This window comes from Ligilactobacillus sp. Marseille-Q7487 (assembly GCF_949152225.1).
Lineage (GTDB): Bacteria > Bacillota > Bacilli > Lactobacillales > Lactobacillaceae > Ligilactobacillus.
Map to the genome: position 1 here is coordinate 1,009,215 of NZ_CASCJC010000001.1, position 57,671 is coordinate 1,066,885.

Annotated in this window: 52 protein-coding genes and 1 tRNA gene (2 of these 53 cut by a window edge); 2 read left to right on the forward strand and 51 right to left on the reverse strand. The window is 35.5% G+C overall.

Annotated elements, in window-relative coordinates:
* The 28 genes from lepA to QM017_RS05150 form a co-directional block, all read right to left on the reverse strand.
* Positions 1–1,757: the 5' portion of a translation elongation factor 4 gene (gene lepA / locus QM017_RS05015; RefSeq protein WP_178196607.1), read on the reverse strand. It extends 76 nt beyond the left edge of the window; only the first 1,757 of its 1,833 coding nucleotides appear in the window; its start codon is at positions 1,755–1,757; its stop codon lies beyond the left edge, outside the window.
* Positions 1,758–2,019: 262 nt separating this feature from the next.
* Complete coding sequence (gene dnaJ / locus QM017_RS05020; protein WP_282709047.1) at positions 2,020–3,153, reverse strand: molecular chaperone DnaJ; 1,134 nt, start codon at positions 3,151–3,153, stop codon at positions 2,020–2,022.
* A gap of 112 nt (positions 3,154–3,265) precedes the next feature.
* Positions 3,266–5,107 (reverse strand): molecular chaperone DnaK, encoded by a 1,842-nt coding sequence (gene dnaK / locus QM017_RS05025; protein ID WP_178196603.1) that lies wholly within the window; start codon positions 5,105–5,107, stop codon positions 3,266–3,268.
* Positions 5,108–5,136: 29 nt separating this feature from the next.
* A complete protein-coding gene (grpE, locus tag QM017_RS05030) occupies positions 5,137–5,700 on the reverse strand; it encodes a nucleotide exchange factor GrpE (RefSeq protein WP_282709048.1) in 564 nt (187 codons plus the stop codon).
* On the reverse strand, positions 5,700–6,728 hold the full coding sequence (gene hrcA / locus QM017_RS05035) for a heat-inducible transcriptional repressor HrcA (RefSeq protein WP_282709049.1): 1,029 nt from the start codon (positions 6,726–6,728) through the stop codon (positions 5,700–5,702). The genes grpE and hrcA overlap by 1 nt, the downstream gene beginning before the upstream one ends.
* A 171-nt stretch (positions 6,729–6,899) precedes the next feature.
* The gene (locus QM017_RS05040; RefSeq protein ID WP_282709050.1) at positions 6,900–8,855 is read right to left on the reverse strand and encodes an FtsX-like permease family protein; all 1,956 of its coding nucleotides are present in this window, start codon (positions 8,853–8,855) and stop codon (positions 6,900–6,902) included.
* A 13-nt stretch (positions 8,856–8,868) separates the two neighbouring features.
* Positions 8,869–9,615, reverse strand: coding sequence for an ABC transporter ATP-binding protein (locus QM017_RS05045; protein WP_282709051.1), 747 nt, complete (start codon positions 9,613–9,615; stop codon positions 8,869–8,871).
* 88 nt (positions 9,616–9,703) lie between these two features.
* Positions 9,704–10,702, reverse strand: a complete 999-nt coding sequence (locus QM017_RS05050; RefSeq protein ID WP_282709052.1) for a sensor histidine kinase — start codon at positions 10,700–10,702, stop codon at positions 9,704–9,706.
* Positions 10,683–11,366 (reverse strand): response regulator transcription factor, encoded by a 684-nt coding sequence (locus QM017_RS05055; RefSeq protein ID WP_282709053.1) that lies wholly within the window; start codon positions 11,364–11,366, stop codon positions 10,683–10,685. Before QM017_RS05055 ends, QM017_RS05050 begins: the two co-directional genes overlap by 20 nt.
* A gap of 12 nt (positions 11,367–11,378) precedes the next feature.
* Positions 11,379–12,320, reverse strand: a complete 942-nt coding sequence (gene ribF, locus QM017_RS05060; protein WP_282709054.1) for a riboflavin biosynthesis protein RibF — start codon at positions 12,318–12,320, stop codon at positions 11,379–11,381.
* A 12-nt stretch (positions 12,321–12,332) separates the two neighbouring features.
* Complete coding sequence (gene truB / locus QM017_RS05065) at positions 12,333–13,244, reverse strand: tRNA pseudouridine(55) synthase TruB (protein ID WP_282709055.1); 912 nt, start codon at positions 13,242–13,244, stop codon at positions 12,333–12,335.
* 94 nt (positions 13,245–13,338) lie between these two features.
* Entirely contained in the window at positions 13,339–13,698 is a 360-nt protein-coding gene (gene rbfA, locus QM017_RS05070) for a 30S ribosome-binding factor RbfA (RefSeq protein ID WP_178196585.1), read from the reverse strand.
* A gap of 36 nt (positions 13,699–13,734) precedes the next feature.
* On the reverse strand, positions 13,735–15,984 hold the full coding sequence (infB, locus tag QM017_RS05075; protein ID WP_282709056.1) for a translation initiation factor IF-2: 2,250 nt from the start codon (positions 15,982–15,984) through the stop codon (positions 13,735–13,737).
* Positions 15,985–16,041: 57 nt separating this feature from the next.
* Positions 16,042–16,347 (reverse strand): YlxQ-related RNA-binding protein, encoded by a 306-nt coding sequence (locus QM017_RS05080; RefSeq protein ID WP_282709057.1) that lies wholly within the window; start codon positions 16,345–16,347, stop codon positions 16,042–16,044.
* Positions 16,337–16,636 carry a YlxR family protein gene (locus QM017_RS05085; RefSeq protein ID WP_178196579.1) on the reverse strand — a complete coding sequence of 100 codons (300 nt, stop codon included), beginning with the start codon at positions 16,634–16,636 and terminating at the stop codon, positions 16,337–16,339. The genes QM017_RS05080 and QM017_RS05085 overlap by 11 nt, the downstream gene beginning before the upstream one ends.
* An 11-nt stretch (positions 16,637–16,647) precedes the next feature.
* The gene (gene nusA, locus QM017_RS05090; protein ID WP_282709058.1) at positions 16,648–17,748 is read right to left on the reverse strand and encodes a transcription termination factor NusA; all 1,101 of its coding nucleotides are present in this window, start codon (positions 17,746–17,748) and stop codon (positions 16,648–16,650) included.
* A 28-nt stretch (positions 17,749–17,776) separates the two neighbouring features.
* Positions 17,777–18,250, reverse strand: a complete 474-nt coding sequence (rimP, locus tag QM017_RS05095) for a ribosome maturation factor RimP (protein ID WP_178196574.1) — start codon at positions 18,248–18,250, stop codon at positions 17,777–17,779.
* A 139-nt stretch (positions 18,251–18,389) separates the two neighbouring features.
* The gene (locus tag QM017_RS05100) at positions 18,390–22,730 is read right to left on the reverse strand and encodes a PolC-type DNA polymerase III (protein ID WP_282709059.1); all 4,341 of its coding nucleotides are present in this window, start codon (positions 22,728–22,730) and stop codon (positions 18,390–18,392) included.
* Between the two features lie 60 nt (positions 22,731–22,790).
* Positions 22,791–24,494, reverse strand: a complete 1,704-nt coding sequence (locus tag QM017_RS05105) for a proline--tRNA ligase (protein ID WP_282709060.1) — start codon at positions 24,492–24,494, stop codon at positions 22,791–22,793.
* Between the two features lie 56 nt (positions 24,495–24,550).
* Positions 24,551–25,831 (reverse strand): RIP metalloprotease RseP, encoded by a 1,281-nt coding sequence (gene rseP, locus QM017_RS05110; protein ID WP_178196569.1) that lies wholly within the window; start codon positions 25,829–25,831, stop codon positions 24,551–24,553.
* 21 nt (positions 25,832–25,852) lie between these two features.
* Entirely contained in the window at positions 25,853–26,647 is a 795-nt protein-coding gene (locus QM017_RS05115) for a phosphatidate cytidylyltransferase (protein ID WP_178196567.1), read from the reverse strand.
* Complete coding sequence (locus tag QM017_RS05120; protein WP_282709564.1) at positions 26,644–27,435, reverse strand: isoprenyl transferase; 792 nt, start codon at positions 27,433–27,435, stop codon at positions 26,644–26,646. Before QM017_RS05120 ends, QM017_RS05115 begins: the two co-directional genes overlap by 4 nt.
* A 167-nt stretch (positions 27,436–27,602) precedes the next feature.
* On the reverse strand, positions 27,603–28,166 hold the full coding sequence (frr, locus tag QM017_RS05125; RefSeq protein ID WP_178196563.1) for a ribosome recycling factor: 564 nt from the start codon (positions 28,164–28,166) through the stop codon (positions 27,603–27,605).
* Positions 28,167–28,170: 4 nt separating this feature from the next.
* Positions 28,171–28,890 carry a UMP kinase gene (gene pyrH / locus QM017_RS05130; RefSeq protein WP_178196561.1) on the reverse strand — a complete coding sequence of 240 codons (720 nt, stop codon included), beginning with the start codon at positions 28,888–28,890 and terminating at the stop codon, positions 28,171–28,173.
* Between the two features lie 159 nt (positions 28,891–29,049).
* Entirely contained in the window at positions 29,050–29,691 is a 642-nt protein-coding gene (locus QM017_RS05135; protein WP_282709061.1) for an MBL fold metallo-hydrolase, read from the reverse strand.
* A gap of 277 nt (positions 29,692–29,968) precedes the next feature.
* Positions 29,969–30,949 (reverse strand): aldo/keto reductase, encoded by a 981-nt coding sequence (locus QM017_RS05140; protein WP_178196557.1) that lies wholly within the window; start codon positions 30,947–30,949, stop codon positions 29,969–29,971.
* Positions 30,950–31,057: 108 nt separating this feature from the next.
* On the reverse strand, positions 31,058–31,618 hold the full coding sequence (locus tag QM017_RS05145) for a TetR family transcriptional regulator (RefSeq protein ID WP_178196555.1): 561 nt from the start codon (positions 31,616–31,618) through the stop codon (positions 31,058–31,060).
* A 58-nt stretch (positions 31,619–31,676) separates the two neighbouring features.
* Positions 31,677–32,036 carry a hypothetical protein gene (locus QM017_RS05150; protein ID WP_178196553.1) on the reverse strand — a complete coding sequence of 120 codons (360 nt, stop codon included), beginning with the start codon at positions 32,034–32,036 and terminating at the stop codon, positions 31,677–31,679.
* 198 nt (positions 32,037–32,234) lie between these two features.
* On the opposite strand from QM017_RS05150, the gene QM017_RS05155 reads away from it, so the two are divergent.
* A tRNA-Ser gene (locus QM017_RS05155) sits at positions 32,235–32,320 on the forward strand.
* Positions 32,321–32,389: 69 nt separating this feature from the next.
* On the opposite strand, the gene QM017_RS05160 is transcribed toward QM017_RS05155, so the two are convergent.
* The 17 genes from QM017_RS05160 to QM017_RS05240 all read right to left on the reverse strand — a co-directional run bounded on the left by QM017_RS05160 (position 32,390) and on the right by QM017_RS05240 (position 51,352).
* Positions 32,390–34,915 (reverse strand): ABC transporter permease, encoded by a 2,526-nt coding sequence (locus QM017_RS05160; protein WP_282709062.1) that lies wholly within the window; start codon positions 34,913–34,915, stop codon positions 32,390–32,392.
* 9 nt (positions 34,916–34,924) lie between these two features.
* Entirely contained in the window at positions 34,925–35,626 is a 702-nt protein-coding gene (locus QM017_RS05165; protein WP_282709063.1) for an ABC transporter ATP-binding protein, read from the reverse strand.
* A 130-nt stretch (positions 35,627–35,756) separates the two neighbouring features.
* Positions 35,757–36,110 (reverse strand): 50S ribosomal protein L19, encoded by a 354-nt coding sequence (gene rplS, locus QM017_RS05170; protein ID WP_178196547.1) that lies wholly within the window; start codon positions 36,108–36,110, stop codon positions 35,757–35,759.
* A gap of 178 nt (positions 36,111–36,288) precedes the next feature.
* Positions 36,289–37,026 carry a tRNA (guanosine(37)-N1)-methyltransferase TrmD gene (gene trmD / locus QM017_RS05175; RefSeq protein ID WP_178196545.1) on the reverse strand — a complete coding sequence of 246 codons (738 nt, stop codon included), beginning with the start codon at positions 37,024–37,026 and terminating at the stop codon, positions 36,289–36,291.
* Positions 37,026–37,541: a ribosome maturation factor RimM gene (rimM, locus tag QM017_RS05180; protein ID WP_282709064.1), complete on the reverse strand. Its 516-nt coding sequence runs from the start codon at positions 37,539–37,541 to the stop codon at positions 37,026–37,028. The genes trmD and rimM overlap by 1 nt, the downstream gene beginning before the upstream one ends.
* Before the next feature lie 68 nt (positions 37,542–37,609).
* On the reverse strand, positions 37,610–37,858 hold the full coding sequence (locus tag QM017_RS05185) for a KH domain-containing protein (protein WP_178196540.1): 249 nt from the start codon (positions 37,856–37,858) through the stop codon (positions 37,610–37,612).
* A 10-nt stretch (positions 37,859–37,868) separates the two neighbouring features.
* Entirely contained in the window at positions 37,869–38,144 is a 276-nt protein-coding gene (gene rpsP, locus QM017_RS05190) for a 30S ribosomal protein S16 (protein WP_178196538.1), read from the reverse strand.
* 242 nt (positions 38,145–38,386) lie between these two features.
* Positions 38,387–39,820 carry a signal recognition particle protein gene (gene ffh / locus QM017_RS05195; protein ID WP_178196536.1) on the reverse strand — a complete coding sequence of 478 codons (1,434 nt, stop codon included), beginning with the start codon at positions 39,818–39,820 and terminating at the stop codon, positions 38,387–38,389.
* Positions 39,821–39,831: 11 nt separating this feature from the next.
* Positions 39,832–40,176 (reverse strand): putative DNA-binding protein, encoded by a 345-nt coding sequence (locus QM017_RS05200; protein WP_282709065.1) that lies wholly within the window; start codon positions 40,174–40,176, stop codon positions 39,832–39,834.
* Positions 40,177–40,187: 11 nt separating this feature from the next.
* Complete coding sequence (ftsY, locus tag QM017_RS05205; RefSeq protein ID WP_282709066.1) at positions 40,188–41,438, reverse strand: signal recognition particle-docking protein FtsY; 1,251 nt, start codon at positions 41,436–41,438, stop codon at positions 40,188–40,190.
* Between the two features lie 54 nt (positions 41,439–41,492).
* A complete protein-coding gene (gene smc / locus QM017_RS05210; RefSeq protein WP_282709067.1) occupies positions 41,493–45,038 on the reverse strand; it encodes a chromosome segregation protein SMC in 3,546 nt (1,181 codons plus the stop codon).
* A 38-nt stretch (positions 45,039–45,076) separates the two neighbouring features.
* Positions 45,077–45,769 carry a ribonuclease III gene (gene rnc, locus QM017_RS05215; protein ID WP_282709068.1) on the reverse strand — a complete coding sequence of 231 codons (693 nt, stop codon included), beginning with the start codon at positions 45,767–45,769 and terminating at the stop codon, positions 45,077–45,079.
* 78 nt (positions 45,770–45,847) lie between these two features.
* Positions 45,848–46,087 (reverse strand): acyl carrier protein, encoded by a 240-nt coding sequence (acpP, locus tag QM017_RS05220; RefSeq protein ID WP_178196525.1) that lies wholly within the window; start codon positions 46,085–46,087, stop codon positions 45,848–45,850.
* Between the two features lie 65 nt (positions 46,088–46,152).
* Positions 46,153–47,166, reverse strand: a complete 1,014-nt coding sequence (plsX, locus tag QM017_RS05225) for a phosphate acyltransferase PlsX (RefSeq protein WP_282709565.1) — start codon at positions 47,164–47,166, stop codon at positions 46,153–46,155.
* A 14-nt stretch (positions 47,167–47,180) separates the two neighbouring features.
* Positions 47,181–49,220 carry an ATP-dependent DNA helicase RecG gene (gene recG, locus QM017_RS05230; RefSeq protein ID WP_282709069.1) on the reverse strand — a complete coding sequence of 680 codons (2,040 nt, stop codon included), beginning with the start codon at positions 49,218–49,220 and terminating at the stop codon, positions 47,181–47,183.
* Positions 49,221–49,279: 59 nt separating this feature from the next.
* Complete coding sequence (locus tag QM017_RS05235; protein ID WP_178196521.1) at positions 49,280–50,962, reverse strand: DAK2 domain-containing protein; 1,683 nt, start codon at positions 50,960–50,962, stop codon at positions 49,280–49,282.
* A gap of 27 nt (positions 50,963–50,989) precedes the next feature.
* Positions 50,990–51,352 (reverse strand): Asp23/Gls24 family envelope stress response protein, encoded by a 363-nt coding sequence (locus QM017_RS05240; protein ID WP_178196519.1) that lies wholly within the window; start codon positions 51,350–51,352, stop codon positions 50,990–50,992.
* A 341-nt stretch (positions 51,353–51,693) separates the two neighbouring features.
* Between QM017_RS05240 and rpmB the strand changes: the two genes are divergently transcribed.
* Positions 51,694–51,879, forward strand: coding sequence for a 50S ribosomal protein L28 (gene rpmB / locus QM017_RS05245; protein WP_178196517.1), 186 nt, complete (start codon positions 51,694–51,696; stop codon positions 51,877–51,879).
* Between the two features lie 79 nt (positions 51,880–51,958).
* Here rpmB and QM017_RS05250 read toward each other — a convergent pair whose 3' ends face one another.
* The 6 genes from QM017_RS05250 to rsmB all read right to left on the reverse strand — a co-directional run.
* Positions 51,959–52,615: a thiamine diphosphokinase gene (locus tag QM017_RS05250; RefSeq protein ID WP_282709070.1), complete on the reverse strand. Its 657-nt coding sequence runs from the start codon at positions 52,613–52,615 to the stop codon at positions 51,959–51,961.
* On the reverse strand, positions 52,602–53,255 hold the full coding sequence (rpe, locus tag QM017_RS05255; RefSeq protein ID WP_178196513.1) for a ribulose-phosphate 3-epimerase: 654 nt from the start codon (positions 53,253–53,255) through the stop codon (positions 52,602–52,604). Before rpe ends, QM017_RS05250 begins: the two co-directional genes overlap by 14 nt.
* A gap of 15 nt (positions 53,256–53,270) precedes the next feature.
* Entirely contained in the window at positions 53,271–54,155 is an 885-nt protein-coding gene (gene rsgA, locus QM017_RS05260; RefSeq protein ID WP_282709071.1) for a ribosome small subunit-dependent GTPase A, read from the reverse strand.
* Positions 54,156–54,398: 243 nt separating this feature from the next.
* The gene (gene pknB / locus QM017_RS05265) at positions 54,399–56,396 is read right to left on the reverse strand and encodes a Stk1 family PASTA domain-containing Ser/Thr kinase (protein ID WP_282709072.1); all 1,998 of its coding nucleotides are present in this window, start codon (positions 56,394–56,396) and stop codon (positions 54,399–54,401) included.
* Positions 56,393–57,136 carry a Stp1/IreP family PP2C-type Ser/Thr phosphatase gene (locus QM017_RS05270; RefSeq protein ID WP_178196634.1) on the reverse strand — a complete coding sequence of 248 codons (744 nt, stop codon included), beginning with the start codon at positions 57,134–57,136 and terminating at the stop codon, positions 56,393–56,395. The genes pknB and QM017_RS05270 overlap by 4 nt, the downstream gene beginning before the upstream one ends.
* A 9-nt stretch (positions 57,137–57,145) precedes the next feature.
* Positions 57,146–57,671: the 3' end of a 16S rRNA (cytosine(967)-C(5))-methyltransferase RsmB gene (gene rsmB, locus QM017_RS05275; protein ID WP_178196510.1), read on the reverse strand. 812 nt of this gene lie beyond the right edge of the window; the window shows 526 of its 1,338 coding nt (coding positions 813–1,338); the start codon falls outside the window, past its right edge — the gene reads right to left on this strand; the stop codon is at positions 57,146–57,148.

A 57,671-nucleotide genomic window follows, 5' to 3' on the forward strand; every position in this document is an offset into this window, starting at 1 on the left:
TTCATCCGTTTTTTACCACGTTTTTGTTTATCTAATAATTTAGCCCGGCGATCTGGATCACCAGTATGAATCCGTGCGGTAACATCTTTACGGTAAGCCTTAATATTAGTACGTGCAATAATCTTAGCACCGATTGCAGCTTGAATTGGAATTTCGAAGTTTTGACGTGGAATAATCGTTTTCAACTTATCGGTAATCACACGTGCACGTTGTTGCGCAAATTGCCGGTGCGCAATGAAACTCAACGCATCAACACGATCGCCATTTAACAAGATATCAATCTTAACTAAATCACTGCTACGACTGCCGTCTAATTCATAATCAAGCGAAGCATAACCGCGTGTACTTGATTTTAATTTATCAAAGAAATCAAAAATAATTTCTGATAATGGCATATCATAAACCACATTTACGCGGTAATCATCTAAATATTCCATTGTCACAAATTGACCGCGTTTACGTTGACACAAGTCCATCACAGCGCCGACGTATTCATTTGGCACCATGATTTCCGCTTTAACAAACGGCTCGTTAATTTGGCGAATCATCGGTACTTCTGGCATCTGAGCTGGATTTGAGACCTCAACATGACTACCATCAGTTAGTTCAACATCATACGTAACCGATGGTGCTGTCGTAATTAAATCCATGTTAAATTCACGTTCTAGCCGTTCTTGAACAACATCCATGTGTAATAAACCTAAAAAACCACATCTAAAGCCAAAGCCTAAAGCTTGGGATGTTTCTGGTTCAAATTCCAAAGCCGCATCGTTTAGTTGTAATTTTTCCAAGGCTTCACGTAAGTCGTTGTACTTGGAATTTTCAGTTGGATATAATCCTGAAAAAACCATTGGATTCATATCACGATAACCAGCTAATGGCTTTTCAGTTGGATTTAACGCATTAGTTACTGTATCACCGACACGTGTATCTTGAATATCTTTGATACTTGCAGTTAGATAGCCTACATCGCCAGCCATCAAATAATCACGTTTCAATGGTTTAGGTGAGTTAACCCCGACTTCGACTACATCGTATTCGGCACCACTATTCATTAAACGAATCTTATCACCAGGTTTAACCGTTCCTTCAACAATTCGTAAACTTAAAACAACTCCACGATAATCATCATAAACTGAGTCAAAAATCAAAGCTTTAAGTGGTGCTTGCAAATCACCGGTTGGTGCTGGAACCTTAGCGACGATTTGTTCTAACATTTCTTCGATTCCTAGCCCTGTTTTGGCCGATGCTAAAACCGCCTCTGAAGCATCCAACCCAATAATGTCTTCAATTTCTTGGCGCACTCTTTCGGGTTCAGCCGACGGTAAATCAATCTTATTAATTACAGGTAAAATTTCTAAATCATCGTCGATAGCCAAATAAACGTTTGCTAAAGTCTGCGCCTCAATCCCTTGCGCTGCATCAACTACAAGAATTGCCCCTTCACACGCTGCTAAAGAACGCGACACCTCATACGAAAAATCGACGTGTCCAGGAGTGTCGATCAGGTGAAAAATATAGGTTTCTCCATCTTTAGCTTGATAATGCAATTCAACAGCGTTTAGTTTAATAGTGATTCCACGTTCACGTTCTAACTCCATCGAATCTAAAAGTTGATCTTGCATTTCGCGCTTAGAAACCGTATCGGTCATTTCTAAAATCCGATCAGCCAAAGTTGACTTTCCATGATCGATATGAGCCACAATCGAAAAATTTCGAATATGTTTTTGACGCTCTTTCATTTCTTCTAAATTCATTTAGCCTAAATTCCTACTTTCATTCAATATCTCTAACTATTAATTATAGCTTTATTCAACAGGCGCCGTCAAATCTCTTTAGATAAAAAGGTGCGATAATTTTTAGTGCCAAAAAACAAACATATAAAAGTTAAAGCAAAAAGCCCTCCGTACTAGAAAACCAGTAAGGAGAGCTTAAAATTAATAACTTTAATACTCTATCAGTCCGCTACCAAAGAACCGAAAAGTATTGGAAAAACTAACTTCCCAACACTTTTAATCATTAAAGTTTACCGTTTTTTAAACGATCGAAAAACGATCCTTCACCTGTTGTTTTTTCACCTGAAGCTTCTGCAAATTCTTTTAACGCTTCTTTTTGCTTCTTGTTTAATTTCTTAGGTGTGATAATCTTGACAGTGACAAGTTGATCGCCGTTGCCATTACCACGTAAACGAGGAGCTCCTTTACCACGCAAACGGAAAGTTGTCCCAGTTTGTGTTCCAGCTGGAATTGTTAATTTAACATCACCGTGTACAGTTTGAACTTGAATTTCATCACCTAAGGCAGCTTGAACAAAACTAATTGGTTGATCAAGATAGATTTCTGAACCGTTTCGTTTGAAAATTTCACTTGGAGAAACAGTAAAGACAATGAATAAATCGCCATATGGTCCACCATTTGTCCCAGCTTCACCTTGGCCTTGATAACGAATTTGGTTACCATCTTCAACACCGGCAGGAACCGTTACTTCGATTGCATGGTGTTCTTGAACATGTCCTGTACCATAACAAGTCGTACATTTATCCTTGATTTCTTTACCAGTTCCATGACAAAGATCACACTCTTGTTGTGTCATAATTCGGCCAAGTGGCGTCTGGCGTTGAACTTGAACAAAACCACGACCACCACATTTTGAACAGGTTACTGGTGAAGTGCCAGCTTTAGCGCCAGAACCACCACAAGTCTTACATTCAGCTTCACGGGTATATTCAATCTTAGTTTTCTTACCAAAGATTGCTTCTTCAAAAGTTAGATGCATCTCATATTGTAAATCACGCCCTTGACGTGGTGCATTTTGGGAACGTCCACTTGTAGCACCGCCACCAAAAAATGAACTGAAAATATCTTCAAAGCCACCGCCGCCAAAACCACCAAAGCTACCATCAAATCCGCCATTACCAAAGCCACCAAAGCCTTGAGCATCTGTCGAACCGAATTGATCATATTGTGCCTTTTTTTGTGGATCACTTAATATTTCATAGGCATCGTTAATTTCTTTGAACTTTTCTTCTGCCCCAGCTTCCTTATTTAAATCGGGATGATATTTTTTAGAAAGCTTGCGATAGGCCTTTTTTATCTCATCAGCCGACGCGTCCTTAGATACGCCCAAGACTTCATAAGGATCTCTTTGTGCCATCTTATATAATCCTCCATCATTTTAATACTAGTCTAGCTTACCATATCGTTAGCTAAATAAAAAGTCAAAGTCCCAAACGGGCTTTGACTTTTTATCATTAGCCTTTTTTTGACTACTTATCGTCTGGGTCTACTTCTTTAAAGTCACCATCAACGGTTGTGTCATCTCCATTAGCAGATGTAGCATCTGGATTTGCTTGACCTTGAGCAGCTTGTTGCGCTTCTTGTGCTTGTTGATAAAGTTTTACAGATACTTCTTGAACTTCTTTCATCAAGTCATCTTTTTTGGTCTTCATTTCTTCAAGATCATTAGCTTCTTGCGCTTTCTTCAAAGCATCGCGTGCTTCTTCAAGTTTCTTGATTTCATCAGCTGAAACTTTATCTTTAACTTCTTCTAAAGTCTTATCTGTTTGGAAGAGTAATTGATCAACTTCATTACGTAAATCAACTTCTTCTTTACGCTTCTTATCGGCAGCTTCGTTTTCCTTAGCTTCCTTAACCATACGTTCGATTTCTTCATCTGATAAACCAGAAGAACTCTTAATCGTAATCTTTTGTTCTTTGTTTGTGCCCATATCCTTAGCTGAAACATTTACAATACCGTTTTTATCGATATCAAATGTTACTTGGATTTGAGGAATACCACGTGGTGCTGGTGGAATATCCGTTAATTGGAAGCGACCAAGTGTCTTGTTATCTGCTGCCATTGGACGTTCACCTTGTAAAACATGGATATCAACGGCTGGTTGATTATCAGCAGCTGTTGAGAAGATTTGTGATTTAGATGTTGGAATCGTTGTATTGCGATCAATTAACTTGGTAAATACGCCACCCATAGTTTCGATACCTAAAGACAATGGTGTAACATCAAGTAAGACAACATCTTTAACATCACCTGTGATAACCCCACCTTGAACTGCAGCACCTAAGGCAACTGCTTCATCTGGGTTAACTGATTCATTTGGTTTGTGGCCTGTTTCAGCTTCAACAGCTTCTTTAACAGCTGGAATACGAGTTGAACCACCAACTAAGATAACTTCATCGATATCAGCATTAGTTAAACCAGCATCCTTTAAGGCATTACGTACAGGAATCTTTGTTCTTTCAACTAAGTCAGCTGTTAATTCATTAAATTTAGCACGAGTCAAAGTTGTTTCCAAGTGTAATGGACCAGCTGCACCAGCCGTAATAAATGGTAAGGAGATTTGAGCTGAAGTTACACCTGATAAATCTTTTTTAGCTTTTTCAGCTGCATCTTTCAAACGTTGCATAGCCATCTTATCAGATGAAAGATCAATACCATTTTCTTGTTTGAATGTAGCAACTAACCAATCAATAATCTTGTTATCAAAGTCATCCCCACCAAGATGTGTATCACCATTTGTAGAAAGAACTTCAAAGACACCGTCACCTAATTCAAGAATAGAAACATCAAAAGTCCCACCACCAAGGTCAAAGACTAAGATTTTTTCATCTTTATCAGTCTTATCTAAACCATATGCTAAAGCAGCTGCAGTTGGTTCATTAACAATTCGTTCAACTGTTAAACCAGCAATTTTACCAGCATCTTTAGTTGCTTGACGTTGTGAATCATTAAAGTAAGCAGGTACTGTAATAACAGCTTGAGTAACAGGTTCACCCAAGTAAGATTCAGCATAATCTTTAATATATTGTAAAATCATTGCTGAAATTTCTTGTGGTGTATATTCTTTACCTTCAATATTTACCTTATAATCTTCACCCATATGGCGTTTGATTGAGGCAACCGTGTTAGGATTTGTAATTGCTTGACGTTTAGCAACTTCACCAACTTGTGTTTCACCGTTTTTAAAGGAAACAACAGATGGGGTTGTTCGATTACCTTCTGGATTTGTAATAATTTTAGCTTCTTTACCTTCAAGAACAGCAACTGCAGAGTTTGTTGTTCCTAAGTCAATACCAATAATTTTTGACATACTATTCAACCTCTTTTAAAATTATTTTTTTACTGTGCAACAACGACCATTGCTGGACGTAAGACACGATCTTTTAACAAATATCCATCTTGGAAAACTTCCACGACAGTTTCTTTTTGACTATCTTCACTAGCTTCAACTGTTTTAACGGCTTGATGAAGCGTTGGATCAAATGGTTGACCTAAAGCTTCAATCTTAGTAACGTTATTGTTAGTCAAAGCATTATTCATATCATTTGCAACCATCTCAATACCACGTTTTAATTGTTGCGAACCTTCATCACTAACTTCAATGCTTAGTGCACGATTTAAATTATCAATCACTGGCAAGATAGCCTTAGCCAAAGCTTGCCCTTCGTATTTTAATAATTGTTCTTGCTCTTTTTTGAAACGAGTATGCATATTAGCCATTTCTGCTTGAGAACGTAAATACTTATCTTCCATCTCAGCATATTTCGCTTCTAGTTGTGCAATCTTTTCATTTGCTTCTTGCATTGGATCTTTTTCTTGAATTTCTTGGGTTTTTGTTTCTGTAGCTTCTTCTTGTTCATTAGCTACTTTTTGTTCTTCTGCCACTTCAACACCCCTTTTCATTAAAAACTATTGTAATAATTGGTAAGTCGCCTAGACAACTCATTTCTAAATACATCTAACAGGCCAATCATCTTGGAATACGGCATATTTGTCGGTCCCAAAATTGCGATTAATCCTTGACCATTATTGCCATCATTATAGGTAGCAGAGATTACACTATAATCTAACAAAATATCATTCGTCAACTCACGTCCAATTTTAACAGAAATATCATCATCAAGACGTCCCAATAACGAATTCAAATCAGTTTTATGATCAACCAATGAATACAATAACTTGATTTGTTCAAGATTATCACTATTCACTAAGTTTAGCAGGTTCTTTTTACCACCAACATAAACATGTTCACGTACGGCTTTTTCTAAAACATTGCCAAATACCTCGATAAAACCTGCTGGTTGGTGCAAATAACGCTGTAACAACGCCATATTATTTTGCAAGTGCGCCTCGATTTGATTCAATGGCAAGCCAACCAGTTGATCATTAATCAATCTGATCACGGCTTCTAACTCATCGCCACTAATGCCTGCTGGTAGGTTAAAAATTTGATTTTCAACCGTTCCATCACTCGTTACCATCAGCAACATCACTTGTTGACTTCCAAGCGGTACCATCCGAAATCCTTCTAAACGAAGTTCTTGTGAACCAGGTTTTAAAGAAATTGCCGTATAGTTTGTCAAATCAGACAAAATCCGCGCCGAGGTTGCCACAATCTCATCAACCTTAGAAAACTCACTATCAAAAGAAGTACGAATATTTCGCAATTCTTCTTGATTAAGCTTACTTGGTTGCACTAAGTTATCAACATAATAACGATAGCCAAGCAAAGAAGGTACCCGCCCCGAACTTGAATGTTCTTTAGCGATATAACCAGCTTGCTCTAAAGCGGCCATTTCGTTACGAATCGTTGCTGAACTCACGTGCACTGGTAATTGCTCTTGCAACTTTTTAGAACCAATTGGCTGACCGATATTTGTATAATCTCGGATGATCGCTTCTAAAATCAACAACTGTCGTGGTGTCAACATCACAATCACCTCTTTTTTAGCACTTGATGTATTAGAGTGCTAAGTCAATTATTAATATACACGAGTTTTCATTAAACGTCAAGAATAGTCAATCTTTTTTTTGAAAATATTTCACAAAAAATAAAATATCGCCTAGTCCCCTTTTACTTGAAGTTCCTAAGCGATATTTAATTAATCTTTTTGATTAACAATCTTTTGATAAACTTGTGCAGTTAACAAATAGACGCCTAAATATAATAAACTCAAACACCCAAAAACAATTAAACTGACTGTTATAAATAGTTTTTGATCATACAAAGAAAAGATTTTCATTACACTGATAATCGCTGGGAGTGCACAAGCCGTATTAAGCCCACTCCCTAATAACGGTAATAAAAAGACTGCCAAAACTTGACCAATAATTGTTTTTTTGGTTTCCTTACGACTTAAACCAACCTGTTGCATTGTTTGGAAACGTTGGCGATCAGCATATCCTTCAGATAATTGTTTATAGTAAATAATAATAACAGTCGTCAAGCCTAAAGCAACACTCACTAAAAAGCCTACAAATAAAAAGCCACCTGTAAATTGTTTAAAGAAATCACGCATCTCAGCTTTAAACGAATACTGTGCCGATACTAATTTGAAGTTTTGAACTACTGCTTGTACAAATGATTTTTGATTTGGTAAACTACCAGCTAAATTAAATAATTTTAAATAAACATAATCATTATTTGAGTTAGGCAAAATTGAGTCCTTTTGATGATGTTTGCTAAAGATTTTATCAAGCTGTTGTTGATCTTTAACAACTAAAAAGACCGGTTGAAAAATTGAGTGGTCATAATTAATCGCTAATTTAAAATCTTTAATTTGTTTAATTTTTAACTTATGACTAGCAACAGTTAATTGCTGGCCTAACTTTTCATTTGGAGCATAGATTAAAGCTTCATTTTCTTTTAGCTGATAATTGGTTTGTTGCATTTTGTTATATTGGGCAAGTGTCAAGCCTGCTAGTTTATAAATTGCTGTAGAAAAGTTTTCTTCCACAAAGCGATTACCTTGAAACTTTCCAATAAGTGGTTGCGCCAAAGTCAAAGCTGTTTCATCAGTAATTTTCACCTGTGATTTTTTAGCTAAGTCATTTAGCGTTGTTTTTTGCGCCGGTGTCAAATCTTGGGGCAAATTCAAAACAACTTCTGTTGGATTCCAAGTTGCAAGTGCTTTTTGTTGTCCTGCATATAAACTAATCGTTGATATCATCACTACACAAACTGATGAACATAATAAACAAATCGAAGCTAAGCCTGCGCCATTTTGTTTCATTCGATACAACATGCCTGAAAGAGAAATAAAATGTTTTGGATTATAATAATAATTAAGACGCCGTTTTAAAAATTTTAATAGGACAATACTAAAGCTAATAAAAACTAAATATGTTCCTAAAACAACTAATAAAATTGCCAACATGAATTTATTAATTCCTGCCATATTGGGCTTAGTTGTTATCGCTAAATAATAACCCCCACTTAAAATCACAATACCTAAAAGGCCTAATAAAATATTTTGTTTAGGTTCTTTTTCAGGTTTTTGGGCACCATGCCAAAGTTCAATCGGATTAACACGCCAAACATAAAAGAGATCCTTTAATAATAAAAGCAGATAGATTCCTGCGACATAAGCTACATTGATTCCTAATACATCTAATTCAATAGTACTACTTAAACCATCCAAGCCAATAATGCGTTGAAAAATTAAGAAGAAAAACTTAGAAAAAAGGATTCCTATACTTAAACCAATGGCAACTGTTGCTAAAAGTAGACAACAATTCTTTAAAAATTGAAAGAGGTATAAATCTCCTTTGGCAAAACCTAACATGTTATATAGACCTAATTGTTTTGCTTCAATTGTTTTTTGCGTATTATTAATATAAAACATAAAAAACAAACCAATTAAAGCAACAAAAGAAATCCCTAAACTTGCCGTTGTTGTAATTGTTGCTCCTTGTTGTAGCTTTGCGAGACTAGGATTTTTAAAGATTGACCAAAAAATATAATTCAAAGCAGTCAAAATACTAGCTGAAAAAATAAAAGGACCATAAATTTGTTTATTTTTAAAGAAACTTTGTAAAACTAGTTTTAAATGTAACATCATTTAAGCCCCCTTAATTATTCAAAGCTAAGAGACTTTGCGAAATTTTTTCGAGATATTGTTTTCGACTCATCTCACCTTTAAAAAGTTCATGATAAATCTTACCATCTTTAATAAAAAGGGTCCGTGTAGCATAGCTAGCAGCTTTAGCACTATGCGTTACCATCACGATTGTTTGCCCGTTTTGATTAACTAATTCCAATAATTCGAGCATCTTAGTTGCTGTAGCCGAGTCCAAAGCCCCAGTTGGTTCGTCAGCCAAAAGCAGGTCGGGCTGTGTAATCAAAGCTCTAGCCGCCGCAATCCGTTGCCGTTGACCACCTGAAATTTCATAAGGATAGCGTTCCAATAAATCTTCAATCTGTAAAATTTTAGCTAGCGGTTTTAGACGTTTATGCATCTCAGCTGGCTTAGTCTTAGCTAAAACTAAAGGCAAGAAAATATTGTCTTTATTATTAAATGTATCTAATAAGTTAAAGTGTTGAAAGATAAAGCCTAGGTGTTCTCTTCTAAACTTAGCGGCTGCATTTTCTTTTAGTTTTTGTAGATTATTTTCCTTTAAGAAAATTTCTCCACTTGTGGGTTTATCTAAGGTCGCAATTATGTTTAAAAGCGTCGTTTTACCTGCGCCCGATTCACCCATAATAGCGACAAATTCTCCTTCTTGAACCTCAAGATTAATGTCTTTTAAAGCTTCAACTTCAATACTACTTTCATCTGTAAAAACTTTACGTACATGTGTTAATTTTAAAATACTCATTTTTTGTTACCTCCTAATTGATAACTCAATTATAAAAAGGTTTCTATCATACTAACAGTTACGAAGCAGATAGAAACCTTACAATTTGTTATTTTAGTAGTAAGTCTTTTTTTAAACTTAATGCAACACACGTACCTTGCTTAAGAACAGATGTTATTTCTAATTTTATCTCTAAGGCTTGACAGACCTTTTTGACCATAAAAAGTCCCATCCCTGTCGCTGAACCATATATACGTCCATTTTGTCCCGTAAAGCCCGCTTCAAAGATACGTGGTAAATCACTGGCAACAATCCCAATCCCTTGATCTTGTAATATTAGCGTTTCATCTTGCCATTTAAAAGTAATCTGGCGATGTGATGGACTATATTTGATAGCGTTTAGCAATAGTTGTTCAATCACAAAACCTAGCCATTTAGCATCACTAATAACCTTAACACTTACTAACTCAACTTTAATTCGAATATCTTTTTGAATACACAAAGGTGCACATTTATGGATTTGCTGCTTCACTAATTCACCTAAATCCAACTTGTTAAAAGCCAAATCATGATTAAAATCAGCTAATCGTTCATTGGTCAAAAGCATTTCTAATTGGTAATTAGCTTGACGTAATTGCTGTTGTACACTAGTAGCATCCAATTGCTCATTAGCTTGAGCTAAAAGATTTAAAGCTGTTAGTGGTGTTTTAATTTCATGGCTCCACAAACGTAAATAGTCGCTTCTGGCAGTTTCTTTTTGGCTTACTTTTTGCATTAATTCTAAATAGTCTAGTTGATAGTGCCTCATGGCTTGATAGTAGGCTTGATCTAATAAGCCTTTAAAATCTTGGTCATCTAATTCCTGTAAGTTGCGCAACTTTTGTAGCCATAAAATCCGCCGATAAATCTTAGTTGCAAAATAAAGCCAAATAATCAAAATAAATAAGCTACTAAAGCGCAAAACGTCACCTAAAACCACCTTGGGCAAAGTATATAAATGCCATAGTATCAGCAAAAACGCCATAATAACTAGATAGATAAGCAACACATAGCCTTGGTCTAGCAGAGCTTGACAATATAACTTAAATTTATTCATCTTTTTTGGCAATGCGATAACCTCGTTTTCTCTCCGTAATCAATCTTTGTCCTAAATCTAAGGAAGACAACTTTGCACGCAAACGACTCAAATTAACATTTAAAGCATTTTCATCGATAAATTCGTTTCCCGCCCATAAGACTTGCATGATTTTTTCTTTAGTGACCATTTGTCCATTAGCATTAAACAACAAGCGTATAATCAAAGCCTCTGTAGGCGTTAAGCGTAAACTTTGTTGTTGTTTTGTCAATGTATTAGTCAACAAATTGAGCTGATAATCTTCAAAAACTAAAATTTGTTCAAGATTTTCGTTAGGCGCATACCGTTTAAGCAACACCTTAATTTTAGCTAACAATACATTTAAAGAAAACGGCTTAACAATATAATCATCTGCACCTAAGGCTAGTGCCATTACCGCATTAGGATCGAGCTCCCCGCCCGAAACAAACAAAATCGGCGTCTTTGTAAAAGTCCGGATCTTTTGTGTCCAATAAAAGCCATCAAATGTCGGTAAGGTTATGTCCATTAAAATTAGATCTGGTGCAAAATTTAAAGCCTCGTGATCAACATTTTGCCAATCTTTCACGCTGGCCACTTGATAATTCCATTTTTCAAGTGTTTCCTTGACTGTTGCGATGATCATTTGGTCATCTTCAATTAAAAAGATTTTTGCCACAAGCACACCACCTTACTTTAAGCCAAAATACTTTCTACCTACAATTTCATCATTTTTTAGTTGCTTTATTAGTTCATCTACCGTTTTAAATTTTACAGTTGGGCGAAGATAATGACACCATTTTACGACAACATCTTGTCCATAAACATCTTGATTGAAATCAAATAAATAAACTTCCACCGTTAATTGACGATCATCACCAAAAGTTTCATTATGTCCAATGTTAGCTACTCCATAATACCAATTATCAGCAACTTTTGTTTTAACTGCATAAACACCGGTTGCTAATAAACGCTGGTCTTTTTCATAAGCAATATTTAACGTTGGAAAACCTATTGTCCGCCCACGCGCATCACCATGAACAACACGACCACCAAATTGATAAGAATAACCTAACAAAAAATTAGCCTCTTGTAGATTCCCCTCATCAATGGCTTGTCTGATTCTAGTTGAACTAATTCTGCCTTGCTGGTCTTTTTTATCTGGAACTGCCACAATTTCAAAACGTCCTTGAGCATAGTCTTTTAACGTCGTCATATTAGCAATTTGTGGCTTGCCATAAGTATAATCGCTTCCCGCAACTACACATTTAGCATGCAATGCAACCATATATTTATCGACAAATTCTTGTGGTTTCATCGGCACTAGATTTTGATTAAATTCAACTACATAAGTGATATCTACACCTAATTTGGCAAATAATTCCAGTTTAGTCGGTGTCTTAGTTAGATAAGTCACTGTTGCTTCATCTAAATTTTGATAAGCTAATTTAGGATAACGATCAAAAGTCATCACTGCTAAAAGACAGTTTAACTGCTTAGCCTTTTGTTTTGCTGCTAAAATCACCTCTTGATGACCCAAATGAACACCATCAAAAAATCCTAAAGCTAACACAATTGATTGATTAACAATCTGCTCTTTAACATAAGGTTCCGCTAAATTTATTACTTTCACATTAACACTTCCTTACGTCAAGTCTATCATTTGTTCTGGCTGATAGCGATCTTTTTTTTCGTTGTAGCAATAAACACAGCGAACCTTACCACCATAAAATAACGCCAGTTTAGTTACAATTTGACCTGAATTGACGTATTTAGGACTTAAAAAGCCTCCATTTTTGACAAAACTCCATTGCTTAGCATCTAACTCATAGAACGTAAAATCAGTCAAAGCATGTTCAATTGGTTGTAGCTTAGTTTGTAATTGTTCTTCACTCATTTGTGCTAATTGTTCTAAGCTTACCGCTTGTCCAATTCTAAATCCTCCGCTTTTTAAGCGTGTCAAGTCTGACATCACAGCCGCTACTCCTAATTTTTTTCCTAAATCAACTGCTAATGTGCGAATATAAGTTCCGCGTCCACAAGCTACTTCAAAAAAGATAGTTTGTTGTTGTTGTTCTTCGTCAAAGATAGGTGCTTTAGTTTGCTTATAATATTCAACATAAATCTTTCTTTGTGGTCTTTGAACCGGATCGCCACAACGAGCATAATCATATAAACGACGCCCATTGACTTTTACCGCCGAATACATAGGTGGAATTTGAATCATCTCACCTGTCAAACTTTGCATTGCTTGCGTGATTTCTTCACTGCTAAATGGTGTTTTTAGCGGTGTTTCTTCAATAATTTCACCATCTAAATCTTCAGTTGTTGTTGCAAACCCTAGCGTGATTTGTCCTTGATATATTTTGCCAGAATCCATCATATAATTAACTACTTTAGTTGCCTTACCAATACAAATTGGTAAAACTCCATCAACATTAGGATCTAACGTTCCAGAATGACCTACCTTTTTGGTTTTAAAAATTTTACGACACTTAAAAACAGCATCGTTACTTGTCATGCCCCGCTCTTTATATAAAGGGAGAATTCCATCCATATCTTTTTCCTCTCATCTCAAAAATAAAAGGAGACCAGAAATTTCCAGTCTCCTTTTGAAAGCAAAGTGCTAAACGGCTATATGCTATCGCCGCTTAAAATTCACCGGAACGATGCAATTTATTTAGCAATTCATCGATATGATCGCCATATTGAACCGAGGTATCGCGTTCAAACACGATTTCCGGCGTTACATATATGCTCAAGCGATGACCCAATTCACGCCGAATTAAGCCTGTTGCTTTTTCCAAACCTTGTTGTGTCTTTTTAGCATCGGAAGCCAAATCAGATAAAATACTGTAATAAATCTTAGCGCGTTGTAAATCACCAGTTACTTCTACTCCGGTAATCGTCACACCATAAACACGCGGATCGCGCACACGCTTTTGTAAGATATCATTGACTTCACGTTGAATTTCTTGTGATAACCGACCAACACGATACTGCTGAGCCATATATTTCCTCCTTAAAATGTAAAACACTCTCTATACTTATTGCACAGGAACTTCTTCCATAACATAGGCTTCGATTTGATCGCCAACCTTAATGTCATTGTATTTTTCAACCATCAAACCACATTCGTAACCTGATTTAACTTCTTTAACGTCATCTTTGAAGCGTTTCAAACTTGCAAGAGTTCCTTCATAAACTACAATACCATCACGGATGACACGCACACCACTGTTACGTTGAATATAACCTTCTGTAACATATCCCCCACCAATTGTACCAAGCTTAGATACCTTGTAAGTTTCACGAATTTCAACTTGACCGGTAATTTTTTCTTTAAATTCTGGTTCAAGCATACCTTTCATCGCAGTTTCAACTTCATCGATAGCCTTATAGATAACGTTATGCAAACGAATATCAACACTGTCATTTTCCGCTTGGGATTTAGCTAATGGAGTTGGACGCACATTAAAACCGATGATAATTGCATTTGAAGCTTCTGCTAAGGTTACATCACTTTCATTGATTGCACCAACAGCTTGGTGAATAATGTTAACACGAACACCTTCAACATCAATCTTTTTAAAACTTTGAGCCAAGGCTTCAACAGAACCTTGTACATCAGCCTTAATAATCAAAGCTACTTGTTTTAGTTCGCCTTCTTTAAGCGTAGCAAACAAGTTATCCAAAGTCACATGACTTGTTTGACTTCTTTCAGCTAATAAAGCTTTTTCAGCACGTTTTTCACCAGCGGCACGTGCTGTCTTTTCGTCATCAAACGCAACGAAACGATCACCTGAATCTGGCACGCCATTTAAACCAGTGATTTCTACTGGTGTTGCTGGAGTTGCCTTTTTAATCACCTTACCACGTGCATCTGTCATTGTTCTAACACGACCAAATGTATTACCAACAACAATTGGATCACCAACTTGTAAAGTACCTTGTTGAACTAATAAGGATGCAACCGAGCCTTTACCTTTGTCTAAACGTGCTTCAATAACAGAACCTGCACCGTGTTGCTTTGGATTAGCCTTTAATTCAAGCATTTCTGCTTGTAATAAAATCATATCTAAGAGTTCATCAATATTTTTGTTAAATTTAGCAGAAATCTCAACAAAAATTGTATCCCCACCCCAAGCTTCTGGAATCAATTCATATTCCGATAATTGTTCCATGACATGGTTTGGATTAGCACCTGGTTTATCAATTTTGTTAACAGCCACAATAATTGGTACTTGTGCAGCTTTAGCGTGGTTGATAGCTTCAATTGTTTGTGGCATCACTCCATCATCTGCAGCTACTACTAAAACAGTAATATCAGTAATATCTGCTCCACGCGCACGCATGTTTGTAAACGCAGCATGTCCTGGTGTATCTAAGAAAGTAATAATCTTGTCACCTTGTTTAACTTGATACGCACCAATGTGTTGTGTAATTCCACCAGCTTCACCTTCTGTAATATGAGAATTACGTAACTTATCTAGCAAGGTTGTTTTACCATGGTCAACGTGACCCATAATAGTCACAACTGGTGGGCGTGATTCTTGATATTCAGTATTATTTTGTTCATCTTCAAAGAATTTATCGATATCAGAAACATCAACTTCAACTTTTTCTTGTGCTTGAATACCATAATCAGCCGCTAAAATTTCAATTGTGTCCTTATCAAGAGATTGATTTTGGTTAACCATCACACCCATCATAAACAACTTCTTGATAATTTCTGCTGGTTCACGATGAATCTTTTTAGCAATATCAGCAACATTCATTCCCACAGTATAAACTAAAACTTCTGGCAATGGCTTATTTTTACGTTGTGGCAATTGTGGTTTATTTACATTTTGATTGCGCTGATTTTTCTTGCCACCTTTTTTATTTTTCTTTCCACCAAATTGGTTGTTACTTGCGGTGTTATTGAATTTACCTTTACCGCGTCCATTATTACGATTATTATTGTTATTATTTTCCATCTTTTTCTCTGCATGCCTTTCATTATTTCTTTGGGCATCGCTTGCTTGGGCTTTTTTAGCAGCTAATTTTGCTTTAGCTTGATGATTGCCGCTAGCTTGCACTTTTGCAGTTGCTTTTTTATTGTCTTGCACTGCTTTTTTTGTGTTTTCTTTTTTAGGCTGTGGTGCAAATATTGCACGTAATTGCCGTTCTTCATTTTCGCCAACGACAGACATATGATTACCAACCTTAAAACCTTTTTCTTTAGCAGCGGCAATTACTTCTTTACTCGAAATATTTAGTTCTTTTGCCAATTCATAAATTCTTTTTTTAGCCATTATTTTGTCCTCCTTGGCACATCTCCCATCGCTTGCCCAAAGCCGACGGGAAGTCTGCTAAAAGACAAGTAATGTTTGAATTTTTTGCGCAAAGCCTTTATCAGTTAATGCTACAATCGTCCGTTTTTGTCCAATTGCTACACTTAATTCGACTTGATTGAATTCTTCACACAAATCAACCTGATAGCTTTGACATTTATCAGTTACTTTTTTGCGGGTCGCTTGTCCACAGTCACTAGCCATCAATACTAGACTTAATTGACCATTGCGTAATTTTTTTAATACCATTTCTTCACCAGCAACTACCTTACCCGCGCGGCGTGCTAATCCTAATAAGTTAAGAATCTTTTGTCTATTTTCCATTTCCGAATAATTCTGCCCGTGCAACTTGATGATCAACATAAGCGATTAATTCTTCATAAAAATCATCTGTTATTTTTATTCCAAATGCCTTATCAAATGTTTTTTGTTGTTGTGCTTTCTTAGCTGTTGCAACATCTAAATGAATATATGCACCGCGTCCAGCTTTTTTACCTGTTGGATCAATGCTAACTTCATTTTCCTTATTTTTAACAACACGTACTAATTCTTTTTTAGGTTTCATTTCACCTGTCACAATATCTTTACGCATTGGTATTTTGCGTTGCGCCATTTGACTCACCTCTATTCGTTGTCAAACACATCTTCTTGTTGACTTTCACTATTTGTTTCTTCAACTTCTGGTTGTGAAAGCATATCTTGTTGTGACTTGATATCAATCTTATAACCCGTTAAACGTGCTGCCAGACGAACATTTTGACCTCGTTTGCCAATTGCTAATGATAATTGATTATCGGGAACAACGACTGTACAAGCATGTTCATTTTCAGGATCAAAAATTACTTCCAAAACCTCGGCCGGATTTAAAGCATTAGCAATGAACTTGGCTGGTTCTTCACACCATTCAACGATATCCATGTTTTCACCTTTTAACTCATTTACGATCGCTTGAACACGTTCACCACGTGGACCAACACAGGTACCGACAGAATCAACCCCTTCTGCATGTGAATAAACCGCAACCTTAGCACGATCGCCTGCTTCGCGTGCGATTGATTTAATTTCAACCGTGCCATCAAAGATTTCAGGAATTTCTTGTTCAAATAAACGTTTTAACAAGTCAGGATGCGAACGACTCACATAAACTTGTGGACCTTTACTTGTATTATCAACTTTATAAATATAAACCTTGATGCGATCATGTGATTTATATTCTTCACCTGCAATTTGATCTTGGCGTGAAAGTAAAGCTTCAACCTTACCTAAATTAACGTAGATATAGCGACTATCATGACGTTCAACTTCACCTGTTACGATTTCATTTTCGTATTGAATATATTGATTATAAATAATTGTATGTTCTTCTTCACGCATACGTTGAATAATAACTTGTTTAGCAGCTTGTGTTGCGATACGACCAAAATCTTTTGGTGTAACTTCAAATTTAATTTTATCGCCAATTTCATATGCTTTGTTAATCATTAAAGCATCTTCTAGACTAACCTCTAAATTTGAATCAAAAACTTCATTAACAACTTCTTTTTCAGCGTAAACATGAATATCGCCACGTAGATTATCAAATTCTACAACAGCGTTTTGAGCTGATCCATAGTTTTTTTTGTAGGCAGATACCAACGCATTTTCTAACGCTTCAATGACAACTTCTTTTTTAATTCCTTTTTCTACTTCAAGCGTATTTAATGCACTTAGTAATTCTTTACTCATTTTTTCTTTAACTCCTTTAAGAAACTTTTTAAAACTTAATTGCTAAGCGAGCCTTGGCAATCTTATCTCTTGGAATTACAACGCTTCGTTCACGCGTCTTATCCATATATACTAAGGTCAATTCAGTGGCGGTCAATTCTACCATTGTCCCTTCAAAAACCTTGCAACCATCGATAGGCTGATACAAAGAAATATTGACATAACTATTCAAAGCTCTTTGATAGTCACGTTCTTTTTTTAGTGGTCGTTCTGCACCCGGTGAAGAAACTTCCAAATAGTAAGCCTGAGGAATCGGATCTGGTTCACAATTATCAAGTTTTTCACTCAATTGGTCACTTACCAATGCACACTCTTCGATATTAATTCCATTTGGCTTATCGATATAGACACGTAAATACCAGCTTTTTCCTTCCTTAACAAATTCAATATCAACTAATTCAAATTGATATTCATCTAAAATCGGCGTTACTAGTTCGGTAACTGTTTCAACAACACTACTCACGCTTTAACCTCCTAAAAATTTTTTGACCTTGATGGTTCAAGCATTTACTCCAATAAAAAGAGTGAGCATTGCTGCTCACTCCTCGCGAGTTATCAAATTACCTCAATCAGTATAGCACACTTGGCATTAAAACTCAAGTTTAAAACAAGTCTTCAAACAAACTGAGTTGGTTTTCATCTGGTAAATGATCTAAGACATGGTTTTGGTTCATATATTCAATTAAAGAATTAGAAACATGTCCTCGTTTAGCCAAATCTTCTTTAGAAATAAATTCTTGTTCTTCCCTAGCTGCAACGATTTGTTTAGCAACGTTTAAGCCTAGCCCTGGTATCGCAGAAAACGGAGCCAATAATGTCTTATCATCTAAAATTATCCAATCAGATGAATGTGAACGATTGATATCAACCATTTTAAAATTAAATCCACGTTCTATCATTTCATTTGCCAATTCTAAAACAGTCAATAAATTCTTTTCTTTAGCCGATGCATCATTGCCTTTATCATTGATAGCTTGCATCGCTGCTTTGACCGATTGTTTACCATGTGCCATTGCGACTAAATCAAAATCATCTGCTCTCACTGAAAAATATGCTGAATAATAAACTAATGGGAAGTAAACTTTAAAATATGCTATACGCAATGCCATCAAAACATATGCAGCCGCATGAGCTTTAGGGAACATGTATTTAATCTTCAAACATGCTTCGATATACCATTCAGGAACATTTGCTTCGCGCATTTGCTTTTGCCAATCATCTGGAATACCTTTGCCTTTACGCACAGATTCCATGATTTTAAAGGCGATATCCGATTCAACTCCCATATGAATCAAATCCATCATGATATCATCACGACAACCAATAACTTCTGGCATCGTAACCGTACCATTTTTAATTAACTCTTCGGCATTTCCTAACCAAACATCGGTTCCATGCGATAAGCCAGAAATTTTTAATAACTCAGCAAACGTCTTGGGATGTGTTTCTTCTAACATTCCTCTAACAAAGCGAGTTCCAAATTCAGGAATTCCCAGTGTTCCTGTTTTCGATTCAATTTGTTCAGGTGTTACACCTAAAATCTCTGTCCCAGAAAATAACGCCATCACTCCTGGATCATCGGTTGGAATCGTCTTAGGATCAATTCCTGATAAATCTTGGAGCATCCGAATCATCGTTGGATCATCATGCCCTAAAATATCAAGTTTCAAGATATTATCGTGGATCGAATGAAAATCAAAGTGTGTGGTCTTCCAAGCTGCCGTTAAATCGTCAGCTGGGTACTGAATAGGTGTAAAATCATAGATATCCATGTATTTAGGCACAACTAAGATACCAGCTGGATGTTGCCCAGTTGTTCGTTTGACCCCAGTAGCACCTTTAGCTAAGCGATCTACTTCTGCACCTCGCAAAGTAATTTCATTATCACGCTCATATGCTTTAACATATCCATAAGCCGTCTTATCTGCAACCGTTCCAATTGTTCCGGCCCTAAAAACATTGTTTTCGCCAAACAAAACTTTGGTATAGTTATGTGCAATCGGCTGATAATCACCAGAGAAATTCAAATCAATATCTGGAACCTTATCACCTTTAAAACCTAAAAAGGTTTCAAATGGAATATCTTGACCGTCTTTGACCAATTCACTACCGCAGTTTGGACAATTTTTATCTGGCAAATCATATCCAGAACCATATTCACCTTTTTCAAAAAACTCGGTCCAACAACAATTTGGACAACGATAATGTGGAGGCAGCGGGTTAACTTCGGTAATTCCTGTCATTGTCGCGACTAAACTTGAACCAACCGATCCCCGTGAACCAACTAAATAGCCATCTTTATTAGATTTATGCACTAATTTTTGTGAAATCAAATAAATAACCGAAAAGCCGTTACCTACAACAGATTTGAGTTCTTTATCAATGCGCGCTTCAACAACACGCGGTAAGTTTTCACCATAAAGTTCATGCGCTTTATTAAACGTTAAATTATTGATATCATCTTCTGCGCCTTCCATTTTAGGCGTGTAAAGTTCATCTTTAACAGGAGAAATATCATCACACAAAGCTACAATTTTATTAGGATTAACCACGACTATTTGATGTGCACACTGCTCACCTAAAAAAGCAAAATCAGCTAACATTTCATCTGTTGTTCTAAAATGTGCATCAGGTAATTGTTTTAATTTATTCAGTGGATTAGCACCACCTTGGGAATTAATTAAAATCTTACGATAAATGCTATCTTCTTTATTCATGAAGTGCACATCACCTGTTGCTACTACTGGAATGTTTAATTCTTCACCTAAACGTACCATATCAGCGATAATTTCTTCTAAGTTATTTTCATCACGTACCAATTCTTGTTCAAGTAAAGGTTGATATAAAGCTTTAGGCTGAACTTCTAAATAATCATAAAATGTTGCTTTTTGTTTTGCTGCCGCGTAACCTTTTTGCATCATTGCAGTAAAGACTTCACCATTAGCACAAGCAGATCCAACTATTAAACCTTCACGATATTTTTGTAAAACTGCGCGTGGAATTCGCGGAACTCTATGAAAATATTTTGTCATCGACGCTGAAACGACCTTAAATAAATTTTTAAGACCCGCTTGCGTCGTTGCCAAAATAATCGCATGAAACGGATGCTCATGTTTGTAAGCATCATGTTGTCCCGTATATTGATTAAATTCATCATGATATATTATTTGATATTTTTCTTGTGCTTCTTTTAACATCGCATAATAAATATAACCTGTTGCTTCAGCATCATAAACAGCACGGTGATGATGTTCCAAATTTACATTTAACTTCTTAGCTAAAGTGTTCAATCTGAAACCACGCATTTCAGGATATAAGAAACGAGCTAACGGCAAGGTATCTAACCAAGGCTCTTGGATTGGTTCCATATCATGACGTAAATAACCGGCATTCATAAAATCAATATCAAACGTTGCATTATGCCCTACAATAATACTATCTTGACAAAACTCTTTAAACATTTCAAAAACTTCACGTTCTGTCTTAGAGCCTTTAACCATATCATCTGTTATACTTGTCAACTCAATTGTTGTTTGAGATAAAGGATGTCCTGGATCTATGAATTGTTCAAATTTATCGATAACTACGCCATCTTTCATTTTAACAGCCGCCAACTCGATAACCTTATCATACCGCGCTGATAGACCTGTTGTTTCCGTATCAAAGATTACGTAGGTCGCATTTTTTAATTCTTGGTGTGCTTCATTATAAGCAATCGGCGTTTGATCGTTGACGATATTAGCTTCAACACCATACAAAATCTTGACGTTATTCTTTTTTCCTGCTGCATGTGCATCTGGGAAAGCCTGTAAATTACCATGATCAGTAATCGCAATTGCCTTTTGTCCCCATTTAGCGGCCTGAGCCACATATTCACCGATACTATTGGTTGCATCCATAGTACTCATATTAGAATGCACATGTAATTCTACTCTTTTTTGATCATTTGGTTGTGTGTCTTTTCGTTGTTCATGTTTTACTTCTACTAAATCATAAATATTAATCACTAATTCATGCGCATATGCATCTTCTTGAACACTTCCACGAATCTTAACCCACTGCCCTACTTTGATTGCATCAAATAATGCTTCGTCATTTTCATCTCGTGAAAACTTCCGAACAATAAACGAAGAAGTATAATCTGTAACCTTTAGATTCATCAATTTACGTTCAGAGCGTAGTTCTTTGACTTCTTTATCGAAAATATAACCTTGAACGATAACAGATCTTTCTTCTTCATTTATATCAACCATCTGTCTTATCGGTGCATCAGCTGCTATCTTTTTACCAATTTGCAACGGACCTTCAAAATCATTAAGGTCTTTAGCTTTAACCTTATTTTGATTTTGCGCCTTGATTGCCTCTAAAGCTTGTTTTGCTAGTTGCTCATCTTGCTTTGCTTGCATCGCTTGATAATCTTTAAGTTGTTCTGCAACTTGTTTTTGATCACATACAGTCATAAAATTTAGGCGTGGGAAACCTAATTGCTGATAAGTCTGGCTAATTGGACCTAGTGCTTGATTATCCAAGTATTGTTTAGCAAATTCACTATTAGCTTGTAATATGATTGCATCCGCATCAACTTTTGGGCCTCCGTTACACAGGCTTTGCAACTGTGATTCATTAATCCCGCATTGAGTCGTTACCCAAGACCAATAAGCTTGTAAGTGTTCAGTTGTTACCTTAGGATTAGTAGTTGTAATAAAAACCTGCGTTTGTGCAATGTCTTTAAATGCCAAACCTATAGATTGTTGTAAGGCCATAAATGTCTGGTAAGGTAAAATATCTGATAATTGGAGATAAAAATCCCAACATTTCGATTGCGTGTGCACTTTTACCTTTTCAATCAAAGCAGTTGCTAACAAGCTTTGCTCTTGTTGACTAGGTTGCCAGTTGACTTGTTCCAACAGTTTTTGAAACATCTCTTTTTTATCAAGTGCCATCTTTTTATCCTTTCTTGCAAGAAAGACTGAAACAAAACTTGTTTCAGTCTTTTTTGCTTACTAGTGCTTCAATAAAGCCGCTAATGAATTCAAAAGTTCATCAGTCTTAATTTCAAGGGTTTCACCTGTTTTACGTAATTTTAATTCGACAATTCCTTCGACTGCCTTTTTACCAACAGTCACCCGAATTGGCAAACCAATTAAATCTGCATCTGCAAATTTAACACCTGCACGTTCTTTACGATCATCGACTAATACTTTGTATTGAGCATCTTCTAAAGTTTGTGTAAGTTGTTGTGCAAGCTTATTTTGTGTTTCATCTTTAACATTAACAGGAATAACATGGATATCAAACGGTGCAATTGATTCAGGCCAAATCATCCCATTTTCATCACTGTTTTGTTCAACAATTGCCGACAATAAACGCGAAACTCCGATACCATAACATCCCATGATGATTGGAATTTGACGTCCATTTTCATCTAAGACATTGGCATTTAAACTATCGGAATAACGAGTCCCTAATTTAAAGATATGACCAATTTCAATTCCTTTAGTGAAGCACAACTTACCTTCACCATCTGGTGATAAATCACCTTCTTGAACAGTTCTTAAATCTACAAAATCATTTACATGATAGTCACGTTCTAAGTTAGCATTCTTAAAGTGATATCCATCTTCGTTGGCACCACAAATTACATTAGCCATGTTTTGCACATCTAAGTCTGCAATAACTGTAAATTCTTCATCCAAACCTACAGGACCAAGAGAACCAAAACTTGCTCCTAATAAGTCTTTGATTTCTTGTTCTTCAGCTGGACGTAAGAAATCACAGCCTAAATGATTTTTAAGTTTAACTTCATTTAATTCATCATCGCCACGCATCAATACCGCGATAGTTTGTTCATCTGCCACGTAAAAGAGTGTTTTAATCAAGCGACCATTATCTTCGCCTAAAAATTGTGCAACCTCTGCAATTGATTTAGCCCCTGGTGTTGCAATTTTAGTCAATTCTTGTAATGACTCATGCGATTTTTGCAATGTACGTAAATTTTTAGCCATTTCCAAATTAGCCGCATAATCACTTTGATCAGAATAAACAACTGTATCTTCACCAATTGGAGCAATTGCCATAAACTCTTTAGAATCTTTGCCACCCATTGCACCAGAATCAGCAATAATACTTCTAAATTGCAATCCAACACGCTCAAAAACATTAGTATATGCTTGATCCATTGCACGATATGTTTTATCTAAACTATCTAAATCCGCATGAAAAGAATAGGCATCTTTCATCAAAAACTCACGTCCACGTAATAAACCAAAACGTGGGCGATTTTCATCCCGATATTTCATTTGAATTTGATACAATGTCAACGGTAATTTCTTATATGATTTAATAGCATCACGCACAATCATCGTAAATGTTTCTTCATGAGTTGGACCTAAAATAAAATCACGCTCATGTCGATCTTTAAGTTTAAACAAAGTTGGACCATACGTATCATAACGTCCTGATTGTTGCCATAATTCTGCTGGAATCACTGCTGGTACAAGCATTTCTACAGCATCGATTTTTTCCATTTCTTCACGAATAATATTTTCAATCTTGCGTAATACCATGTAAGAAAGTGGTAAATATGAATACATCCCTGCACTAACTTGCTTAATAAAACCTGCACGCAACATCAATTGATGACTCAAAGCCTCTGCATCACTAGGAATTTCCTTTGAAGTCGGGATTAAAATTTTCGATTGTTTCATGATTAAAAATGCCCCTTTAATTAAAATTTCTCGCTTTTTTAGTTTAACAAATAATTCTAATGGAAGAAATATCTTTGAATATCATTCCAGGTTACTAGAATCATTAAAATTAACACAAAGCCAAAACCAATCATTGTAATTAACATCTCTTTATTTGGATCAATTGGTTTTCTTCTGATAGCTTCAATGATGTTTAATAATAACTTACCACCATCTAATCCAGGTATAGGTAACAAATTAACAATGCCTAAGTTAACCGAAAGTAAGCCCAATAATGACATCAAACTTAAAACACCATATTGAGCAGCCGTTTGGGTTGCTGAATAGATTGCAACTGGTCCACCCAAGTCATTAAGACTAAATCCTTGCGTAAACATATTAACCAAAGCTTGCCAAACCATCACAACTACCGTCCAGGTCTGAGTAAAGCCATAAGTAATGATTGTTAGTGGTGAACGATCAAATTCACTTTTAGCCATCACACCAATCAACCCGACTTCTTGACCATCTACTTTTTTTATTTTTGGCGTTAAAGTAATCTTTTTAGTTGTTTGGCCACGTTTAACTGTCAATGTTGTTTTTTTACCACCACGCTGACTAATAGTATTACTTACCTTCAACCATGTATCGGTTTTTTTACCATTAATTGCTACAATTTGGTCATTTCTTTGCAAACCTGCCTTTTGTGCAACTGAATCTTTTTGGACACTAGCTATTTTATTAGTTGTTTGACTAACTCCACCTTGCATACAAGCAATTAACATGAAGACCACAACTGATAATAAAAAGTTATTTAGCGGTCCAGCAAAATTAGTCATCATTCTTTTAGGTAAACTAGCCGATTGAAATTGAACATCTAATGGAGCAATTCTAACTTCTGTGCCATCTTTTTCTACAATTAAAGCATCATGATTCACCGGATAACGAACACTTTGAGTTTCATCACCATTTTCATATCCTTCTAACCATAATTCCTTGGTCAAATCCCAATCGATTACCTCTAATGCAATACCAGTCATCAAAGTTGTCTTATGACTAGTATCAATCTTAATGATTTCACCTTCATCATTTAATACTACGCTAACTGGTAATCCTTTTTGTAAAGTTTCACTATCGTCTTCTTCTAGACCCGCCATGCGCACGTAACCACCTAATGGTAACAAACGTATGGTGTAAGTCGTTCCATTTTTATGAACGCCAAAAATCTTAGGTCCCATTCCAATAGCAAATTCACGCACTAAAATGCCAGATTTCTTGGCAAAATAAAAGTGCCCAAACTCATGTACAGCAACGATTACACCAAAAACAATAATGAAAGCAACAATTGTTCCTAACATTTAGACTCCCTTCTGCTCATTTTAAATCAAGCCCGTAAAATGTAATAACGGTAAAACAAATAATAATGAATCAAAACGATCCAAGATTCCACCGTGTCCAGGTAAAATATTTCCTGAATCTTTGACACCATAATGACGTTTAAAAGCCGATTCAATTAAATCGCCTAGCTGGCCTCCAATTGAGAAAAATAGTGTTAATACTAACATAACTGGCAAGCTATAAAAACCTGCTTGGTTGCCAAAAAAGTATAGGTAAATCCCTACCAAAACAACTGCGCTAAGCGTTCCTCCAATTGAACCTTCCCAAGTTTTATTAGGACTAATATGTGGTGCAAGTTTATTTTTACCAATTTTCCGGCCAATCATATAAGCACCGCTATCAGTAATCCATACAATTAATAACGCATATAAAATCATTTGCCAGCTTTGTGCTCGAGCTACTAGCATATAATGAAAACCAAAGCCAGCATACAATGCCCCTAAAACTAATACACCCGCATCATCAAAAGAAAAGCGATTTTTTGATACTACCATGTGAATTAGTAAACACAATAACCCAATATATAATATTTCTAACAAAGTTATTTGTTTAGGCAAGAAACTTAGCCAATCTTCTGGAACTAACAAAGCTGCAATCATCAAAAAACTAATTATTGCTTCTGGTGATACCAATAGTTTCTTTTTCATTCTTAAAAATTCAGACATTGCGACTAGACCCATCGCAATAACTAAAATATTAAACGCAGTCCCACCAATCACCAAAAGTGGTACAAAAATGATTAAGGCAACAATAGCCGTTATCACACGTTGTTTCATTTATCAGTACTCTCCTTTTTCGTTTCCTTAATACCACCATAGCGTCGATCTCTAGCTTGATATTTGGCAATATCAGCTAATAAATTAACTGGCTTATAGTCTGGCCATAATACATCTGTAAAAATCAATTCACTATAAGCTATTTGCCACAATAAAAAATTTGAGATTCTTTCTTCACCACTTGTGCGAATCAACAAATCCGGATCGTTATATGGCGCAACTTGTTGTGTCATCAAGACACGATCAAGCGTTTTTTCATCAATTTCATCAGGTTTTAGTTTGTTTTCTAAAACTTCTGTAGCTAATGTTTGAATCCCGCTAATAATCTCTGCTCTACTACCATAGTTTAAAGCAAAGTTTAAAATCATGCCGGTATTTTGCGATGTTTGTGCAATTGCATCATCAACTGCCTTACGCGTTGAAGCAGGCAATTGATCTGTATATCCCATAACATTAACTTTAACATTTTTTTCAATTAATTCTGGTACGAATTTGTCAAAAAATTTAACTGGCAAATCCATTAAAAAATTAACTTCAGATGCCGGTCTTTTCCAGTTTTCAGTTGAAAAAGCATATAATGTTAAGACTTTAACACCTAGATCACTAGCCGTTTTAGTTATCTCTTTGACTACTTCCATTCCTTGTTTATGTCCAGCAACACGTGGCAATAATTTTTTTTGAGCCCAGCGTCCATTGCCATCCATGATAATTGCGACATGCTTTGGAATTCGTTCTTCATCTAACTTAATTTCAACTGTCGTATCATCGGCAGCTTTTTGCTTGAAAATCTTAAACAAAAAATTCACCCCCACAGGTTATATGCTTAATTGTATCAAAAATCTAGCTATTTCAAACCAGATTTTTGATATTTTTTACTAACATTAATAAAAGGAGCAAAATTTAATTGGAAGACTCAAATCTTCATTTTGCCCCTTTCATACTTATTTATTTAATTTTAGCCTTCCAAGATTTCTTTTTCTTTTTCAGCTGTAATTTGATCGATATTTTTGATTGATGCATCCGTTACTTTTTGTGCTTGATCTTCCAAATCGCGCAAATCATCTTCGGTTAATTCACCATTTTTTTGCGCTTTCTTTAAGGCATCCATCATTTCACGACGCACGTTACGCACAGCAACCTTACCTGTTTCAGCAACAGATTTTACTTCCTTAGCAAGTTCTTTTCTACGTTCTTCTGTCAATTGTGGAATTACCAAGCGAATGGAATTACCATCACTAGCTGGAGAAATCCCTAAATCAGAAGCTAAGATAGCATGCTCAACATCTTTAATAGATGACTTATCATATGGTGTAATCAATAATACACGTGCTTCTGGCACAGAAATTTGAGCTAATTGATTCAATGGTGTTGGTGCTCCATAGTATTCAACCATAATTCTGTTTAATAAACTAGCATTTGCACGTCCTGCACGAATATTGCCTAATTCACGTTGTAATGATTGTTCTGATTTGGTCATCTTTTCTTGACCATCTTTAATAATTTGATTAGTAATCTTCATAAAATTATTTCCCTTCTACTGTTGTTCCGATATTTTCACCTTCAACGACTTTTTTAATATTTCCACGTTTATTCATGTTAAAGACCACCAACGGAATATTGTTATCCATAGATAATGAAGAAGCGGTCGTATCCATTACACGCAAGCCTTTGTTGATAACTTCCATGTGTGTCAATGTTTCAAATTTAACCGCATTTGGATCTGTGTTTGGATCTGCTGAATAAACTCCATCTACTCCGTTTTTAGCCATCAAAATTACATCAGCATTAATTTCGGAAGCGCGTAAAGCTGCCGTTGTGTCTGTCGAGAAGTATGGTGATCCTGTTCCCGCTGCAAAAATCACAATCCGACCTTTTTCTAAATGGCGAACCGCCTTACGTCTAATATATGGTTCAGCTACTTGACGCATTTCAATTGCTGTTTGTACACGTGTTGGTACTCCCAACGTTTCAAGAACATCTTGTAAAGCCAAAGCGTTCATCACAGTCCCTAACATTCCAATATAATCGGCTTGTGCACGTTCGATCCCCATTTGAGCACCAGCTTCACCACGCCACATATTGCCCCCGCCGACAACGATAGCAATTTGGACGCCCAAATCATGAACTTCTTTGATTTCTTCCGCAACTTTTCGGATTTCTGGGGGATTAATCCCGTGCCCTGTATCACCAGCTAAAGCCTCCCCACTAAGTTTCATGACTACACGTTTATATTTGATTGACATGTTGCTCCTCCTAAGAAATCTAAATCTGTCGGTTTCTTGCAAGAAACCATTTGAATTTATTTTATCATTTTTAGTTATCCTTGACTATCCTTAATCATACAAATAGCATCAAAAATTCGCTAAAACTGAAAAACGCCACCTAAAAAGATGACGTTTAGTTTATTTCAAAAGACACAAACCTTCAATGTCTGATTGCAAGCAAGCAATAAATTCTGCGCCTTGTTGCATATTACCAACTACACTGCCGTAATGTGTTGGAATAGCTAATTTAGGTTTGATTTGATTGATGAGTTGAGCTGCTTGTTGAGGATCCATTGTATAATGACCACCAACTGGTACAAATGCCACATCACAAACTACCTTTTTGACTTCATCAATTAGATCTAAATCACCGGAAATATAATATTTAACACCAAAAAGTTCAACAACATATCCTACCCAGCCGTTTGCTTTAGGGTGAAATGGCTTATCAATATTATAGGCTGGAATCGTTGCAAAATTAATATTTAGCATTTCATAATGTTGGTTTGGCTCCACTAACATGAAATCAAGACCTAATTTTTCTAAGGCCTCTTTCATCTCTATTGGAGCAACAACCTTAGTCTCAGCATTAATAACTTTGTTTAAATCCGATACGCTGAAATGATCACCATGACTATGTGTCAAAAAAACTAAGTTAGCATCATGTGTTACTTTTGCAATATTATAGGGATCAAAATAAATGCTAAATTGTTCAGTTGTCGTTAATTTAATGGCACTTTGACAAATGACTTCCATTTTAACAAGGTTATTCATTGTCATTGATATCACTCCTTTATCAATTATCACAGAAATTATAATACATCATGAACGATAAAATCAAAGTTTAATATAGATATTAAATTTTCTTATTAATTGGGCATTTATTAGTTTAAAATTCAAATGTTTTTATACATTTTTTCAAAAACATAGGTAGTCATACACTAAAAAAGTGGCCAATCCTAAGACCAACCACTTCATAAGCAATAGCTCATTTATTAACCTTCAAAGTGAAATTCAAAAGATCTATATCATGGACATATCGCTACATCTCAAAATGTTATATATTATAACCAACAATTTTATGCGGCTCATACAATTCTTCAAGATAAGCGATATCGTCTTTACTAATGCAAACCTCAAAACTCGAGCTATAATCAGTCAAATACTGCACTTTAGTCACTCCTAAAATTGGCGCACAAACTCCTTTAGCATATAACCAAGCTAAAGCAATTTGTGTCATACTAACATCATACTTTTGTGCTAATTGTGCCACTCTTTTAATGATTAAACTATCTTGTTGTAACGTTTTATCATACTTTTGTTGTGCAATCCTATCATTTTTAGCACGTAAACTTTGCCCTTGATTAATTCGCGCTAAACGACCGGCTGCTAACGGACTATATGGTACTAAAGCTACTCCTAAGTCCTGACATAAAGGAATCATTTCACGTTCTTCTTCACGATACAAGAGATTATAATGATTTTGCATCACGCTAAATGGTGTCCAATTGTTTTTTAATGCTAAATACTGCGCCTTTTGAAATTGCCATGCAGCCATACTCGAAGCACCTAGGGCTAAAACTTTACCACTACGAACTAAATCGTTTAAAGCACTTAAGGTTTCGGCTAAATCTGTTTGCGAATCAAAACGATGAATATATAACAGGTCTAAGTAATCTGTTTGCAGACGTTTTAAAGAACACTCTACTTCATAAAAAATTTCCTTGCGCGATAAGCCACAACCATTTGGCGTTGAACGCATCGGTTCACTTAATTTAGTTGCTAAAACAACTTCATGTCGTTTAGTATATTTGTTAAGTAAGTCTCCTAAAATTTCTTCACTACTGCCTATACCATAAACATTAGCGGTATCAAAAAAATTAATTCCTATGTTGACAGCTTCTTTAACAATACTTTCTGCTTGTTGCTTAGATAAGACCCAATTATGTATCCATTTGTTTGGATCTCCAAAGCTCATCGCTCCTAAACAAATTCTTGAAACATCCATTCCTGTTTTCCCTAGTTTAGTATATTCCATCATCTCAGCTCCTTTAACTTAACTATCTTTAGTTTAAAAAAAACAGTTGCTAAAGCGAATAGACAAATCCAGCCATTTATCTATCTTTTTGACATTTACACAAAACTGTCAATTTGTGATAGCGTAAGGATTTTTATCTCCTAAAAATTGTTCCATGCCAATATTTCGCATTTGTGTAATTAATTTAGCCATCTCAAAACTAGACGTTGGAAAATCCGCTAAAATCCACGATAGCGTCATACTACTTGAGGCTGTCGCATGATATTTAGTCGCTAAAACTAATCTTTTTGGCATTGGGTCTGAGCCATATAAATATTGATGCCACTGTAAATCAAAATCCTCACAATGTTTAAACATATATTCTTTTAAACTATTGGGACCACTTAACAAACAAGCTTGTTGCATAAAGGCACGATAGCTTTGCATCTGGTCGTAAACTTGCGTCAATTCTTGACAAAAATCAAATGTTTGATTAGCTTTCGCAAAACCACCTAAAATTCTAGTAGTATACACATATTGAATCAAATCATCCTTATCTAAGAAATGATTATAAAAAGTTTGGCGACTGATTTTAGCTTCTTTAAGCAATTGACTAATCGTAATTTTATCCAAAGCCTCTCCAGCTTGGATCAACGTTAGCAACGCTTGACTTATTTGTTCTTTAATCATTATTTTGCTCCTTAAAAACAAAAACAAGTTTGGGGCATCCAAAACTTGTTTTTACTTACTATCCTTTAACCAATAAACGCCCACTAGTAATTTCGTAGGTTAAACTTTCAATTTCAGGTCCTTTACGCCCATTATCAGCACGCCGCAATTTTAAACGTCCATTTTGTTTTTCATCAATTGCAGCAACACGATCTGCTTGTGCTAAAGCCATATCTAAACACGAATAGCGCGTTTCCACATGCAACAAATCGTGTGATAAATCCGTTGTTTTAGTTTTAAAAACACTCGTTGCTGACTGGGTTAAGCAAACCGCTTTGGATTTTTCCATTAAATCTGCTGCCGTTACTACGGGAAACGAAAAATTTAAACTTGTGACAAATAATAAGATTGCCCCGGCAATCCTGTCCGATTCACTCAAAAATGATCTCTCCTAAAACTTATTTTTTTGGTTCACCTAAATTCTAGCTAACCCAAACCAAAAAGTAAAGGTATTTTATTTATAAAAAAACTAGACAAGGTTAATGTTTTTCTAAGAGAACAAATAAAAAATCCCACTAACTATGAAATAACTATTGTCATTTGATTTATTAATTGTTATAATAACATTTGTTATTTCGGAGAGTTGGCAGAGTGGTAATGCACCGGACTCGAAATCCGGCGAACCGGTAATACGGCGCGCAGGTTCAAATCCTGTACTCTCCTTAAGTAAACACCTACAAGCATTTTGTTGTTTGTAGGTGTTTTTATTTTCCCCAATAAATAGTCTTTTAATCACTCATTTGAATTTAACGCTTCAATCATCTTAATTTCTTTTAACTTACGATCAGCAAAGTACATCACAATTATCGAAAAAATAATAGTTAGTACAGTTGCATACGCATAGTCCGGCCATTTGATAATTAACGGAAACAAAATCATCGCAGACGAAGCATTTTGTAAGATAAACCACGTCAAAATATTTCCAATCAAAAAACCTAAAACAATTCCACCTAATGTAAAAATAATATTTTCTCTCACAATATAGCCTGTAACTTCTCGATCATAAAAACCTAAAACCTTAAAAGTCGCCAATTCACGCTGCCGTTCAGCGATATTAATATTAGTCAGATTATATAATACAACAAAAGCTAAAGTCCCTGACAACAAAATAAAGATTAATACAACAATCCCTAAGTTATCAGTTGTCTTCTTTTGCTTAGCAATTTGTTCACTCACTAGATTTACACTGATAAAATTCTTAGAATCAAGTAGTTTTTGCGCCAATTTTTCTTCTTGTTTAGAATTTAGCTTTTTTGTCTTTAATAAATATGAATTGTTTACACTTACCAAGCCACATTTTTCAGCGTATTCTTTAGCTAAATAAATATTATGTGCCACATAATTTTGTGTTATGTGTGCTACCTTAATACGATAAGTTTTACCATCTACTTCTAAGTTAAATTTATCCCCTGGCTGTAAATCAAGACTTTGTGCCAACTGTTGACTAACAATAGCTCCCCTATCATCTAATTTAATGGAGTGGTTTTGTAAATCTTTTAAGGTGATAAACTTGGCTAGATTTTGTTGTCCTTTTTGATCAAACAAATATACACTACTCGTTTGCGTATCTTTATTCTTTCTTTTAATATTTGCTTGGAATAAATCAATTGCCAAAGCATCTGTGATTTCATGATTATTAAAAATCACCTTTTGAGATATATTTTGTGTCGCTATCATCTGATAATGCATTATTTCGCCAAATTGCTTATGGATTGGAGCTGGCAAAGAATCATTTAAACCAAAACCTGCCAATAACAAACCACTGCAGCCTGCAATTCCAAAAATTGTTAAAAACATTCGTGCTTTATATCTAAATAAATTACGGTACGTCACTTTTTGATTAAAACTTAATCTTTGCCACAAAATAGATTTTTCTAACCATACACGTTTTCCGGCCTTAGGCGCTCTTGGTAACAACAACTCGACTGGTTTTTCATGCAATTCTTTAAGTAAAACATAACTACATGAACCAAGTGTTGCGATTAAAGCACCTAATGTCGCTAAAATAATCGGTGTACTCCAATATAAAATATTATAATCAGCAAAAATATATTGCTTTTTTAAAAGCATACATATAATGCTTGGAATAAAATAAGTTCCAACTACCACACCTGTGATAATCCCAAATAAAGCTGTTAATACTGCATATAATAAATACTTGCTGGCAATTTCTGCATTACGATAACCAAGAGCTTTTAAAGTCCCAATCTCCTTGCGATTTTCTTCAATCATTCGTGTCATAGTGGTAAAAGTAATCAAAACTGCTATGAAAAAGAAAAAGATTGGAAAAACATTGGCAATCGCATCTATTCGATCAGAAAGACTTGTATATTCAACTAATCCCGGCCAATCACTGCGCTTTGATAAAACATAATTAATCTGTGATGCTTGTTGTACCTGAGATAACTTAGCTTGAATTTCTCGTTTAGCTTGCTGTAATTGTTGTGCTTGTGCAGTTGATTGAGAAAATTCTTGTTGTTGATCTATTTTAGCTTGCTTTGCTAATAGAGTTTGTTTTTGTTGCTGTAATCGTTTAATCTTTCGCGTTTTTAACATATTAAGTTGCTTTTTTAGGGTTGTTATTTGAGCATCCAAGGTCGTATTATACGCATTTGAAAAATAATCTACATCTATCAGATCATTGAAGGTAATATCAATTAAACTATATGGTAATCCAACAAACTGATTTTGTTTTAAATAAAGATAACCATCTAATTGACCATCACCTGTCGTGGTCGTTCCACGTTCTTCCAACGATAAATAAAGTGGTGAAGTTACATAGCCAACTACCCGATACTTTGTGTGCTTTAGTGTTTTTTCAAGAAAAATCTGTGATCCTAAAGGATAGTCTTTAGCTAATTTTTGATCAACTAAAACATCAGTATCTTTATCCAACCAGTTTCCTTTGACTAAAGTTAATTTATTAGGCATATCCGCTTGATAAGAATAAAGTTTTAAATTAAGCTGTTTTTTCTCTTCAAAGTATGGAATACTGTAGCTTGCAGATATCTTGCTTCCCTTGAGCTTTTCTAACTTAGTTACATCTTTTTTATCAAAACCTACCGTTGAAAGCAATTGAACATCTGAAACCTTTTGCACATCAAACATCTGCCTGAGTGTTTGTTGCAAGTCAGGTCCCACTGATTTAATCCCAACAAATAATAATACTCCTAAAAAAATAATCAAAACAATCGCGATAAAGCGCCCTAACGAAGTTTTAATCGCACGAAGACTGGCTGTTAAATACGTTTTATTCATTGTTTTTCCCTACCATTCTAATTGAGCTACTTCTAGCGGATTATCATTGACGACAACTTTACGAACCGTCGCATCATTAATATAAATTACTCGATCAGCCATCTGTGCTAAAGCTGAATTATGCGTGACAATAATCACTGTTTGTTTTTGCTCGCGACTAGCTTGTTGTAACAATGTCAAAACTTGCTTACCAGTCAAATAGTCAAGGGCTCCAGTTGGCTCATCACAAAGCAATAACTTAGGTTTTTTAGCCAATGCCCGTGCAATTGCTACACGTTGCTGTTCACCACCTGAAAGTTGTGCTGGAAAATTATCTAGCCTCTTTTCTAGACCGACTTGACACAAAATCTGTCGACTATCCAAACTATCTTTAACAACTGCTGTTGCCAATTCTACATTTTCTTTAGCAGTCAAATTAGGAACGAGATTATAAAACTGAAAAACAAAACCAATATCTTGCCGACGATAAGTTGTTAACTGGCTAGCAGAAAACTGCGCAATATCGATGCCATCAATGATGATTTGTCCATTGGTCGGGCTATCCATACCACCTAACAAGTTCAACAAAGTCGATTTACCCGCACCACTAGGTCCTAAAATTACAACTAGCTCACCTTTTGTTATCGTGAAATTAATATTGCGATTAGCCATAATAATGGTCTCGCCCATTTGATATTGTTTATCTTCATTTTTGACCTCGATAAAACTCATCTTACTTAAGCTCCTTCATTTAAATCTATTTACCTATATTTTAAAGCGATTACAAAAAAGATTCAATTTAAATCTAAAAAAGACCTTTCTAGCCAAAAACCTAGCTAGAAAGGTCTTAAAAAGTCTTTTATTAACGACGACGTTCTGGAATACGAGCAGCCTTACCTTGTAATGCACGTAAGTAGTACAATTTAGCACGACGTACACGACCGTAACGTACAACTTCAATCTTATCTACACGTGGTGTGTGTAATGGGAAAGTACGTTCAACCCCGATACCGTTACTGATCTTACGAACAGTATAAGTTTCAGAGATACCTTCGCCACGGCGTTTGATAACAACACCTTCGAAGATTTGGATACGTTCACGTTTACCTTCAACGATACGTGCATGTACACGTACAGTATCACCGGCACGGAATTCTGGAATATCGTTACGCAATTGAGATTCTGTAATCTTTGCGATTAATGGATTAACTGACATTAAAATTTCTCCTATTCATCGACATTCTTGTCCAGTCGCAGCGGAATATCGTTAATATGGCTTTTTTTAAGCCGAGAGTTATTTTAACACAAATCAAATATTAAGTAAAGAGTAATTTATTTTTTAAATAGTTTTTTTGCACAAAACTAACACTTATACTAATTAAAAAAGCAGATATTTACTCATGTTCTTGCATCTTAATTTCAGCTAACATTTGTTGCTCTTCTATGCTTAACGGATAGCCTTCCAATAAATCTGGGCGTCGTAGCCAAGTACGCCGTAAAGCTTCTTTTTGGCGCCACTGAGCAATTTTTTGATGATTCCCACTTAACAAGATATCTGGAACCTTTTGACCGTTAAACTCAGCCGGACGTGTATATTGAGGGTACTCCAATAACCCCGTTGAAAATGAATCTCCACTAGCTGATTGTTCATTTCCTAAAACATCTGGTAATAAACGAACCGTAGCATCAATCATTACCATTGCACCTAATTCGCCACCAGTTAAAACATAATCGCCTAATGAAAGCTCATCAGTAACTAAAGCACGAATCCGTTCATCATATCCTTCATAATGACCACAAATGAAAGTTAAGTGTTCTTCTTTAGACAACTGTTCAGCAACACTTTGATCAAATCTTTTCCCGGCTGGATCTAATAAAATCACACGCCCTTTAGTCTTAGTTTGTTGCATGATATCAGCTAATGCATCATAAATTGGTTGTACTTGCAGTAACATTCCAGCGCCGCCACCATACGGATAATCATCGACATGTCGTTGTTTATTTGTAGTATAATCTCTGAAATTTGTTACTTTAATATCTAGTTTACCTTTTTTTACCGCTTTCCCCACAATTGATTCAGTCAATGGGCCGGTAAACATCTCAGGAAATAGGCTTAAAATATCAATTCGCATTAATCATCCAGCCCTTCCAAAACTTCGACAACAACTTCGCCTTTTTCGATATCAATGCTTTTAATTACATCTTTAATTGCGGGCAATAACAAGTCTTTTTTCCCTTTACGTTTGACTACCCAAACGTCATTAGCTCCTGGGCTTAAAATTTCTTTAATTGTCCCAATTTCTTTTTGCTGTTCATCTAAAACATTAAGCCCAATAATTTCATGATAATAATATTCATCTTCAGGTAAACTTGCTTGTTGTTCTTCGCTGATTTTCAACTCACATTGTTTAAACTTTTCAACTAAATTGATATTATCATAACCATCAAAACTTAACATCTCAAATTGTTTATGCTTACGATGACTTTTAATTATCAACTCTAATGGTTGACTTTGTTGAGGCAAAAATAAGTACAATTTATTGCCAATAACAAAACGTTCTTCACTAAAATCAGTTGTAGCAATAACTTTTACTTCTCCTCGAATGCCATGAGTATTAACAATCTTTCCGACAGTGTAGTAATTCATGCATTAACTCCTTTCTTAAAAAGAAAAACCCCTAAACAAAACATCACTGCTTCATCAAGGGGCTTTTTTTAGTCGTCCACGATATTTAAACGAATTCGCACATCTTCATCCAAACGGATACTATAAACAATCGTCCGAATCGCTTGTGCTACTCGACCACGCTTCCCGATGACACGACCAATGTCTTCAGGAGCAACAGACAAATTAAAATTCAAAAAGTGGTTATCTTTTTGTGTAATAATACTTACTGCACTTTGATCAGCCACTAAAGGTTCAACAATCGTTAAAATTAATTGTTTAACATCTGCTTCTGTCATTTAGTCTACCTTATTTCTTGGAAAACTTAGCTTCATGGAATTTCTTCATAACACCTTGTTTGGAAAGAATGTTACGAACTGTGTCTGAAGGTTGTGCACCGTTGTTTAACCAGTTCATGATTTCTTCTTCTTTAAGTGTTACTGTTTCAGGTTCTGTTAATGGATTGTATGTCCCGACTGTTTCGATGAAACGACCATCACGTGGTGAACGTGAATCAGCTACAACGATACGGTAGAAAGGACGCTTCTTAGAACCCATACGTTTTAAACGAATCTTTACTGACATCTTGAAATACACCTCCTAATATCTTCTCAACGATTAATAATATACCAGTATTTTGCTCTGGTGTAAAGGAAAATTTCTTGACAGTTTATTATTTTTTTCGAAGCAGCGCAATTTTTAGTATTAAAAACCTTATTATACCAGGCTTTTTTAGCTTCAAATTAATTATATATTTAATTAATTTATTTAGGATTGCTATTGTATTCTTAGTCTAAAAAAGCAAGACTTTTCAGCCTTGCTCTTTATCATTTGCGTTTACGCGCCTTTTTAAGACGTTTTAACTTGCGTTTCTTATTATCACGCATCATTTTGTTCATTGACATCTTAGCTAACTTTCCTTGAAGCCCATTACCAAACAAGCCTTCCATCCCTGCAAAATTACCGTTAGACATTTTTTGCATCATTTCACGCATTTGTTTGAATTGTTTAATCATGCGGTTAACTTCTTGGATTGGTCGCCCTGAACCTGCAGCAATCCGCCGACGTCGACTTGGATTTAACAAATCTGGATCTTCTCGTTCTTGTGGTGTCATAGAATAAACAATTGCCTTAGTTCTTTCAATATCTTTAGGATCTACTTGAAAATTCTTTAAAGCTGGGTTATTCGCCATTCCTGGAATCATCTTAATTACATCTTCAAGTGGCCCCATATTTTGAACTTGTTGCATTTGATCCAAAAAGTCATTGAAATCAAATGAATTTTCACGCATTTTTTCTTGCAATTCAAGAGCTTTTTGTTCATCGTAATCACGTTGTGCCTTTTCAATTAAGGTCAACATGTCACCCATACCTAAAATACGCGAAGCCATTCGTTCTGGATAAAAAATATCTAAATCTGTGAGCTTTTCACCTTGTCCGATGAATTTAATTGGCTTACCTGTTACTGCACGAATCGATAGAGCAGCCCCACCACGGGTATCGCCATCCAATTTGGTTAATACGATCCCAGTCACATCTAATTGGTCATTAAAACCTTTAGCTACTTCAACTGCATTTTGACCAGTCATAGCATCGACTGTTAAAAGAATTTCATCTGGTTGAACCAACTGTTTAATATTAACGAGTTCGTCCATCAATGCTTCATCAATTTGCAATCGCCCGGCTGTATCGATTAAAACATAATCGTTTTTTTGCTCTTTAGCCAAAGCCATCCCTTGACGCACAATCTCAATCGGATCAACATCTGTTCCTAATTCAAACACAGGCACATCAATATCTTGTCCCAAGATTTTCAACTGATCAACAGCAGCCGGACGATAAACGTCAGCTGCAATCATCAACGGACGCGCATTTTGTTCATTTTTTAATTTCAAGGCGAGTTTACCTGCAGTTGTAGTCTTACCTGCCCCTTGCAAACCAACCATCATAATAACAGTTGGTATCTTAGGTGATTTATTTAATAAGACTTCATCTTCTCCCATCACCTTGATTAATTCTTCATTAACAATTTTGACAATTTGTTGCGCAGGCGTCAAACTTTCTAAAACTTCTGCACCCACAGCTCTTGTCCGAACATTTTTAACAAAATCCTTAACTACGCCAAAATTAACATCGGCTTCAAGCAAAGCCAAGCGAATTTCACGCATGACCTCTTTGACATCATTTTCACTAATTTTGCCTTTGCGGCGTAACTTACCTATCGCATTTTGTAAGCGTTCAGTTAATCCTTCAAATGCCATTATAACTGCACCTAACTTTCATCTTCTAGATTTTCAAGCTCCTCTATCAAATCAAGTAAATCTTGATCTTTAGGATATTTAGCCTGTACATATTCATAGATCTTATCAATTTTTTCAGATTGTTTAGCAAACGTTGCATATAAATGGAGTTTTTGTTCATACTCTTCTAAAATTTTTTCCGTTCGCCGAATATTATCATAAACTGCTTGACGTGATACATCGTAATTTTCTGCAATTTCTCCTAAAGAGTAATCATCGCGATAATACAATGCGATATATGTCATTTGTTTTTCAGTCAACAAAGGTTCATAAAATTCAAATAACGCATTGATTCGATTCGTCTTTTCGATTGCCATCAACTCACGTCCTAATCTTTTTTAGGGGTAACTAACCCCTTAAACAAGCCATAAACAAAGTCTTCAGCATTAAAGTCACGTAAATCATCCATTCCTTCACCTAACCCGACTAATTTAACCGGCAAGTGTAATTCATTACGAATAGCCAAGACAATTCCCCCACGTGCAGTACCATCAAGTTTGGTCAACACGATTCCCGTTACATCGGTAACTTCTTTAAATTGTTTAGCTTGTGTCAATGCATTTTGACCAGTTGTTGCATCAAGCGCCAATAAAACTTCATGTGGCGCATCTGGAATTTCTTTTTGCAAAATCCGTTTAATCTTAGCTAACTCATTCATTAAATTAACTTTATTTTGTAAACGTCCAGCAGTATCAACTAATAAGATATCGTAATTTTCCGCTTTAGCCTTCTTGATAGCGTCAAAGGCAACAGCAGCTGGATCGCTTTTTTCTGGCTTTTGAACAACTTCTACTGAGACTCTTTCGCCCCATTTAGCCAACTGTTGAATAGCCCCTGCTCTAAAAGTATCACATGCTGCTAATAAAACTTTTTTGCCTTGCATATTATAACGATGAGCTAGTTTACCAATTGTAGTCGTCTTGCCGACACCATTAACACCAACAAATAAAATAACTGTTGGCCCTTGTTTGGCAAAATGCAGACTGTTATCTTCATTTTGTCCTTCTTCTTCATACATATCAACTAACTTTTCGATAATTGCATCAGAAACATCGGCCTTGGACTTAGCATTTCTTAACTTAACTTCTGCACGTAATTGTTCACTAATATTCATTGCAGTTTCAAAGCCCACATCAGCTTCAATCAAAGTTTCTTCTAACTCTTCGAAAAAGTCTTCATCAACGGATCTGAAATTGGCCAATAAAGCATTAATCTTAGCTCCAAAGCCTTGGCGTGACTTTTCTAAACCTTTATCATAGCGTTTAGCTTCGTCAACATTTGCTTGGCTATTTAATTCATTTACATTTTGAATTTCAATTTCTTGGTTATCTGCTTGTAAATTATTTTCAGCATCTGCTATTTCATTTACTGATTGATCAATCGTTTCATCTTCAACTACTTGACTTGGTTCAGTTGAGTCAAGTTCTACTTTTTCACTAGCTTCATCAACTACAGGCGTTTCGTTTTCTTCAACCTCTTTTTCTTGTAGCTCAGCTTGTTTTTCGTCTTCTTGTTTGACTTTTAGTTCTTCTTCTGGTTGAGCGCTAAATGCACGCCGCAACTTATCAAAAAGTCCCATTAATATCTTCCCTTCATCTGATTAAACTATATGCTTATTTTACCAAATCATCATCTAAATTACATCATCCAATGCAACAGAAACCATTTGTGAGACGCCTGATTCTTGCATCGTTACGCCATATAAAACATCTGCATTCATCATCGTTCCTTTACGATGGGTAATCACAATGAATTGTGTTTGATCATCAAAATGACGCAAATACCGTGCATAGCGAGCTACATTAGCATCATCTAATGCTGCTTCAGCTTCATCCAAAACTACAAACGGAACAGGTCGCACCTTTAAAATAGCAAATAATAAGGTAATAGCTGTTAGCGAGCGTTCTCCTCCCGATAGCAAACTAAGCTGTTGGGCTTTTTTACCCGGTGGTTGTGCCGTTATTTCAATTCCCGTATTCAATAAATCATTAGGCTCAGTCAAACTCAAATACGCTTGACCTCCACCAAACATTTTAGGAAAGATCTGAGCAAAAGCAGCCGCAACTTGAGCAAAGGTTTGTTTAAATCTTAGTTTAACTTCTTCATCCATTTCATTCATGCTTTGTAAAAGTTGTTCCTTAGCAGCCAACAAATCTGCTTGTTGTTGACTTAAAAAGTCATAGCGTTGACTTATACGCTCATATTCACTAATCGCTCCTAAGTTAACTTCGCCCAACTCTTCGATTCCTAACTTGAGCAACTTCAACTTTCTTTCAATTATTTGACGATTCGTTTCACGTTCTTGTTGCTTTGCTGCTTCAAATGTTAAACCATACTTTTGAGCTAAATCGTTTAAATATCCATCTAATAAAGTCGTTTGTTTAGCCTCTTTGACACTTAAACTCCTTTGTTGATCATAAGTTGTGTGTTGCAGCTGTGTTACTCTATCCAATTGTTCTTTAGCTTCTTTAGCTGCCTGACTCAATTGAAGTCTTTGTTCTTGAAGCTTAGTAATTTTCACAGTTAGCTCTTGGGCTTGTTTTACCATTAAAGCTTGTTTGCGTTGTAAATCTTCAACAGTTTGTTCATCTTGCTTTGTGTTATTTTGTAATTGACGCAAATTAACCTGAGCTTTTTGAATAACTTCTAATACACGTAAACTTTGATTTTTTACCTCATTTAACTGTAATTGTTTGGCTTGCAAACGTTCAGCTACTACTGCTTGTTGTTGTTTTGTTTGTGAAACAACATCCAGATAATCTTGCTTTAGTGCTTGCACATTTTTTAGATAATCTTGCTTGGTTGCTTGCTTAACTTGTAATTTCTGTAATTTATGTGAAAGTTTGGCTTTTTGACTAATTAGATCATTTTCTTGTGTTACAAAATTTTTTGTCGCCTGTTTTGCAGTTTGAATAGTTTCTTGTAACTCATTAAATCTTTCTTGTTGATGTTTTACTTGTAAATGATAAACATCAACTTGCTTTTGGATTTGATTACGAGTATGCATTAATTCAGCCAAAGTTTTTTCAACTTCTTTTAGCTGTTGTTCAATTTGTTGTAAACGAGTATTAGTTTTTGTTCCCATCTGTTCAAGTGTAGTTAGTTTTTGTTGCATCACTTCAATATCTTGAGCCAATTTAGTAACTTGTTGCTTTTGCTCTAACAACCCTAATTTTTGTTGCTTATTAGCACCACCGCTTAAAGCACCACCTGCATTTACTACATCTCCATCTAACGTTACTATCTTAACACTATAATTAAGTTGGCGTGCAATTTGCACAGCAGCATCTAAATCCTTAGCTAAGACGGTCGCTCCTAACAAATACTCAAGGACTCTTTGATTTTCTTTAGAAACTTTCACTAACTGAGCACCAACACCTAATCCGCCTGGATGTTTAGCAACTATTTCTTGCTGTTGAGCACTTAAAAAACGCGGTTTAACCGTATTTTGTGGTAAAAATGTCGCACGCCCTAAACGTTGTTTGTTTAAGTAAGCAATCGCTTGTTTTGCCGCATTTTCATCTTTTGTAACAATATTTTGTAACTGTGTTCCTAAAGCTGTTTCGATAGCTTTAGCATAGTCTCCAGGTACATCTAACAATTTCACAACTGCATCTACAATTCCAGGAAGCTGTTGTTTAGCCTGCAATACCCCTTTAACGCCTTGATAATAGCCATCATAGCTTTCTGCAATATTTTCAAGTGTCTCATGTTTAGTCCGAGCTCGCTGTAAAATTTCACTTGCTTGATACCAACTTTTGGTTTGTTGTGCCTTTAATCTTTTTAATTCGTCTTGTTTAGTTTTTAACTCATCTTGTTGCAATGTTTTCGTTGCTATTTTTTCATCGATTAACGCCAACTCTTCATTTTGCTTAGCTAATAAATTTTCGCTTTGCAAAAGCTCTTGCTGTAAACTTGCCGTTTGTTGAGCCGTTTGATCTTGTTGTTGACTTGCTCGCTGTTGTTCTTGTTGCAAATATTGCGTTTGACTTTGTAACTTAGCTTGTTGTTGTAAAATTTCTACAATTTCTTGATTTATTTGTGCAATTTGTTGCTCTAATTCTTCTGGTTGTACCTGCTTAGTTTGCTTAATTTCTTCGATTTTAACAGCTAAATCATCTTGGGTTTGCTTAGCTGTTAAAACTTCTGCTTGTAAACTAGCTTCTTGTTGTCTTAAATCGGCTAACAATTCCTCGTTAGTTGTGATTTGGTTTGTTAGCTCTTTTGTTCTAGTTGCTTGAAACTCTTGTTCTTGCAAGCTCATATCATGCTGACCTGCTAAACGTTCTTGTTGTTTAGTTGTTTCAATTAATTTAGCCTGCAAATCATCTAATTTTTGCTGATTATCTTGTTGCTGTTGCTCGATTTCTTGACTTTGCTTAGCTTGTTTTTTAGCTTGACTAGCTTGCCTTTGCAAAATAGCTGCTAATTGCTTAAGCTGAACTTGTAGTTGTTCTTTTTGTTGATTTTTTTCTTCTATTTCTAAAACTAAATAGCTTAAATCATAATAATCTAGTTGCTTTTTTTGCTCTAAGTAATCACGCGCAATACTTGCTTGTTGTTCTAAAGGTTCTTTTTGTTGATATAATTCAGTAATAATATCAGAAACTCGATCCAAGTGATCGCTTGTCTCAGCTAATTCTTGTGTTGCCTTTTGTTTTTCATTTTTATATTTCAAAACCCCTGCAGTTTCTTCAATCAGCGCACGTCTTTCTTGAGGCTTACTATTAAAAATAGCTTCAACCCTACCTTGAGAGATAATAGAAAAAGATTCTTTTCCTAAGCCAGTATCCATAAACATCTCTAAAATATCCCGTAAGCGAACATTTTTTTGATTCAACAAAAATTCACTTTCACCATCACGATAGATTCTACGTGTAATCATCAAATCTGCTGGTTGGTTTTTTAAAAAACCATCACTGTTATCCAACTCTAAGACAACTTCTGCTCGATTAAGAGGTGATCGATTTTGTGCTCCAACAAAAATTACATCAGACATCTTTCCACCACGCAATCCTTTAGCTGATTGCTCACCTAAAACCCAACGCAACGCTTCAATAATGTTACTTTTACCACTACCGTTTGGTCCTACAACACCTGTTATCCCAGGGCGAAACTCAATTTTGGTCTTATCTGCAAATGATTTAAAGCCATATAACGTTAATGATTTTAATTGCACCTTTGTTTACCGTTATCGATTAAACGGCTACCTCCTTTCTATCCACGTAATTTTTTTAAAGCAGCCAAAGCAGCCATTTGTTCAGCGGCTTTTTTAGCTGAACCAGTTCCTTGACCTAGTTCTTGTCCATTAGCAAAAACGGCCATTCGGTATAATTTAGCATTATCAGGCCCTTCTTGTGAAAGCATTTGATATTGAATCTTACAATCTCCATTTTGTTGTAAGTATTCTTGTAGTTCAGTCTTGTGATCAAACAAATGATCAAACCATCCCATATCTAATTTAGGAAAAATAACTTTTGAGATAAATTTAACTACACAATCCTTACCTTGATCTAAGTATAACGCTCCAATAAATGCTTCGAAAATATCACACAATAAAGAAGCACGTTGGCGCGCATTAGCCTTTTCTTCGCCTTTACCTAAAAGAATATATTCATCAAAATGACATTCCTTTGCAAAACGACTAAAACTATCTTCACATACCATCGCAGCACGTAAACGCGATAGTTTCCCTTCAGGCAAGGTTGGATAACGTGCAAATAAGTATTCTGAAACGCATAATTGCATAACAGCATCGCCTAAAAACTCAATTCGCTCATAATATTTAAGGCCATCTTTAGGATGTTCGTTAACATATGAAGCATGCGTAAATGCTTCAGCTAGTAAGTCTTCACGTTTAAAATCTATTTCAAATTCAGTAAGTAAGTAATTTTTTAATCCGGTTAACACAGTTTTTTCTCCTTAAATTTGTATGCATTCTCTTAATTATAACAAAAAAGCCGGCCTTTAACATGCCAGCTACAAATTTTATTGATGATTTGCAATATATTCAACTGCTTGTCCGACAGTTGTTAACTTTTCTGCATCTTCATCAGAAATTTCTGAACCAAAGATATCTTCCAATTCAAGTACAAATTCAACAATATCAATCGAATCTGCTTTTAAATCTTCTTGGAAGTTTGTTTCGTTGGTAACACTGTCTGCTGCAACATTGAACTTTTCTTCAATTAAATTGGCAATTTTTGCAAAAATCTCATTTTCTGTCATGAAACATCCCTCACACTTCTTAATACAAACATTCTAATATTTTCTTACATTGTTGTCTAGTTTAACTAATCGTTTTTGACTTGTTGTTTTTCAAAATATTCTTGGAAATTAGGCAACATTTGTCCATTAATCATTTCTCTGATTTGTTTAACTGTATAATATACTGTTTTAGCATCACTAGAACCATGAGCTTTAACAACTGGTGCTTTAGCTCCTAACAAAACAGCCCCACCATATTGTGACTGATCCATTTTACTTTTAATCTTGCTCAAACTTGGTTTTAAAAGCAAAGCTCCTATTTTACCTTTAAGCCCAGCACTTAAAATACTTTCTTTTAGAAGCTTCATTACTGCTAACGCCGTACCTTCAATTGCCTTTAACACCGCATTACCAGTAAAACCATCGGCTATTACAACATCACAAACTCCATTCATCAAGTCACGTGATTCGACATTACCAACAAAATTAATCGTTTCATCTTGTGCAATCAACTGATGTGCTTCAAGTGTAAGTTTACTTCCTTTATGTGGTTCGGTACCATTATTTAATAAACCAATGCGTGGATTTTTTAAGCCACGTACACTTTCTGCATAGTATTTTCCTAATAAAGCATATTGATATAAATGTTCGGGCTTGCTATCAGCGTTTGCACCACTATCAAGCAAATTAAATGTCGCATTTTTTCCTGAAATAACAGGAAGTGTCGATAATAAACCTGGTCGTGCAATTCCTTTAATTCGTCCTACAATCAACAAACCACAAGCTAATAAAGCACCAGTATTACCACATGAAAACAATGCATCTGCTTGACCTTGCTTAACTGCATTAGCCGCCATCACTAACGATGAAGTTTTTTTAGTCCGAATAGCTTTAACAGGTTCATCGTTCATATCAATCACTTCATCTGATTGGATTAAAGTGATTCGTTGACTATCTTTCAACACTTCTTTGATTTTTGCTTGATCTCCAAACAATAAAAACTCAACATCTTTAAATTCATCTCGGGCTAACTCAACACCTGCTACCACACTAGCTGGTGCATTATCTCCACCCATTGCATCTACCGCAATCTTCACTATTTTCCCTTCCTTTCTCAATCAAAACCTGCTTGCAAGCCATCAAATTCACGTAAATAACGAATTAATCCAGCATTTTTAGGATTGATTAAAAAATCAGGCGCATTAATAAGTTTATGCGCTTCTTGTTGTGCAATCTGTAAAATCTTTAAGTCCGCAATTGGATCTCCAACTCTAAATTCTGGCAAACCAGATTGCTTGGACCCCAAAACATCTCCTGGCCCTCTCAATTCCAAATCTTTTTGTGCAATCACAAAGCCATCGTTTGTTTGAACCATCGTTTGCATTCTTTGCTTACCGTAATCATTTTTAGGATCAGCTAGTAAAATACAATACGATTGATTAGCCCCTCGTCCAACACGTCCACGTAATTGATGTAACTGTGCTAAACCAAATCGATCTGCATCTAAAATTAACATCACCGTTGCATTAGCTACATCAACACCAACTTCAATGACGGTTGTCGAAACCAAAACATCATATTCCTTGTCTTTAAAAGCTTGTATAACAGCATCTTTGTCTGCACCTTTCATTTTACCATGAAGTAGGCCGACTTTAAAATCAGGACTGAAATATTCACATAGTTTTTGATAAACCTCTTGTGCGTTTTGCAAATCCATTTGTTCCGATTCTTCAATTAACGGCGAAACAACATAAGCTTGATGCTTGGCTTGAAGCTGCTCTTTAATTAAATTTAACGCCGCATTCAACTGTTGTTTTTTTAACCAGTTAGTCATAATAGGCTGTCGTCCATTAGGTAGTTCATCGATAATTGAAACATCCATTTCTCCATAAGTTGTTAAAGCCAAGGTACGTGGAATTGGCGTAGCTGTCATCGCTAAAACATCTGGCACACTTCCTTTAGTACGCAAGATTTTGCGTTGATTGACTCCAAAACGATGCTGTTCATCTGTGATCACCAATGCTAAATCTTTAAAAATAACATCTTTTTGAATTAATGCATGTGTCCCAATTACTATGTCAACATTGCCTAACTCTAATTGTTTTAGCAACTCTTTTCTATGAGCAGTTTTGGTTGAACCAATTAACAAAGAAACATTGACATCAAATGGAGCTAATAACTCTTGTAATTTTTGTGCATGTTGTTGTGCTAAAATTTCTGTTGGAGCCATCAAAGCTGCTTGCTTATTAGCACTTACAGCTGCATACATTGCAATTGCTGCAATAATTGTTTTGCCTGAACCTACATCACCTTGTAATAATCGATTCATTTGATGTGGTCGCAATAAATCTGCACAAATTTCATTAACCACTCTTTTTTGTGCATTGGTTAATTCAAAAGGCAAAGCTTTGATAAATTCTTTAACCTTCTTTAAATCATATTTAATTGTTTGCCCTGCTTGTGTACGATCATTTTTCTTAAGTTGCTGAATAGCCGCTTGAAAGCAAAAAAATTCCTCAAATATAGCTGAGCGACGCGCCTTATCAGCATCTTTTTTACTTGCAGGAAAATGCATATCATGAATCATTTTTTGTCTTTTTTCCAACCGATATTTAAGCTGTAAATCAGCTGGAATTACATCTTCAATCACATCTTGATATTGCTCATACGCATTTGTTACTAAACTTTTGATTGTATTGGCTTTAATTTCTTTATTTGCACGATACACTCCTGCAAAATCATCCGAATGTTGTTGCCCTAAAATTTTAATAGCCGTCAAACTTTGTCTTTTGATATCGTATTTGCCATAAATTGCAATTTCATTACCGTTTATTAACTGCTCTTTTAAATATGGTTGATTAAAAAAAGTCACCATGATAACATCGTGTTCAATCAGCATCCGAAAAGTCAACCGACTTTTGTAACGACCAAAACGCGCTAAAACAGGTTCTGTGATAATCATCCCTTTTAAAACTACCTTTTCTTGATCAGCAATTTCATTTAATTGTTTAACAATTAAATCATCATAGCGAAATGGGTAATATGTCAACAAATCCTGAATATTGTCAATACCTAATTTATTTAAAATTTGTACTTTTTTAGGTCCTACTCCTTTAAGCAGGCTGACTGGATCTGCTAAAGTCTTAGTTACCATAGCGACTCCTTTCTCATGAAAAAAGCCGGCCGTTTCTCAAAGAACCGACCAGCTCATTATTACTCAACTGAAATTAAATATGGATATACCGGTTGATTTCCCTCATGAATTTCAACTTCTAAATCTTCATCATATTCTAAGATAGCTTCTTGAATCTCTTTGGCTTCAGCTTCATTTGCTTCTTGTCCATAAATAATCGTTACAATTTCACTATCTTCATCTAACATATGCTTAACCATGTCACACGTAGCTTGTTTACGCTCACTAGCAGTTACTTCAATCTTGCCATCGATAATTCCCATGTAATCGTCTTTCTTAATTTCTTTACCATCAAGAGTCGTATCACGCACGGCAATTGTCACTTGACCTGACTTAACAACTTGCATTTCTTCTGTCATAGCTTCTTGGTTTTCTTCTAGGCTCATATCTGGAGAAAATGCCAACATTGCCGCCATTCCTTGAGCGATTGTCTTACTTTGAACAACAGCTACTGGAACATCACTGACTTGCGCTGCTTGTTGAGCTGCCAAAAAGATATTCTTGTTATTAGGCAAAACAATAGCTTTTTTAGCTTTGGTCAATTTAATAGCATCTAAGATATCTTGCGTACTTGGATTCATGGTTTGACCGCCACTGATAACATATGATACACCTAGACTCTTAAATAAATCAGCAATTCCTTCACCAGAAGAAATCGTAATTACCGCATAATCGCCATTTAATTTAATTTCTTCGTTTTCTACTTGTTGTTCATCTTTTTCTAAGATTGTTTCATGTTGCAATCGCATATTATCAACTTTAACTTTGATTAACGAGCCAAAACGCTGTCCATAAGCTAAAACTTCGCCTGGATGTTCCGTATGAACATGCACTTTAACAACTTCATCATCGGCTATTACTAATAATGAATCACCTAATGTTGCTAAGTGTTCTCTAAATGGCTCATACTCAAAAGTTGAATCCACTAAACGTCCTGCACCTAAACGAATCATAATCTCTGTACAATAACCAAACTCAATTTCTTCTGTGCTTAATTGACTTTGCACACTCTTATGATGTTGAGCATTAACCATCTCATCCATTTCAACGACAGTTGGTTGATGTGTTTCGTTTTCAAAACGTTGCTTACCACTCAAAGCATCATAAAAACCTTCATAAACAAATGTCAATCCTTGACCGCCAGAATCAACCACGCCAACTTCTTTTAAAACCGGCAATAAATCTGGTGTACTTGCTAAGGCAACTTTAGCAGCTTCATAGGCTGCTTCAATAACTGCTAAACAGTCATCGGTATTCTTAACGGTTTTACGTGCTGCTTCAGCGGCTTTACGAGCCACCGTCAAAATCGTTCCTTCAGTTGGCTTCATAACAGCTTTATAAGCTGTCTCAACTCCACTGGTAATCGCATCTGCCAAATCTTGAGCACTCAATTCTGCTTTTTTGGCTGCGCTCTTGCTAAAACCGCGGAAAACTTGCGATAAGATAACTCCTGAGTTGCCACGAGCTCCCATCAACAATCCTTTAGCCAATGCTGTCGTTAATTCGCCAACATTGCTTGAAGTTGATTCAGCGACATACTTAGCTCCACTAGCTAAGGAAAGACTCATATTTGTCCCCGTATCTCCATCTGGTACAGGAAAAACGTTCAATGAATTGATAAATTCAGCATTATTATTTAATCTTTGCGAGCTGATTGAGACCATCTTGCGAAATTCTTTTTCAGTGATCTTTACTACTTTCAACTTGCCTTATCCTCCTTGGCTATACTCCTAATCCTCAATAACTTTGACACCCTGTACAATAACATTTACAGAGTTGGCCGTTACGCCAAGCATTGATTTTAGATTATATTTAACTTTATCTTGGACATTATGACAAACCTCTGAAATCTTAGTACCATAGCCTGCAATAATGTAGACATCGATTGCTACACCTTCATCTTCTTGGCGCACAACGACTCCTTTGGCATAATTGTCACGTTTTAAGATATCATTTAAGTTATCTCTGATTTGGTTTTTGCTAGCCATTCCGACAATTCCAAAAATTTCGGTTGCAGCTCCGCCAACAACTGTTGCAATTACATCATTACTGATATCGATTCGACCCATGTGGTTTTGAATTTTTACAGCCATGAAAAACAGCCTCCTTACTTTTAACAGACAATCATGTCATTTCATATTCTTTCACTATACCGCATCTAGTCAACTTTTTCAATCAACTATCACAAAATGACAAGTCTGTCTGATTTACTTTATCCATTTTGATTATATCATAAATTCCCCTTTTAGATTGTTCTTCTAACCTAAAAAAATTAATTATTCTGCAAATAAATCCTTGATAAATCAACTTTTTAAGCTGCCAAGTTATTTTACTTTACAGAAAATTCTTGCAATCAGAGACTATCTATGATAATTTTATTTAGTGAGTAAGCGAGAAATTGCTTTGAATATGAAAGCAAGGGAGGATAACAATAATGGCAAAAGATTTTGTAACAGGTCGTAAAACAACTTTTGGTAATAAGCGTTCCCACGCTTTAAACCAAACAAAACGTACATGGAAACCAAATTTACAAAAGGTGCGCATCTTAGTTGATGGTAAGCCTAAAAAAGTTTGGGTTTCAACACGTGCATTGAAATCTGGTAAAGTTACTCGCGTTTAATAACGTTAAAAAAGCCAGGCGGAAAATCTTCCGTCTGGCTTTTTTAGTAATCTTATCACGATAAGACAACCATACTTTTTTAATCTTTACTTTGAATCACCGCTACTACACCACTATCAAAACTAAAATTAACATTTGAACTAACAAATTCATTGCTAGATAATGAATTTGGTACATTAAAATTTGTTGGTTCTAGAGTATATTTAGCATCTTTTATTGCTAAAGCTTGAACCTTAGTTAATGGAACAAATGCTAAATATTTCATTTCAGCTACTTTAGTAATACAATGCTTTCCTGGTAAATAAAAGCGCACTTCATTATAGCGATCTTTTAACACGATTTTAGGAGCATGCTCTTTAAATTCTGGTTTTAAAACCAAAAAAAGATTGGCCAAAAATTGATCTAATCTCGCACCGGTTGCTCCATAAACATTAATTTGGTTGAAACTAAAACTTGCAATGCTATACCGTAATGCCATTTCTGTATCAGTAATATCATCTTTGAGCGGATCAACCACACTTTGTTGACTATTGGCTAAAACCATATCCAATTGTTCTTTAGTTGCAGTATCAAAATCACCTACAGCTAATGCTGGTTTAATCCCATGTTTAACCAGTTCAACTGCACCAAGGTCTGCTCCAACCCAAATTTCATCTTTAGTAGTAGCTAAGATGTGTTCAAAATCAACTGGCCAGTCTCTTTTGGGACCTCCAACTAATAAATTAATCTCTTTCATAACTTTTAAGTGTTTGAATCCTTTGCTTTGGATCTTTTGCATCAAAAATATATGAGCCAGCAACTAAAACATCCGCCCCTGCATTTAAAGCTTTAGGTGCCGTTTGCTCATTAATACCGCCATCAACTTCAATATCAAAGTTTAAGCCTTTTTCTTTTCTTATCTTGGCAAGCTCACTAACTTTAGTTAAGGTTGACTCTAAAAATTTTTGACCACCAAAACCAGGATCAACTGTCATAACTAAAACTTGATCAACAAGTGGTAAGACTTCACTAAGAACACTCACAGGTGTTCCTGGGTTAATCACAACTTCTGCTTTTTTACCTAAATCTTTAATTTTACCTAAAACTCGATGAATATGAGCTGTTGCTTCAATGTGTACTCCAATAATATCTGCGCCTGCATTTGCCAACGTCACCAAATATTTTTCTGGTTCATCCACCATTAAATGACAATCAAAAACTAAATCAAAGTGTTCTCTTAACGCACTAACAACAATTGGTCCAAATGACAAATTATCAACGAAGTGACCATCCATAATATCAATATGCAAATATCGTGCTCCTGCTTGTTGAACTTTAGCTACATCAGCTTGAAGATTAGTAAAATCGGCACTTAAAATTGATGGTGCAATTTTCATTTATATCGACTCCTTTTACTTGTATCTTGGTCTTTTATTAGCAATCATTTCTTGAAATTGTAAATAATTATCGTATCTACTTTGCAAAATTTCACCTGCTAAAACAGCCTCTTTTACTGCACATTTAGGTTCATTAATATGCAAACATCCTCTAAATTTGCATCCTGATTGATACGCGACAAAATCAGGATAATATAATGGTAATTCCTCTTTTTGAATCTCTAAAATATCGAAAGATGAAAAACCTGGGGTATCTGCAATCAAATTATCTCCCACCTTTAACAAAGTTACCTTTCTTGTCGTATGTTTTCCGCGACTTAAGGCTTTAGAGATTTCGCCAGTTTCTAATTGTAATGTTGGTTTTATCCGATTTAGCAACGTTGATTTGCCCGCACCTGTTTGTCCCATGACAATCATGACCTCATCTTGGCGTTTAGCCAGTATTTCCTCTAAATCTACCAAATTGGCTTGTGTAGTCAAACAACAAGCATAATACTTTTGATAATAGTCAATGATTGCTTGCATTTCTTTTAATTCCTTTGCATTTAATAAATCTGCTTTAGAAAAACAAAGAATCGGCTCAATATCGTTGATTGCTAACATCACCAATTGTCGGTCAAGCAAATTACTAGAAAAATTTGGTTCTACACATGCACTAACCACTAAAGCGGTGTCTACATTTGCAACCGGTGGCCTAACCAAGGTGTTTTTACGTGGATAAATCTTTAAAATATAGCCTTCTTGTTGGTTTTGTGCCTTAAAATCAACCCAATCTCCAACTAAAGGCGCTTGCTTTTTTGCGCGAAAATTACCACGTGCCCGCGTCCGATACTCTAAACCATCTTGCGCTAAAATATCATAGTAACCACTTAAAGATTGCATAATTTGTCCTTTTACCAAATTATCTACCTACCCTTCTTCGTTTTAAGTTTACTAAATTCTCTTTGATATTACCAGTTTTAATTTGATATAAAAGTAATCGCCTATTGGCTTTAAAAACAAAAAGAAAGTCTATGAAAAGTTTTTTCGTAGACTTTCTTTTTATACTTATTACAATTTTGACATTTTTAAAACTAATTTTGCTTCTTTTGCACTTGAAACTTTCAAAATAAAATTTTTGACAAAATTCTGTCTCGTATGCATTTAGTTTTTCACATTATCATTTTGCGCTACTAACTGTCCATCGCGATAGATTTTATACTTACCAGCTTTGTTTCCTTCTAAAACAAATGGAATTGTTATCGATGTATCATTAGTAATATCAAAACTTTGATAAACGTTACTTAAGCTATGATCTTTATCTTCGATATAAACTTGTATCTTATTGCTTGTTTGGTTAGCAGTTGGTTGGAATGGTACATTAACACTAATTGTAAAGCTTGTATAAGAATCTTGATCATCTTGATCTTCTTTGGCTGGATCTTTACCTTGTGAAATTGTAACAGTTAATGTATCACCTTCACTAATATCAGAACCAGCACTTGGTTGTTGAGTAATCACCATATCATTTGCAACCGTATCATTGTATTCTTTGTTGATTTGTAGTTTTAATCCCAAATCACTAGCATAATCTTGTACACTCTTTAAAGTGTAGTTAGTCAAATCACGTAACGAATAACTTTCATTTCCTTTACTTACAACAAAAGTAACCGTAGTAGATGATAAGACCACTTTTTTGGATGATTTAACACTTTGTTCGATAATCTCGTCTTTGGCATATTCATCAGAATAAGATTCTTTTTTACGAACCGTTACCCCTTGTTTTTCAAGTCGGCTTTTAACATCTGCGTAAACTTGCCCGCGATAATCACCAAAAGCTTGCTTTTGTGGTCCACTTGAAACTACCATGTCGATACTTGCACCTTCACGTACTTCTGTATTGGCACTTGGCGTTGTCTTAATTACATGGTCTTTAGCAATTTTATCGTCGTTTGTATACGTTATTTCTCCAATTTCTAGCTTAGCTTTCATCAACTTTTGCTTAGCTTGTTGCTCAGTTAAACCAGCAACATCAGGTAAAGTCGTATTTTGTGGAGTTGAAAATAGTACATATCCGATAAACAAAATTATTGCTAATAATATCAACCCAATCGTAGTAAATGCAATTTTCTTCTTTTTACTCCATTTTTTCTTAGGTTTAGACTTTTTGTCATTGACTTTTTTTGTGACTTTTTTACTTGTTTGTTTTACCTTGTCATCTTCATCTTCCATTGTTGTAGTTGGCTTTTCGTTAACAATTTGTTTAGGATCAATTCTTGGCAAAATTTGTGTTTCTTGATCAACTTCACTGTGCGGTTGCCACCGTGGCTCATTTTGTCTATCAGGTTGAAGTGCAGTTCGTAAATCTACTGCCATTTCACCAGCACTTTTATAACGGTCTGTTAACTTTTTAGCAGTTGCATGTAAAACGACATTTTCCAAAGGTTGTGGAATATCTGCAACAAATTCACGTACAGAAGGCATTTGTGCATTATAATGTTTTAATGCAATGGAAACTGCTGTTTGTCCCTCAAACGGTACATGTCCTGTCAATAGTTCAAACAAAATGATTCCTAAAGAATAAATATCAGATTGGCTCGTTATGATGCTTCCTCTGGCTTGTTCAGGCGAAATATAATGCACAGATCCTAGCATTGTATTAGTCTTTGTAATAGTCGATTGAGCAGCTGCAATTGCGATACCAAAATCTGTTATCTTAACATTTCCTTGCTCATCTAACAAAATATTTTGAGGTTTTAAATCACGATGAATAATTCCATTGGCATGTGCTTCACTGACAGCATTTAAAATCTGTTCCATGATTTCAATGACACGTTGATATGGGATAGGACTACATTGTTCGATATATTCTTTAAGATTCATCCCTTTGACATATTCCATTACCAGATATTGTAAGCTATTTTCCTCGCCAATATCATAGATGCTAACAATGTGAGGGTTAGTTAATTCGACAAGCGACATTGCTTCACCTTGGAAACGCCGAATTGCTGCTTGATCATCGCTTAAATCTAATCGTAACAATTTAACTGCTACATTACGCTGCAAAATCAAATCTCGTGCTTCATAGACATTGGCCATTCCGCCTTCGCCTAAACTTCTTATGATTTGATATCGTCCATTTAGAATATATCCTTCTCTCACGCAGTAACCTCCTTGTCTAATCTACAAAGCAACACCGTAATATTATCCAATCCCCCAGCTTGATTTGCTTGTCTAACTAATTCCTTTGCTTTAGCTTCTAATGGAGTATCAGAACTTAAAATGGTGGAAATTTCTTGATCATCAACCATATTAGTCAAGCCATCAGTACACAACAATAAAATGTCTTGAGCTTGACCTTCTAGAAACTTAATATCTAAATGCGCCTTTTCATCAACACCTAACGTACGCATAATTAAATTTTTATTAGGATGTGTCTTGGCTTCTTCTTTACTGATTTCACCTCGTTTAACTAACTCATTTACAAAAGAATGATCTTCCGTCAATTGCGTAATTTGATTATCCCGCAACAAGTAGCAACGACTATCACCTAAATTAGCCACGATAATTTCATCTGGCAAAATTAAAGCTCCCACTAAAGTTGTTGCCATTCCTGTCAAATCTTGATTTTGGCTTGCTTGTAACAAAAGATCTTGATTCTCGATTTCTGTTTGTTTTTCTAACCAAACTGTCGCTTGACTCGTCGTTTCAAAGTCAGTCTTTTCAAATTTCTCACCTAGATGACTAACCGCATTTTTAGATGCAATTTCTCCAGCTTGATAAGCTCCTAAACCATCAGCAACAAGTGCCAAGGCCAAACCTTTTTGATTGATAAAATAACCACAACTGTCCTCATTTTTGGTTCGCTTTTGACCAATATCACTTTGATATACAAATTCCACCATTACACCTCATTTCCGCTTGCGCAAAGTCGCAATAAAGAAACCATCAGTCATATAATCATCTGGATAAATAGTCAATCCTAATTGCGTACGCTCTTGTTTCAGATTATACCGTGTTTTCGTCTTAATTTGTTCAAAATCTGGGCGTTGCGTTAAAAATTCTGTCACAACGGATTGATTTTCCGTATTCAAAATCGTACATGTACTGTAAGTTAATGTTCCACCAGGCTTTAATGTATCTGCAACTGCTAGTAAAATTTCAACTTGGATACGATGTAAATTTTGCGAATCTGCTAAACTTTTAGCATATTTTATTTCAGGTTTGCGTCTTAACAACCCCAAACCTGAACATGGTGCATCGACTAAAATCTTATCAAATTTATTTGCTTGAAAATATTGATTGCTCTGACGTGCATCTAATTTTAGTCCTTTAACTTTATTTGATACCCCTTGTCTACGTGCATTTTGTTCAATCAAACCTACCTTGTGTTGATGGATGTCTAACGCAACGACATAGCCATCTATCAATTGAGTC

Excerpts from the sequence above, each read along its gene's own strand:
- dnaJ (WP_282709047.1), bottom strand. The coding sequence starts at position 3,153 with ATGGCACAAAGAGATCCTTATGAAGTCTTGGGCGTATCTAAGGACGCG.
- dnaK (WP_178196603.1), bottom strand. The coding sequence starts at position 5,107 with ATGTCAAAAATTATTGGTATTGACTTAGGAACAACAAACTCTGCAGTT.
- grpE (WP_282709048.1), bottom strand. The coding sequence starts at position 5,700 with ATGAAAAGGGGTGTTGAAGTGGCAGAAGAACAAAAAGTAGCTAATGAA.
- hrcA (WP_282709049.1), bottom strand. The coding sequence starts at position 6,728 with ATGTTGACACCACGACAGTTGTTGATTTTAGAAGCGATCATCCGAGAT.
- QM017_RS05040 (WP_282709050.1), bottom strand. The coding sequence starts at position 8,855 with ATGTTACATTTAAAACTAGTTTTACAAAGTTTCTTTAAAAATAAACAA.
- QM017_RS05045 (WP_282709051.1), bottom strand. The coding sequence starts at position 9,615 with ATGAGTATTTTAAAATTAACACATGTACGTAAAGTTTTTACAGATGAA.
- truB (WP_282709055.1), bottom strand. The coding sequence starts at position 13,244 with ATGGATGGAATTCTCCCTTTATATAAAGAGCGGGGCATGACAAGTAAC.
- rbfA (WP_178196585.1), bottom strand. The coding sequence starts at position 13,698 with ATGGCTCAGCAGTATCGTGTTGGTCGGTTATCACAAGAAATTCAACGT.
- infB (WP_282709056.1), bottom strand. The coding sequence starts at position 15,984 with ATGGCTAAAAAAAGAATTTATGAATTGGCAAAAGAACTAAATATTTCG.
- QM017_RS05080 (WP_282709057.1), bottom strand. The coding sequence starts at position 16,347 with ATGGAAAATAGACAAAAGATTCTTAACTTATTAGGATTAGCACGCCGC.
- QM017_RS05085 (WP_178196579.1), bottom strand. The coding sequence starts at position 16,636 with ATGGCGCAACGCAAAATACCAATGCGTAAAGATATTGTGACAGGTGAA.
- nusA (WP_282709058.1), bottom strand. The coding sequence starts at position 17,748 with ATGAGTAAAGAATTACTAAGTGCATTAAATACGCTTGAAGTAGAAAAA.
- QM017_RS05100 (WP_282709059.1), bottom strand. The coding sequence starts at position 22,730 with ATGGCACTTGATAAAAAAGAGATGTTTCAAAAACTGTTGGAACAAGTC.
- QM017_RS05105 (WP_282709060.1), bottom strand. The coding sequence starts at position 24,494 with ATGAAACAATCGAAAATTTTAATCCCGACTTCAAAGGAAATTCCTAGT.
- rseP (WP_178196569.1), bottom strand. The coding sequence starts at position 25,831 with ATGTTAGGAACAATTGTTGCTTTCATTATTGTTTTTGGTGTAATCGTT.
- QM017_RS05115 (WP_178196567.1), bottom strand. The coding sequence starts at position 26,647 with ATGAAACAACGTGTGATAACGGCTATTGTTGCCTTAATCATTTTTGTA.
- frr (WP_178196563.1), bottom strand. The coding sequence starts at position 28,166 with ATGAAGATTACTAATCAAATTATTAAAGATGGTCAAGAAAAGATGACC.
- pyrH (WP_178196561.1), bottom strand. The coding sequence starts at position 28,890 with ATGTCAATCAAATATAAACGTGTAGTCATGAAACTTAGTGGGGAGGCT.
- QM017_RS05135 (WP_282709061.1), bottom strand. The coding sequence starts at position 29,691 with ATGACAATGAATAACCTTGTTAAAATGGAAGTCATTTGTCAAAGTGCC.
- QM017_RS05140 (WP_178196557.1), bottom strand. The coding sequence starts at position 30,949 with ATGGAATATACTAAACTAGGGAAAACAGGAATGGATGTTTCAAGAATT.
- QM017_RS05145 (WP_178196555.1), bottom strand. The coding sequence starts at position 31,618 with ATGATTAAAGAACAAATAAGTCAAGCGTTGCTAACGTTGATCCAAGCT.
- QM017_RS05160 (WP_282709062.1), bottom strand. The coding sequence starts at position 34,915 with ATGAATAAAACGTATTTAACAGCCAGTCTTCGTGCGATTAAAACTTCG.
- QM017_RS05165 (WP_282709063.1), bottom strand. The coding sequence starts at position 35,626 with ATGAGTTTTATCGAGGTCAAAAATGAAGATAAACAATATCAAATGGGC.
- rplS (WP_178196547.1), bottom strand. The coding sequence starts at position 36,110 with ATGTCAGTTAATCCATTAATCGCAAAGATTACAGAATCTCAATTGCGT.
- trmD (WP_178196545.1), bottom strand. The coding sequence starts at position 37,026 with ATGCGAATTGATATTTTAAGCCTATTTCCTGAGATGTTTACCGGCCCA.
- rimM (WP_282709064.1), bottom strand. The coding sequence starts at position 37,541 with ATGAATTACTACACTGTCGGAAAGATTGTTAATACTCATGGCATTCGA.
- QM017_RS05185 (WP_178196540.1), bottom strand. The coding sequence starts at position 37,858 with ATGACAGAAGCAGATGTTAAACAATTAATTTTAACGATTGTTGAACCT.
- rpsP (WP_178196538.1), bottom strand. The coding sequence starts at position 38,144 with ATGTCAGTAAAGATTCGTTTAAAACGTATGGGTTCTAAGAAGCGTCCT.
- ffh (WP_178196536.1), bottom strand. The coding sequence starts at position 39,820 with ATGGCATTTGAAGGATTAACTGAACGCTTACAAAATGCGATAGGTAAG.
- QM017_RS05200 (WP_282709065.1), bottom strand. The coding sequence starts at position 40,176 with ATGGCAATCGAAAAGACGAATCGAATCAATGCGTTATTTGAATTTTAT.
- ftsY (WP_282709066.1), bottom strand. The coding sequence starts at position 41,438 with ATGGGACTTTTTGATAAGTTGCGGCGTGCATTTAGCGCTCAACCAGAA.
- acpP (WP_178196525.1), bottom strand. The coding sequence starts at position 46,087 with ATGACAGAAAATGAGATTTTTGCAAAAATTGCCAATTTAATTGAAGAA.
- recG (WP_282709069.1), bottom strand. The coding sequence starts at position 49,220 with ATGGTAACTAAGACTTTAGCAGATCCAGTCAGCCTGCTTAAAGGAGTA.
- QM017_RS05240 (WP_178196519.1), bottom strand. The coding sequence starts at position 51,352 with ATGGCTGTAAAAATTCAAAACCACATGGGTCGAATCGATATCAGTAAT.
- rpmB (WP_178196517.1), top strand. The coding sequence starts at position 51,694 with ATGGCAAAAGATTTTGTAACAGGTCGTAAAACAACTTTTGGTAATAAG.
- QM017_RS05250 (WP_282709070.1), bottom strand. The coding sequence starts at position 52,615 with ATGAAAGAGATTAATTTATTAGTTGGAGGTCCCAAAAGAGACTGGCCA.
- rpe (WP_178196513.1), bottom strand. The coding sequence starts at position 53,255 with ATGAAAATTGCACCATCAATTTTAAGTGCCGATTTTACTAATCTTCAA.